Origin of the sequence: Streptomyces sp. NPDC088923, assembly GCF_044749745.1 — a bacterium.
GTDB lineage: Bacteria > Actinomycetota > Actinomycetes > Streptomycetales > Streptomycetaceae > Streptomyces.
Genome location: NZ_JBIVIO010000010.1, coordinates 57,672 through 113,596, shown reverse-complemented (window position 1 = coordinate 113,596; position 55,925 = coordinate 57,672). Strand labels below are relative to the sequence as shown.

Genomic DNA, 55,925 nt, shown 5'->3' with positions numbered 1-55,925 from the left:
CGCCCCCGCGGCCGTCGCGGTCCAGGGTGGCGGCGCCGCCCCGGCCGAGGCCGCCGAGGAGCAGGACGAGTTCGACGTCATCCTCACGGGTGCCGGCGACAAGAAGATCCAGGTCATCAAGGTCGTGCGTGAGCTGACCTCGCTGGGTCTGAAGGAGGCCAAGGACCTCGTGGACGGCACCCCGAAGCCCGTCCTGGAGAAGGTCGACAAGGCCGCCGCCGACAAGGCCGCCGAGTCCCTCAAGGCCGCCGGCGCCTCCGTCGAGGTCAAGTGATTCGAGGTCCGCGAGGACCTTTCGCACGCGCCCGGTGCGCGGCCCTGAGGGGCTCGCGCGGGCACGTACGTACGAAGGCTGCCCCGGCCGGATGACGGCCGTGGCAACCGATCCACGACGTTTTCACCCTGGGGTGTAACGCCGAGGGGTCGAAGGGCGATCACCCAACCGGGTGGTCGCCCTTCGGCGTTGCCGTGGCGGGTGCTGCGGGCGTTCCACCCCTGCGGGTAGGGTGATCTTCGTTGTGCGCCCGGTCCCGGGCCCCGGCCTCCCGCGGTTCCCGCGGCGGCCGAGCGGCGGGACGCGGGGGCCTTGACGAACGGCACGCAGCGCGCAATTCTCAGGACGCGTCGTCACAACGATCCTCAATCCGAGGCATGGATCGGTGGCGAAGAGGGCAGTATCGGAGTGCGTCGGCAGGCGCACGGAACGCGTAGGAGTTGTGATCAGCGAGGGTCTCGCGCAGCCGGGAGAAAACCCGGACTGGACATCAGTGGGCCATATGGCTACACTGTCCCTTTGCGCTGCCTGTTAGCTGCCTCCTGCCCGTCACCAGGGGCATCCCCGAGCCGAGCACCGATCGAAGAAACAGGCCCTGACCAGGGCTTTCACTCGGTGCGTCCAGCTCGGGACCGGTACGCGCGTAGTGAGTCCGAGCCCTCGGAAGGACCCCCTCTTGGCCGCCTCGCGCACTGCCTCGACCGCACAAACGAACAACGGTGCCAGCACCGCCCCGCTGCGCATTTCTTTCGCAAAGATCCGGGAGCCCCTCGAGGTTCCCAACCTGCTCGCCCTTCAGACCGAGAGCTTCGACTGGCTGCTCGGCAACGACGCCTGGAAGTCCCGCGTCGAGGCGGCCCTCGCGGGCGGCATGTCCGTCCCCACCAAGTCCGGTCTGGAGGAGATCTTCGAGGAGATCTCCCCGATCGAGGACTTCTCCGGGTCGATGTCGCTGACGTTCCGCGACCACCGCTTCGAGCCGCCGAAGAACTCCATCGACGAGTGCAAGGACCGCGACTTCACGTACGCGGCGCCGCTCTTCGTCACCGCCGAGTTCACGAACAACGAGACCGGCGAGATCAAGTCCCAGACGGTCTTCATGGGCGACTTCCCGCTCATGACCAACAAGGGCACCTTCGTCATCAACGGCACCGAGCGTGTCGTGGTCTCCCAGCTGGTCCGCTCGCCGGGCGTCTACTTCGATTCCTCGATCGACAAGACCTCCGACAAGGACATCTACTCCGCCAAGATCATCCCCTCGCGGGGTGCCTGGCTGGAGATGGAGATCGACAAGCGCGACATGGTCGGTGTCCGCATCGACCGCAAGCGCAAGCAGTCGGTGACCGTACTGCTCAAGGCGCTCGGCTGGACGACCGAGCAGATCCTTGAGGAGTTCGGCCAGTACGAGTCGATGCGCGCCACCCTGGAGAAGGACCACACCCAGGGCCAGGACGACGCGCTCCTCGACATCTACCGCAAGCTGCGCCCGGGCGAGCCGCCCACCCGTGAGGCCGCCCAGAACCTGCTGGAGAACCTCTACTTCAACCCGAAGCGCTACGACCTCGCCAAGGTCGGCCGCTACAAGGTCAACAAGAAGCTCGGTTCGGAAGCGCCGCTGGACGCCGGCGTCCTCACCACCGACGACATCCTGGCCACGATCAAGTACCTCGTGCAGCTGCACGCGGGCGAGACCGAGGCGGCCGTCGGTGACGAGGGCAAGACGATCGTCGTCGAGACCGACGACATCGACCACTTCGGCAACCGCCGCCTGCGCAACGTCGGCGAGCTGATCCAGAACCAGGTCCGCACGGGTCTCGCCCGTATGGAGCGCGTCGTGCGCGAGCGCATGACGACCCAGGACGTCGAGGCGATCACCCCGCAGACCCTCATCAACATCCGGCCGGTCGTCGCCTCCATCAAGGAGTTCTTCGGCACCAGCCAGCTGTCCCAGTTCATGGACCAGAACAACCCGCTGTCCGGGCTGACGCACAAGCGTCGTCTGTCCGCGCTCGGCCCGGGTGGTCTCTCCCGTGAGCGGGCCGGCTTCGAGGTCCGCGACGTGCACCCGTCCCACTACGGACGCATGTGCCCGATCGAGACCCCGGAAGGCCCGAACATCGGCCTGATCGGTTCGCTCGCCTCGTACGGCCGCGTCAACGCCTTCGGCTTCGTCGAGACCCCGTACCGCAAGGTCGTCGACGGTGTCGTCACCGACGACGTCGACTACCTGACGGCCGACGAGGAGGACCGCTTCGTCATCGCCCAGGCGAACGCGCCCCTCACCGACGACCTCCACTTCGAGGAGGCCCGCGTCCTGGTGCGCCGCCGCGGCGGCGAGGTCGACTACGTCCCCGGGGACGACGTCGACTACATGGACGTCTCGCCGCGCCAGATGGTGTCCGTCGCGACCGCGATGATCCCCTTCCTGGAGCACGACGACGCCAACCGTGCCCTCATGGGCGCGAACATGATGCGCCAGGCCGTGCCGCTGATCAAGTCCGAGGCGCCCATCGTCGGCACCGGCATGGAGTACCGCTCCGCGACCGACGCCGGTGACGTGCTCAAGGCCGACAAGGACGGTGTGGTCCAGGAGGTCTCCGCGGACTACATCACGACCGCGAACGACGACGGCACGTACACCACGTACCGCCTGGCGAAGTTCTCGCGCTCCAACCAGGGCACCTCGGTCAACCAGAAGGTCATCGTCAACGAGAACGACCGGGTCATCGTCGGCCAGGTCCTCGCGGACGGTCCCGCGACCGAGAACGGCGAGATGGCGCTCGGCAAGAACCTTCTTGTCGCCTTCATGCCGTGGGAGGGTCACAACTACGAGGACGCGATCATCCTGTCGCAGCGCCTCGTGCAGGACGACGTCCTCTCCTCGATCCACATCGAGGAGCACGAGGTCGACGCCCGTGACACCAAGCTCGGCCCCGAGGAGATCACCCGGGACATCCCGAACGTCTCCGAGGAGGTCCTCGCCGACCTCGACGAGCGCGGCATCATCCGTATCGGTGCCGAGGTCATCGCCGGTGACATCCTCGTCGGCAAGGTCACGCCCAAGGGCGAGACCGAGCTGACCCCCGAGGAGCGCCTGCTGCGCGCGATCTTCGGCGAGAAGGCCCGTGAGGTCCGTGACACCTCGCTCAAGGTCCCGCACGGTGAGATCGGCAAGGTCATCGGCGTCCGCGTCTTCGACCGCGAGGAGGGCGACGAGCTTCCCCCGGGCGTGAACCAGCTGGTTCGCGTCTACGTCGCCCAGAAGCGCAAGATCACCGACGGCGACAAGCTCGCGGGGCGTCACGGCAACAAGGGCGTCATCTCCAAGATCCTCCCGATCGAGGACATGCCCTTCCTCGAGGACGGCACCCCGGTCGACATCATCCTGAACCCGCTCGGCGTGCCCTCGCGCATGAACCCGGGCCAGGTCATGGAGGTCCACCTCGGCTGGCTCGCCAGCCAGGGCTGGGACGTGTCGCAGGTCCCCGAGCAGTGGGCGCAGCGCCTCCAGGCGATCAGCGCCGACCAGGTCGCCCCCGGCACCAACGTCGCGACCCCGGTCTTCGACGGTGCCCGCGAGGACGAGCTGACCGGCCTGCTCCAGCACACCATCCCCAACCGGGACGGTGAGCGCATGGTGCAGCCCACCGGCAAGGCACGGCTCTTCGACGGCCGCTCCGGCGAGCCGTTCCCGGACCCGATCGCCCTCGGCTACATGTACATCCTCAAGCTCCACCACCTCGTGGACGACAAGCTCCACGCGCGCTCGACCGGCCCGTACTCGATGATCACGCAGCAGCCGCTGGGTGGTAAGGCGCAGTTCGGTGGCCAGCGCTTCGGTGAGATGGAGGTGTGGGCGCTGGAAGCGTACGGCGCCGCCTACGCCCTCCAGGAGCTGCTGACGATCAAGTCCGACGACGTGACCGGCCGCGTGAAGGTCTACGAGGCCATCGTCAAGGGCGAGAACATCCCCGAGCCCGGCATTCCCGAGTCCTTCAAGGTGCTCATCAAGGAAATGCAGTCGCTCTGCCTGAACGTGGAGGTGCTGTCCTCGGACGGCATGTCCATCGAGATGCGTGACACGGACGAGGACGTCTTCCGTGCCGCGGAAGAGCTCGGTATCGACCTGTCCCGGCGCGAGCCGAGCAGCGTCGAAGAGGTCTGACGGGCCCACCCGGTCCCGCCGGACACCCTGGGAGGGGTGCCGGCGGGCCGGGTGGTGACCCCAGCCCCGTACGACCGGGGCGCAGGACCCCGTACAGACCACCTTTGACACAACCCTGAGAGGGATTGACGCATAGTGCTCGACGTCAACTTCTTCGACGAGCTGCGGATCGGCCTCGCCACCGCGGACGACATCCGGACCTGGTCGCACGGCGAGGTCAAGAAGCCGGAGACCATCAACTACCGCACCCTCAAGCCGGAAAAGGACGGGCTCTTCTGCGAGAAGATCTTCGGCCCCACCCGGGACTGGGAGTGCTACTGCGGCAAGTACAAGCGTGTCCGCTTCAAGGGCATCATCTGCGAGCGCTGCGGCGTCGAGGTCACTCGCGCCAAGGTGCGCCGCGAGCGCATGGGCCACATCGAGCTCGCCGCTCCCGTCACGCACATCTGGTACTTCAAGGGCGTGCCCTCGCGCCTGGGGTACCTGCTCGACCTGGCGCCGAAGGACCTGGAGAAGGTCATCTACTTCGCCGCGTACATGATCACGTACGTGGACGAGGAGCGCCGTACCCGCGACCTGCCCTCCCTTGAGGCGCAGGTGCAGGTCGAGCGCCAGCAGGTCGAGAACCGGCGCGACTCCGACCTGGAGAACCGCGCCAAGAAGCTGGAGAACGACCTCGCCGAGCTGGAGGCCGAGGGCGCCAAGGCGGACGCGCGCCGCAAGGTGCGCGAGGGTGCCGAGCGCGAGATGAAGCAGCTCCGTGACCGCGCCCAGCGCGAGATCGACCGCCTCGACGAGGTGTGGAGCCGCTTCAAGAACCTCAAGGTCCAGGACCTGGAGGGCGACGAGCTGCTCTACCGCGAGCTGCGCGACCGCTTCGGCACGTACTTCGACGGCTCGATGGGCGCCGCCGCGCTCCAGAAGCGCCTGGAGTCCTTCGACCTGGAGGAGGAGGCCGAGCGCCTCCGCGAGATCATCCGCACCGGCAAGGGCCAGAAGAAGACCCGTGCCCTCAAGCGGCTCAAGGTCGTCTCGCCGTTCCTCCAGACCGCCAACAGCCCCAAGGGCATGGTCCTGGACTGCGTCCCGGTCATCCCGCCGGACCTGCGTCCGATGGTGCAGCTCGACGGTGGCCGCTTCGCGACCTCCGACCTCAACGACCTGTACCGCCGTGTCATCAACCGCAACAACCGCCTGAAGCGGCTTCTCGACCTCGGCGCGCCCGAGATCATCGTGAACAACGAGAAGCGCATGCTCCAGGAGGCCGTCGACGCGCTCTTCGACAACGGCCGCCGCGGGCGCCCGGTCACGGGCCCCGGCAACCGTCCGCTGAAGTCGCTCTCCGACATGCTCAAGGGCAAGCAGGGCCGCTTCCGCCAGAACCTCCTCGGCAAGCGCGTGGACTACTCCGCGCGTTCCGTGATCGTCGTCGGTCCGCAGCTCAAGCTGCACCAGTGCGGTCTGCCGAAGGCGATGGCGCTGGAGCTGTTCAAGCCGTTCGTGATGAAGCGCCTGGTGGACCTGAACCACGCGCAGAACATCAAGTCGGCCAAGCGCATGGTCGAGCGCGGCCGCACCGTCGTGTACGACGTCCTCGAAGAGGTCATCGCCGAGCACCCGGTGCTGCTCAACCGTGCCCCGACCCTGCACCGCCTGGGCATCCAGGCCTTCGAGCCGCAGCTCGTCGAGGGCAAGGCCATCCAGATCCACCCGCTCGTCTGCACCGCCTTCAACGCGGACTTCGACGGTGACCAGATGGCCGTGCACCTGCCGCTCTCCGCGGAGGCGCAGGCCGAGGCCCGCATCCTGATGCTGTCCTCGAACAACATCCTCAAGCCGGCCGACGGCCGACCGGTCACCATGCCGACCCAGGACATGGTGCTCGGTCTCTTCTTCCTCACCACGGACGAGGAGGAGCGCAAGGTCATCGGTGAGGGCCGGTCCTTCGGCTCGACCGCCGAGGCGATCATGGCCTTCGACGCCGGGGAGCTCTCGCTCCAGGCGAAGGTGGACATCCGCTTCCCGGTCGGCACCATGCCGCCGCGCGGCTGGACCCCGCCGGAGCCCGCCGAGGGCGAGGACGACTTCGGTTCGCCGGAGTACCAGCCGGGGGACTCCTTCCGGCTGCGTACGACGCTGGGCCGGGCGCTCTTCAACGAGCTCCTCCCCGAGGACTACCCCTTCGTCGACTACTCGGTCGGCAAGAAGCAGCTCTCGGAGATCGTCAACGACCTCGCCGAGCGCTACCCCAAGGTGATCGTCGCCGCGACGCTGGACAACCTCAAGGCGTCCGGCTTCTTCTGGGCGACCCGTTCCGGTGTCACCGTCGCCATCTCGGACGTCGTCGTCCCCGAGGCGAAGAAGGGCATCGTCGCCCAGTACGAGGCCGAGGACGAGAAGGTCCAGAAGCAGTACGAGCGCGGTCTCATCACCAAGGACGAGCGCACCGGTGAGCTGATCCGGATCTGGACCCGCGCGACCAACGAGGTCGCCGAGGCGATGAACGAGAACTTCCCGAAGACGAACCCGATCGCCATGATGGTGAACTCGGGCGCCCGAGGGAACATGATGCAGCTCCGTCAGATCGCCGGTATGCGCGGTCTGGTGTCGAACGCCAAGAACGAGACGATTCCCCGTCCCATCAAGGCGTCCTTCCGCGAGGGCCTGTCCGTGCTGGAGTACTTCATCTCCACGCACGGTGCCCGTAAGGGTCTCGCCGACACCGCCCTGCGTACCGCCGACTCCGGCTACCTCACGCGTCGACTCGTCGACGTCTCGCAGGACGTCATCATTCGCGAGGAGGACTGCGGCACCGACCGCGGTCTGCGCCTCAAGATCGCCGAGCGCGGGGCGGACAGCGTCCTGCGCAAGACGGAGGACGTCGAGACCAGCGTGTACGCGCGCTGCCTCGCCGAGGACGTCGTCGTCGGGGACGTCGTACTGGCCCCGGCCGGTACCGACCTCGGTGACGTGCTCATCGACGAGCTGGTCCGCCACGGCATCGAGGAGGTCAAGACCCGTTCGGTCCTGACCTGCGAGTCCGCCGTCGGCACCTGCGCGATGTGCTACGGGCGTTCGCTCGCCACCGGCAAGCTCGTCGACATCGGTGAGGCGGTCGGCATCATCGCCGCCCAGTCCATCGGTGAGCCGGGCACCCAGCTCACGATGCGTACCTTCCACACCGGTGGTGTGGCCGGTGACGACATCACGCAGGGTCTGCCGCGAGTCGTCGAGCTCTTCGAGGCGCGTACCCCGAAGGGTGTCGCCCCGATCTCCGAGGCCGCGGGCCGCGTCCGCATCGAGGAGACCGAGAAGACCAAGAAGATCGTCGTCACCCCGGACGACGGCGGCGAGGAGACTCCTTACCCGATCTCCAAGCGCGCTCGTCTGGAGGTCGCCGAGGGCGACCACGTCGAGGTGGGCCAGAAGCTCACCGTGGGTGCCACCAACCCGCACGACGTGCTCCGCATCCTCGGTCAGCGCGCGGTGCAGGTGCACCTCGTGGGCGAGGTCCAGAAGGTCTACAACTCGCAGGGTGTGTCGATCCACGACAAGCACATCGAGATCATCATCCGACAGATGCTCCGCCGCGTGACGATCATCGAGTCGGGTGACGCCGAGCTGCTGCCCGGTGAGCTGGTCGAGCGCTCGAAGTTCGAGACGGAGAACCGCCGGGTCGTCACCGAGGGCGGTCACCCCGCCTCCGGCCGTCCGCAGCTCATGGGTATCACCAAGGCCTCGCTCGCCACCGAGTCGTGGCTGTCGGCGGCGTCCTTCCAGGAGACGACCAGGGTCCTCACCGACGCGGCGATCAACGCCAAGTCGGACTCCCTGATCGGCCTCAAGGAGAACGTCATCATCGGTAAGCTCATCCCGGCCGGTACGGGTCTGTCCCGCTACCGCAACATCCGGGTCGAGCCGACCGAGGAGGCCAAGGCCGCGATGTACTCGGCCGTCGGCTACGACGACATCGACTACTCGCCCTTCGGTACGGGTTCCGGCCAGGCCGTCCCGCTGGAGGACTACGACTACGGGCCCTACAACCAGTAAGCCCCGTCGGTTGGTGTGACCACGGCCGCCTCGCTCCCTTCGGGGACGCGGGGCGGCCGTTTGTCGTGGGGGCCACTCTCCGGCGGCTCAGGGGGCCGGTGGCAGGCCCGTAGCGGGCGGGTCCTCACGGCGGCTCTCGCCGCTCGCCGCCCGGAGCGTCCAGCCGCCCCGGCACTGGATCTGGAGGTAGCCGGTGGGGGAGGGGAGGGTGAGGCGGGCCTCGCCCATGCCCTCGGCGAGGACCTCGGCCGGGCGCAGCGTGGGGGTGAGGCGGCGGAGCTGGTACGGGCCGTGGCCGGTGTGCCGGAAGGAGAGGCGCTGCGACTTCGGCGTCTCCAGGGCGAGGACGTCGCCGCCGTAGCCGCTCAGGCGGGGTGCGGCGGGGGTGAGGCGGCGGATGACGTGCGCGCCGAGTACGGCGAGGCGCCAGGCGCCTTCGAGGCGGAGTTCGAGCTGTACGGAGTCCTCCTCGCGGGCCGCGAGCGGCAGGCGGGCGCAGACGGGGCCCCCGGCCTCGTACAGGCGCGCCCAGGGGCCGCGCCCGCCCCTCGTCCGTACCCGGACGAGTCCGAGCGCCGGGCTCGTGAGGGCGAGGACCGCCATGGTGCCGGGCTCGGGGCGCGGCAGCCGCAGCACGGCGTCGCCCTCGCCGTGGTTCCACTCGGCGTTGGGGGCCTGGAGGCGGGTCAGCGCCGACCAGCCCTCGGCGAGTACGTCGTCGAGGTCCTCGCTCTCCGCGGTGCGGCTCTTGTCGTAGACGTCCAGGGCGAGTTGGTAGTCGGCGAGGTCGTCCTCCGTGGAGCCGGGGCCGGGTTGGTAGTCGAGCGACTGGATCGCCCGGGCGTAGTCGAGGACTTCGGGGGCGGTGCGGGTGCCGCGGGGACGGGGCGGGGGGAGGGGGCGCCGGGCGTAGTGGTGGGCGGTGAGGGCCGGGGGGAGCACGAGGCCGGCGAAGAAGAGCAGCGCGAAGGGGACTTCGCCGAGGAAGCTCATGAAGAGCGTGAGGACGAGGACGAGGACGAAGGCGCTGGTGAGGCCGTGGGTGAGGGCGCGGGGCCAGCTCACGGGCTGGGGTTCTTTCCGGGCGGGGCGGTGCGGGGCGCGGGCGCGGGGTGCGTCGTGGGCGCGGGGCGCGTCGTGCGCGTCGTGGGTGCCGTGCGCGTCGTCGGGGCGCGGGGACGGGGTGGGGTCGGGGTCGTAGGGCATGGCGTTCCCCCCGGGGACTCGTCCGGCTTCCCATGGTGCGCTTTCCCGTGCGGGGGCGACAGAGGGCACCCGATTGCCGGGGTGTCCGGGGCGGGGGTGGGGCGTTGGGGTTGTGACGGATGGCAAGCGCGTGCGGAATGCGTGTAGTTGGGCACTAAGTGGTGGCGAAGTCGGTCGGTGCCTGGCTAAGTTCGTCGTACGTCTGGATGTGTTCCCGCCTTTTGGAGTTTGACTGTGAAGCGTCAGCGCACCTTGACCGCTTGTGTCGCCCTTGTGGCGGCTTCTGTTCTGGTGGCCGGGTGCGGGGGTGACGACGAGAAGTCGGACGGGGCGGATGAGGGGAAGATCGCGGGGGCGGAGAAGTCACCCTCGGCAAAGCCGAGTCCGACTCCGTCGGAGAGCGGGGCGGGGGAGGGCGGGCCGGATCTGAGCTTGCCGAAGGATTTGAAGGTGGTGACGGACTGGGAGGCGCCGAGCGGAGCCGACCAAGCGGGGGCTTTGCGTGACGCTGCTCGATTTGTGATCGGGCTGGATCGAGCGATTGCTCGCCAGGATGCCAGCGACGCCGCGTATCGCTACTACTCGTATCCCGCGAGTAACGCCCGCGCGGCCGCTGAGGAGAACATCGAACTCCACGTCGACCACAAGCGCTCGGTCACTGGGGCCCGTCGTCTGCACAAAGAGTCGACGCAGGTGGTCAAGGCGCACAAGACCGTCGTGGTCCAGTTTTGCGTCGATGACCAGAAGTACTTCGGCAAGGACCTGAAGACCGGCAAGAAGGTCGAAGGGGATTCACCGGAGGACGCCTACAGCAAGTACGAGATCGGGATGGTCTCTGTGGGCGACGACAGGTGGGTCGCGAAAGAGCTGAAGGCGACGACGGGGGATGCGGAATGCGCGTGAGTTCTGGAGTGCGTGGGGCGGCCTTTGCTGGAACGTTGGCTGCGATGCTGATGGTGGGCTGCATCGCTCCAGCCTCCGCCGGCGGGGGCGACAGCGGATTCCAGCTGGGGGGTGGCAGTCAGGCTGACTCCGGAAAGGGGAAACCCGGACAAGACGGCGGCCACATCTCCGCTCACATCACCTTCAGTCAGCGTGGTGGAGTCCCCTCCGGCGGTAATGGCGCTGGTTCCGTTGCCGTTGCCGATTGGGATCCGCCCGGCTGTTGGTATGCCCCCGAGTACGACCCCGAGGAGTTCCAGAAGTCCCGGCAGGGGTTGTACTACACGGCCGTACACGACCCGGGAGCCTCCGACATCGTGCGGGAGATCTCCGAGCAGAACGAGGGCTACGCCAAGGACGAGTACCACAAGGACGACAAGGGCAAGGGCATGTACTGGACCGCCCAGTTCCGCGACGACGCCTCCCTCGCCGAGATGATGGAGTGCGACCGGCCGCCGTTCTGGGCCGACAACGCCGACCCCCCGGACGTTCCGCATGCCATTTCGCCCGAGATCCTCGCCGGGCTCGCGTACGAGCGGATGAAGGTGCCGAGTCTCAAGGCGAAGCTCGCTCCGGCCGGGGCGAGCAAGGTGAACCTGCCGACGTGGGTGTGGCTCGACAAGTCGCAGCTCGAACCCGTTTCCGTCACGGCGACCCTCGCGGTCGGTGGTTTCGCGATGTCGGCGACGACGACGGCGAAGCCGGTCCGGCTCGCCGTCCAGCCCGGTACGGCGGACGCCCGGACGCTGCCGGGGAGCGGTACGTGCCCGGTCGGCGAGGGCGGGGCGATCGGGGAGCCGTTCGCGGCGGGCAAGGCGGACCGGACGCCCCCGTGCGGGGTGACCTATCTCAAGTCGTCCGGGGACGCCGCGTACCGCCTCCAGACCGCTGTGACCTGGGACACGGCCTGGACGGGGACGGGCGGGGCCGGTGGGGATCTCCCCGACGGGACGTACGGGCAGCCGCAGGACGTACAGGTGCGGGAGATCCAGTCGGTCAACCGCTGAGACCAGCTCCCACGCATTTGTTTTGACCCAGGTCCATACGGTAGGTACGCTCTGACCTCGTGCCTGGGGTGTGCCCGGGTCCCTGTGCGTGCCTACACACCGCACCAAGGACCCACACAACGGCCACCTGATCCGCTCCTTCCGCGCGATGCGTCACGCCTCGCGACGGAGTCCCGGTTCCGACACACCCGACCGCGTGGGTCGGGGGTGTTCCAGGTTAGCTTTACCATTCGGCACACAGAAACCGGAGTAGTAGTGCCTACGATCCAGCAGCTTGTCCGCAAGGGCAGGCAGGACAAGGTCGAGAAGAACAAGACGCCCGCACTGGACGGCTCGCCCCAGCGCCGCGGTGTCTGCACGCGTGTGTTCACGACCACCCCGAAGAAGCCGAACTCGGCCCTGCGGAAGGTCGCGCGTGTGCGTCTGACCTCCGGCATCGAGGTCACGGCCTACATCCCGGGTGAGGGACACAACCTGCAGGAGCACTCCATCGTGCTCGTGCGTGGTGGCCGTGTGAAGGACCTGCCGGGTGTTCGCTACAAGATCATCCGAGGCTCGCTCGACACCCAGGGTGTCAAGAACCGCAAGCAGGCCCGCAGCCGCTACGGCGCCAAGAAGGAGAAGTAAGAATGCCTCGTAAGGGCCCCGCCCCGAAGCGCCCGGTCATCATCGACCCGGTTTACGGCTCCCCCCTGGTGACCTCCCTCATCAACAAGGTGCTGCTCAACGGCAAGCGCTCCACCGCCGAGCGGATCGTGTACGGCGCCATGGAGGGTCTTCGTGAGAAGACCAACGCCGACCCGGTCGTGACGCTCAAGCGCGCGCTGGAGAACATCAAGCCGACCCTGGAGGTCAAGTCCCGCCGCGTCGGTGGTGCGACCTACCAGGTGCCGATCGAGGTCAAGCCGGGCCGCGCGAACACGCTCGCCCTGCGCTGGCTCGTCGGGTACTCCCGCGCCCGTCGCGAGAAGACCATGACCGAGCGCCTCACCAACGAGCTTCTCGACGCGTCCAACGGCCTGGGTGCCGCTGTGAAGAAGCGCGAGGACACGCACAAGATGGCCGAGTCCAACAAGGCCTTCGCGCACTACCGCTGGTAGTCGCAGACCCCATCGAGACCGAGAGAAGACTGAAGCCTTATGGCTACCACTTCGCTTGACCTGGGCCGGGTCCGCAACATCGGGATCATGGCCCACATCGACGCGGGCAAGACGACGACGACCGAGCGGATCCTGTACTACACCGGTGTTTCGTACAAGATCGGTGAAGTGCACGACGGCGCCGCGACCATGGACTGGATGGAGCAGGAGCAGGAGCGTGGCATCACGATCACCTCTGCCGCCACCACCTGTCACTGGCCGCTGCACGACGTCGACCACACCATCAACATCATCGACACCCCGGGCCACGTCGACTTCACCGTCGAGGTGGAGCGCTCGCTGCGCGTCCTCGACGGTGCCGTCACGGTGTTCGACGGTGTCGCCGGCGTGGAGCCGCAGTCCGAGACCGTGTGGCGACAGGCGGACCGCTACGGCGTGCCGCGTATCTGCTTCGTCAACAAGCTCGACCGCACCGGCGCCGACTTCCACCGCTGCGTCGAGATGATCATCGACCGCCTCGGTGCGACCCCGCTCGTCATGCAGCTCCCCATCGGGGCCGAGGCCGGCTTCCAGGGTGTCGTCGACCTCGTCCGCATGAAGGCGCTCGTCTGGTCCGCCGAGACGGCGCTCGGCGAGGCGTACGACGTCATCGACATCCCGGCCGACATGGTCGAGACCGCCGATGAGTGGCGCGCCAAGCTCGTCGAGGGCGTCGCCGAGAACGACGAAGAGATGATGGAGCTGTTCCTGGAGGGCACCGAGCCCACCGAGGACCAGCTCTACGCGGCGGTCCGCCGTATCACCATCGCTTCGGGCAAGAGCAGCGACACCACGGTCACCCCGGTGTTCTGCGGTACCGCGTTCAAGAACAAGGGCGTGCAGCCCCTCCTCGACGCCGTCGTCCGCTACCTCCCCTCGCCCCTCGACATCGAGGCGATCGAGGGCCAGGCGGTCAACAACCCCGAGGAGATCGTGAAGCGTCGTCCTTCCGAGGACGAGCCGCTCGCCGCGCTCGCGTTCAAGATCGCCAGCGACCCGCACCTCGGGAAGCTGACCTTCGTCCGCGTGTACTCCGGGCGTCTGGAGTCGGGTTCCTCTGTTCAGAACTCGGTGAAGGGCAAGAAGGAGCGCATCGGCAAGATCTACCGGATGCACGCCAACAAGCGTGAGGAGATCGAGTCGGTGGGTGCCGGTGACATCGTCGCCGTCATGGGTCTCAAGCAGACCACCACCGGTGAGACCCTCTGCGACCCGGCGAACCCGGTGATCCTGGAGTCGATGGACTTCCCGGCCCCGGTCATCGAGGTCGCCATCGAGCCGAAGTCCAAGGGCGACCAGGAGAAGCTGGGCATCGCGATCCAGCGCCTGGCCGAGGAGGACCCGTCCTTCCGCGTCAAGACCGACGAGGAGACCGGCCAGACGATCATCGCCGGTATGGGCGAGCTCCACCTGGACGTGCTCGTCGACCGCATGCGGCGCGAGTTCCGCGTGGAGGCGAACGTCGGCAAGCCGCAGGTCGCGTACCGCGAGACCCTGCGCAAGGCCGTCGAGCGCCTCGACTACACGCACAAGAAGCAGACCGGTGGTTCCGGCCAGTTCGCGAAGGTGCAGATCGCGCTGGAGCCGCTGGAGGGCGACGGGTACGAGTTCGTCAACAAGGTCACCGGTGGCCGCATCCCCAGGGAGTACATCCCCTCGGTGGACGCGGGCGCGCAGGAGGCCATGGAGTTCGGCGTGCTCGCCGGTTACCCGCTCACGGGTGTCCGGGTCATCCTGCTCGACGGTGCCTACCACGACGTCGACTCCTCGGAGATGGCGTTCAAGATCGCCGGTTCGATGGCCTTCAAGGAGGCCGCCCGCAAGGCCAGCCCGGCCCTGCTGGAGCCGATGATGAAGGTCGAGGTGACGACGCCCGAGGACTACATGGGCGACGTCATCGGCGACATCAACTCCCGTCGCGGTCAGATCCAGTCCATGGAGGACCGCTCGGCCGCCAAGCTCGTCACGGGCCTGGTGCCGCTGTCGGAGATGTTCGGCTACGTCGGCGACCTCCGCAGCAAGACCTCGGGTCGCGCAAGCTACTCGATGCAGTTCGACTCCTACGCCGAGGTTCCGCGGAACGTCGCCGAGGAGATCATCGCGAAGGCCAAGGGCGAGTAACTCACCCGAGTTCACGCCGTAGGCTTGACACCGGACCCCCGCACGGGGGCGCCCCCGCTCACCAGTGGGGACGCCCCCCGGGGGACCCGGCACCCCAGCAAAGATCATCCCTGGCGCCGATGAAGCAAGGCGTACAGAACCACTCCACAGGAGGAACCCAGTGGCGAAGGCGAAGTTCGAGCGGACTAAGCCGCACGTCAACATCGGCACCATCGGTCACATCGACCACGGTAAGACGACCCTCACGGCCGCCATTACCAAGGTGCTGCACGACGCGTACCCGGACCTGAACGAGGCCTCGGCCTTCGACCAGATCGACAAGGCTCCTGAGGAGCGCCAGCGCGGTATCACCATCTCCATCGCGCACGTCGAGTACCAGACCGAGACGCGCCACTACGCGCACGTCGACTGCCCCGGTCACGCGGACTACATCAAGAACATGATCACCGGTGCCGCCCAGATGGACGGCGCGATCCTCGTGGTCGCCGCGACCGACGGTCCGATGCCGCAGACGAAGGAGCACGTCCTCCTGGCCCGCCAGGTCGGCGTCCCCTACATCGTTGTCGCCCTGAACAAGGCCGACATGGTGGACGACGAGGAGATCCTCGAGCTCGTCGAGCTCGAGGTCCGCGAGCTGCTCTCGGAGTACGAGTTCCCGGGCGACGACCTTCCGGTCGTCAAGGTCTCGGCGCTCAAGGCCCTTGAGGGCGACGCCGAGTGGGGCAAGTCCGTTCTCGACCTCATGAAGGCCGTGGACGAGTCCATCCCCGAGCCCGAGCGTGACATCGACAAGCCGTTCCTCATGCCGATCGAGGACGTCTTCACGATCACCGGTCGCGGTACGGTCGTCACCGGCCGTATCGAGCGTGGTGTCCTGAAGGTCAACGAGACCGTCGACATCATCGGCATCAAGCAGGAGAAGGCGACCACCACGGTCACCGGCATCGAGATGTTCCGCAAGCTGCTCGACGAGGGCCAGGCGGGCGAGAACGTCGGTCTGCTCCTCCGCGGCATCAAGCGCGAGGACGTCGAGCGCGGCCAGGTCATCATCAAGCCGGGCTCGGTCACGCCGCACACCTCCTTCGAGGCGCAGGCGTACATCCTGTCGAAGGACGAGGGTGGCCGTCACACCCCCTTCTTCAACAACTACCGTCCGCAGTTCTACTTCCGCACCACGGACGTGACCGGCGTCGTGACCCTCCCCGAGGGCACCGAGATGGTCATGCCCGGCGACAACACCGAGATGAGCGTCGAGCTCATCCAGCCCGTCGCCATGGAAGAGGGCCTCAAGTTCGCCATCCGTGAGGGTGGCCGGACCGTCGGCGCCGGCCAGGTCACCAAGATCAACAAGTGAGTTGATGCCCGGGACGTGTCCCGGGCGGTGATCTGAGGGCGCGCGTCCCTTCGGGGGCGCGGGCGACTCGGACCTGAGAGGGCCCGTACGACTTCGGTCGTACGGGCCCTTTCGTGCGTGCGGGCTCTGGTGCCTGCGGGCTTTCGCGTGGGTGGACGGGAACGTGTGCGCGGGGCCCGGCGGGGCACCCGCACGGGCGGGAACGGGGGTGGACACATGACGGTCATGTGGACGACGGCGACGGAGCAACTGGCGCGCGGGCGCTTCGAGGTCTGGGGACTCACCGGTGACGGGGCCAAGGACTGGCCGCTCACGATCGCCGGGTACCTCTTCCTGATCGCAGTCCTGTGGTGGCTCGGAGCGGGGATACGGGAGCGGGTCAGAGGGCTGCGCGGGCAGCTGGAACACATGCTGGAGCACGGCAAGGACCTCGACGAGAACAGCCCGGGGGGCCGCTGGCTGCTCGCCGCGATCGCCCTCGTCTGCGCGCTGGTCTACGTGGGGATCGGCGTGAGCGAGCCGCCGGGGCCGGTGCTGTGGACGGGGCTCGCCGGGCTGGGCCTGTGGGTGCCGCTCGGCCTCTTCCTGCGGCCGCCGGGGAAGCGGGAGTGGCGGCGGACCGTGCGTGAGGTCGTGGACGCGAGGGACCGGCGCCTGCTCGCGCGGGACGGCGCGCAGGACCGGGCCTCTTCGTAGCCGGAGCGTCCCCGGGATGCGAGCTTGCGGCAGGAGGAGGAACGTGGAAGGAGGCCCTGAAGTGTCCGGGCGGCAAAGGGCCCGGGCGGGCGACGATGCGCGGCGAGACGCGCAGTGAAGAGGTGCTGCCCATGATGGTCATCGGCCTTCTGCTGGCAGCGGCGGCAGCGGCGTTCACCGCCCTGCTGATCGCGTTCAACACGTCGGGAGGGCCCGAGTACACGGTGTCCCTCTTCGGGAGCGATCCGTTCACCATCAGTACCCTGGGGGCTTTCGCGGGCGGTCTCGGCCTCGCGCTGGTCTTCGCACTGGGGATGTGGCTGATGCGTGAGGGGCTGGGGCTCCACCACCGGCACTCGGTGCAGCGCAAGGAGGGCGGCGAGGCGGTCGGTGAACGAGACCGGCTGCGGCGTCAGCTCGACGCGGAGCACCGCAGGGGAGGCACCGGCGCCTCCGCGGGCACGGCGAACGCCGAGGACTCCGGTCAACCGGCACCGCAACCCCTCCAGACCTCCGGCCACCACGGCCGGCGGCGGATGCGCCTGCACGGGAGCCACTGACTCCCAGCGTCCCTCGACGGTGTGCCCGACGGGTAGCGAGAGCGACCCCGCCGGGCACACCGCTGTGTGGTGGGCGGGCCTCGCGGCGGGGAGGCGGGATGGGACCGCCGATCCCGGCACGGCGGTGCGGGTGGGGTGGGGGAGATGTGTGCGACGTGTGTGGCGAGTGGGGTGGACTTGTCGTCGTGTACGGGTGGGGAAAGTGTCTCGCCCCTATGTCGCCGCGCCCCCGACTCCCTTAATCTGAGCGCGCGCCGGACCTCGGGTTCCCACCGGAAGCGGGGTGCCGACGCGTCACAGGTAGCCCCTGCCGTCCTCGACGACGGCCCGAGCAAGGGAGAACCGCCATGGTCAAGCACTACCTCAAGTACGCCTACAGCACCCTCGCCGCCGCGATGTTCGCCAGCATGGCCTGACCGGACCGAGGCCCGGCCTGGACCGGGAAGCAGACCCGGTCCAGGCTTTCAGGGAGGCTCCGTGTTCGGCACCGCGTTCAGCCAGCTCCGCTACACCTCCGCGATCCTGCGCAACCGGCCCATCCGGCCGCGCGACTTGGAGCGCGTCGCCCGCGATCTCGTCGCCACACTCGCCGAGTTCGGTGAGCCGGGCGAGGACTCGGCACTGCTGCCGGGGCAGGCCGGGCAGGCCGATCCCGAGATCCGCCGCACGGTCGCGGTACGGGGCCTGCGGGCCACCGCCCGCGCCGCGGCCCGGCACACCGCGTACTACCAGCGGCTCTTCGCCGAACACGGTCTCGATCCCGAGACGTTGACACCCGAGACGTGGGAGAACATCCCCGTCACGGAGAAGTCCGCGCTGCGCGCCCTCCCCGCCGCGTTCGTCTCGGCCAAGGCCCGTCCCGCGCTGATGGCGCTCACCACGGGGACGAGCGGCACCCCCACCGCCGTGTGGTACTCGCGGGCCGAGACCGAGATCGTGGTGGCACTCAGCACGGTGTCCGCCGTGCTCGGCGTCGGACTGCGCCCGCACCACACGATGGCGTACGGCGGGTGCTCGCGGGCCACGCTGCCACTGCTGAGCACCGAGGAGTCGGTCACCCGCGTCGGCGCCGCCTTCGTGCAGATCGGCACCGTGGACCCGGCGCTCGCGCTCGACCGCCTCGCGGCCCCGCTCAACCTGCCGGGGAAGGCCGCGCAGATCACGCACCTCAACGTGTCCGCCTCCTACCTCGCGGCCCTCGTCCAGACGGCCGAGCGGGACGGCTGGCGACCCGGGGACTTCGGCCTCGAACACCTCGCGGTGGGCGGCGAAGTACTCTCCGCGCCGCTGCGCGAGCGCGCCGAGGCGGCCTTCGGGGCCCGTATCTCCGCCGGATACATGATGACCGAGACCCTGCCCTCGGGCGGCACGCCCTGTACGGCCGGACACCTGCACCACAGCACGGAGTTCGGCTGGACGGAGATACGCGACCCGCTGACGTACGAGCCGACTCCGCCCGGCGGTACGGGAGTTCTCGTGCACACCCCGTACGTCCCGTACCGCGAGTGCACGCTGCTCCTGCGGTACGCGACCGGCGACCTCGTACGCGTTCCCGAGGAGCAACCCGACTGCGAACTGGCGCACTTGCCCGCCACGAGCCCTGTTCTGGGACGCTGGTCGGGGCAGTTGAGCCGGACCGTCACGACCCGTGACCTCCTGGACCTGATCGAGGCCGAGCCCGAGGTGTTGCTGCCCGCGAGGTACGCCCTCGTCGAGGCCCCGCGCGGGCCCGAACTCCACCTCCGCGTGGCGAGTCTGCCCGCGCACGCCCTGCTCGGGCGGCTGGAGGACCGGGCGAACGCGGCCCGGCTCCCGCTGGAGGGCATCGTGCTGCACGACGACCCCGACGACATGCCGCCGACCGGCCCCGTCCGCGCCGACCTGCGCGAGCACACCTTCGAGGCGATCCGCCCCGCCGCCGTCCGCGTCGCGAGCCCGGCATGAGCGCCGCGCTGATCGGGCTCAACGTCTGCGTGGCCGCGATCACGCTGCTCGGCCTCGGGTACTTCGCGCGGGTGCGGATGCCGAGGCCGCCGGTGGGGAAGTACGAAGCGCCGGACGTGCTCGTGGTCATGGCCGTGGTGATGGTGGCCCCGCTGCTCTACCTGGAACTGCCCCGTACCGCCGTGGCCGTCGTCTTCGGCCTCGTCCTGTGCGCGGCGCTCCAGTTCACGCTGGCGCCCCTGCTCGGCGGCGGGGGCGGACGCGGCGGCCTGAGGGCGGCCGTGCTCGCGGTGCTCGCCGTCGCCGCGACCGGGGGGCTGGCCCTCACGGACCGGACGCTCGCCGTGCTGGTGCTGACCGACGTGCTGCTCGCCGTCGCCGTCGTGGGGGTCGCGGCGATGTGGGCGCAGAGCGGGTTCCGGTCGGTGCACGCGGCGTGGTTCGCGGGGCTGCTCGCCGTCTACGACCTCGTGGCGACGGCGCTCACCTCGGTGATGGACCGCTTCGCCGCGCAGGTCATGGGGCTGCCCTTCGCGCCGCTCCTCGCCGTCACGCGCGGCGACCCACCCGTGGCCCTCGGCCTCGGCGACCTCCTGCTGATCGTGCTCTTCCCGCTCGTCGCGGCGAAGGCGTACGGCCGCGCGGCGGCCCTGCTCGCGGGCGCGCTCGGCGTCCTCGCGTCCAGCGCGATCAGCGTCCTCTTCGCGACCGGCACGCTGACGGGGGCCTTCCCCCTGATGGTGGTGCTCGGTCCGCTGATCGTGGCCCAACATCTCTATTGGCGAGGCCGCTTGGGCCGCGAACGGACGACGGCGCAGTGGCGTGCGGGTGCGGTCGCCGCGGTCCCCGCGACGGCCCCCGCGCCCGCACTGCGCGCCGCGCTCGACCCGCTCGCCGATCCGGCCGGCCTTCGTGAGCGGGCACGGGCGGCGGGCGGCTGGGTCGCCGTGGTGGACGGCGAGATCGTCGGGGCCGGCCCGAGCGCGGGGAGCGCCCGCAGGGACGCGGCCCGGCGCGGAGCCGGGGCGGTACCGCTCGTGCGGCAGGCATGAGGGCCGCCCTGCGGCACTTTCACGCGCCGCCGCCCTTGAACCGTGAGGTCGTCGCCGTACTCCGGGCCGGCACCGACCGCGAGGAACCGCGCCCCGCCGTGGCCCGGATCGGCTATCCCCACTGACTCCGCTTCCGCAGCCGTACCTCCGCCCACACCGTCTTCCTCGGCACGGGGCCCCACTCCACGCCCCAGTCGTCCGCGAAGGCCGCCACGAGCAGCAGCCCGCGCCCCGACTCCGCGTACCAGGGCGGCGCCGTGGGCTCCAGGTCCTTGTCACTGCGCGTGTCCACCGCCTCGATGCGGAGCGTGTCCGGCGACAGGTCGAGCGCCAGCGCGAAGTCCCGCCCGTTCACGTGTCCGTGCCGTACGGCGTTCGAGGCGAGTTCCGCGATGATCTGCCGCGGCGCGGTCAACCCCACGCCCCACTCGCGCAGTTGCTCGACCGCCAGCAGGCGCGCCAGGCGTGCGCCCCTGGGTGTGCTCGACAACTGCACGCGGAAGGTGTGGTGGGTCGCTTCTGGCTGGTGTGGAATTTCGTGATTCACGTCACCAAGGCTGACGGCCGCCCCTTACGCTTTCCAGTGATCACGCCCGTACGGGGCGTGACTGTGCGGGTGGGGTGCGGGGCTGTACGGCCTTGTGCGGGCCCGCGCGGGAGAGAGGAGCGCCATGGCGCGTGAGGAGACCGCCGGTTCGGGGGACCAGAACTGGGACTCCGTCGAGGAGATCGACGACGAGGAGGACTCGGCTGCCGTTCTTGAGGCCGTCGGGCGGCAGATCAAGCTCTGGCGCCAGGGGGCCGGGTTCTCGCAAACAGCCTTCGGCTCGGCGATCGGGTACAGCGAGGCACAGGTCTACAAGGTAGAGGCGGGCAAGCGCATCCCGAAGCCCGACTTCCTGGAGAAGGCCGATGTGGTCCTGGAGGCCGGTGGAAAGCTCGCGGAGTTCAAGCGGGACGTCGCCGAGGCCCGGTACCCGAGGAGGCTGCGTCATCTGACGAAGCTGGAGCGGGAGTCGGTCGAGATACTGGTCTACGGGGCGCACAACATTCCGGGGCTGCTCCAGTCGAAGGAATACGCGACGGCCATGTTCTCCCAGGCGCGTCCCGCCCTGCTGCGTGAGCGGTTCGAGCGGCTGGTCGAGGCGCGGATGGCTCGGCAGGCGGTTTTCGACCGGCGTCCGATGGTGACACTCTCCTTCGTGCTGGAGGAGGTCACACTGCGGCGGCCGATCGGTGGGCGGGCGGTGCTACGCGGCCAGTTGGAGCACCTGCTCGTGGTGGGTGAGCGGCCCAACGTCGAACTCCAGGTCATGCCGACCGAGTCGGAGGAACACGCGGGTCTGGGTGGCGCGTTGCAGGTTCTGCGGTTGGAGGACGGCAAGACGCTTGGCTACTCCGAGTCGCAGTTGACGAGTCGCATCATCTCGGACCCCCGGGAGGTACATGCGCTGGAAGTCCGGTATGGCATTCTGCGCTCGCAGGCCCTCGGGCCCGCCAGGTCGAGGGAATTCATCGAAAAACTGCTAGGAGACACATGACCGCGAAGTCTTCGTCCGAGGACCGTGCCGAGCTGCTGTGGTTCAAGAGCAGCTACAGCGGCGCCAATGACAATGACTGCGTCGAGGTCGCCGTCGAGCCCCGTTTGCTGCACGTGCGGGACTCGAAGGACGCCGGTGGCCGCGTCCTCGGTTTCGCGCCGGCCGCGTGGACGCGTTTCGTCGCGGCGGCGCGCGCCTGATCCGTACCGCGTATGCGGTTCCGGCGGGTCGGCACGGGCGGGGGCGGAGACGCGAGGCTCCGACTCCGCCCTCCCGCGCGAGCTGTCAACTCCGTTGCGAAGGCGCCTCCTTCATGCCTTCGACCAGAGTGCGCTTGGTGACCGCGCTCGTGAAGAGGATCGTTCCCGGCTTGATCAGGCGGTCCTCCGCGTTCGCGTGCCGGGGTACCTGGATCTGGACGGTGCGCTCGCCGAGGAACGTGAGGGACTTCCGGTCGAAGATCCACTCCTCGCGGAGGCCCGCCTTCTCGTCGAGGCGGGCGATGGCGACGCCGTGGCGGCCTGCGGCGTCCACCGCGTCGTCCAGCGTGACGACGCCGGGGATCTTCGCCGCGGCCTGGTAGAGGGCCGCTTCGAGCCCGGCGGGCGGGTACGACTCGCTGATGAGGTCGCCGATCGTCGAGAAGGCGGCCTGGTCGGGGCCATTGCCCTGGCCCTCGCTCATCGCGTAGATCCGGCGGAGCAGGGCGTCGGGGTCCTTGGGCAGGGTGACGAGCGCGTCGTAGGCCGCGTCCCTGTCCACCTTCGTGTCGAGCGTGATGCCGCCCTTCGGGTTGCCCGGCTCCACGAGCCAGCCCTTGTGGCCGTCCGGGGACTCCCAGACCTGCCGCCGGTGCAACTTCTCGCTGACGACCTCGCTGTCGTCGCCGCGGGTGCGGACGTACGTGTTCGCCGTGACCGACTCGATGTAGATGTACTGGCCGGGCCGGGGGGCCGGGAGCGGGGTCTGTTCGGCGGCGGCCGAGGCGCGCTGGAGGAGGCCGCCGGTGCCGTGCGTGGTGGCCGTGGCGACCTGGGTGGTCAGCAGGGGGCCGGTGGCGAGGCCCGTGCCCTCCTCGTCGCCCCTGAGCGCGCTGCCCGTCACGAGCGCTCCGGCCAACGCGCAGGCGGCCAGGGGCAGTACGAGTACGGGGCGGCGCCACCACGGGGCGCGGGGGCGAGCGGGGTTCTGCCGCGCGGACGGGGTGGTCCGTTCCGTATCGGCGTGGATCTGGGCCATGAGGCGCTCCTTGTGGAACTCGTGTCGGCCCGGCGGGAGTTCCCTGATGACGGGGGGCAACAGGGCGTCCTTGTGCGGCCATTCGGTGGGCCGGGGCTCTGGCGTGGCGTTCATCGGGTACCTCTCCGTGCGAGCCGGGGCATGTGGTCGCCTCTTGTCTGTCGGGTGGGCAGTGCGAGTTCCCCCGTACGGGAGGTGAGTTCGGCGTCGGTGAGGGCGGCGAGGCGCTTGCGGGCACGCGCGAGCCGGGAGCGGACGGTGCCGAGCGGGATGCCGAGGGCCGCGGCGGCTTCCACGTAGGTGAGGTTCTCCCACAGGCACAGGACGAGGACCTCGCGTTCCGCGCGCCTGAGCGTGCCGAGCGCGGTGAGCATGGCGGCGATGCGGCGCCTGTCGTCGACCTGTCCGGCGATGTTCTCGGCGTGGTCGGGGACGGTGAGCGCCGCCGGTCCCGAAGCCGCGGCGGCCGAGGCGGCGGCGCGGTAACGGCGGTTGCTGCGGCGGTGGTTGCGGGCCGCGTTCGTCGCGATGCCGAGCAGCCAGGGGCGCAGCGAGCCGCCCTCGGGCGCGACCTTCGCGCGCAGCCGCCAGGCGAGGGCGAAGGTCTCGGCCATCACGTCCTCGGCCAGCGACCAGTCGGCCGTCAGGCGGAAGGCGTGGTTGTACACGGAGCGCGCGTAGGTCTCGTACAGCTCGGCGAAGGCGTCGGGATCGCCGTCCCGGATGCGGGTTCTCACGTCGGTGGTCACTCCTGGGAACTGTCCGGCACGCGGGACCGGGTTCCCGTGACCTGTGTCACATCGCGATCGGGTCGGGTGCCGGTCGCGGAGCTTGCGCTGAAGTCCACTCCAGCTCCTAGGATCGGCCGCCTCGTTGTCGGAGAAGGGGGAGCGCGATCATGAGGTACCGGGTTCTGGGCGGGACGGGCATACGGGTGAGTACGTACTGTCTCGGCACCATGATGTTCGGCGGGATCGGCAATCCCGACCACGACGACTGCGTCCGGATCACGCACGCGGCGCTGGACGCCGGGGTGAACTTCGTGGACACCGCCGACATGTACTCCGCCGGTGAGTCGGAGACCATCGTCGGCAAGGCGCTCAAGGGGCGGCGCGACGACGTCGTCCTCGCGACCAAGGTGCACTTCCCGATGGGGGATGACCCCAACAGCGGTGGCAACAGCCGCCGTTGGATCGTCCGGGAGGTGGAGGAGAGCCTGCGGCGGCTCGGCACCGACTGGATCGACCTCTACCAGGTGCACCGTCCGGACCACACGACGGACATCGAGGAGACGCTGGGCGCGCTCACCGATCTCGTACGGGCCGGGAAGATCCGCGCGTTCGGCTCCTCCGCCTTCCCCGCGCAGGACCTCGTCGAGGCGCATCACGTGGCCGACCGGCGCGGCCTGCACCGCTTCCGCACCGAGCAGCCGCCGTACTCGCTCCTCGCGCGCGGGATCGAACGCGATGTGCTGCCGACCGCCCGGCGCCTGGGCATGGGGGTGCTGACCTGGGCGCCGCTCGGCTCCGGCTTCCTCACCGGGCGCTACCGCAAGGGCCGCCCGATGGATCTCGCCACCGGGCGCCCCACGATCAACCCCGGGCGGTTCGACCCGGCCGCCGCGCTCACCGCCGCCAAGCTGGACACGGTGGAAGCGCTCGTGGAGGTGGCGGAGGAGGCGGGACGCACGCTTCCCGAGCTGGCCACGGCCTTCCCGCTGGCGCATCCCGCCGTCACCTCGGTGATCATCGGCCCGCGCACCGAGGAGCAGTTGCGGGCCACGCTCAAGGGCGCGGACCTCGTGCTGGACGACGCGTTGCTCGACCGTCTCGACGCGATCGTTCCGCCCGGCACGGACGTCTACCCGCCGGACGGGGCGTGGGCTCCGCCCTCCCTCACGGACGTGGCGTGGCGTCGTCGGCCCGCGGGGGAGCGCGCGGCGTCGGAGGGGTGAGGGGCGGCGGGACGTAGTGGCGGAGGGGTCGGCGGCAGGCGCCATCGCAGGCCGGTGCGGGCGGTGCGGGGCGGGGAGCGGAGCTGAAGATCTCTTCAGGTCGTTTCAGGTCTGCTTCAGGGCGGGCGGGGAAGATGGGTTCTGTCCGGGTCGCGCGTGATGCGTGACTTGTCTTCCTTTTGCCGGAGGTCTACGTGATGAGGCGTACGTCCGTTCTCGCCGCTGTCGTCGGTGTCGTGCTCGCGGGCGGGGCTGCCGTCGGGTGCGATGACGGGGGGTCCTCGTCCGGGGGTGGTTCCTCTCCGAGCGCCTCCGCCGGGAGTGCCTCGCCCTCCGCCGGGAGCGCCTCGCCCTCTGCCGGGAGTGCCTCGTCCTCGGGAGCGGGTACGAGCGCGAGCCCCTCCGCCAGTGGTTCGTCCACCCTCCCGCCCAAGAAGGGCACCGGCTCCGACGCGGACGAGCACCGTGCCGAGGCCAGGGCCGCCGCCATGCTTCCGGCCCCCGAGGCGATCGGCAAGGCTCTCGCCCACACGCCGGGGAAGGTCGTGTCGGCCGAGATCGACGACAACGCGCAGGACCGGCTGATCTGGGAGTTCGAGATCCTCGCCGAGGACGGCACGCTCCAGGCCGTCGACGTGAACCCGGCCGGCGGGGCGGTTCTCTCCAGCCATCAGGAGCGCGGCGAGAGCGACGACCTGGCGCGCGGGAAGCGGCTGCTGAAGGGCGGGGCCACGGACGCGGCCGCCGCCGCGAAGGCCGCGGCGGCGAAGGGCACCGTCGTCTCCGTCAAGCTCAAGCCGGAGAACGGCGGGCACTGGAGCGTCGAGACGGGGCCCCGCGACCAGGACTGGTCGGTGCCGCTCGACTCGGTGAAGGTGAGCCCCGAGCGGCACGACTGAGCCTCACTCCGCTTCCTTCTGGAACTTCGCCGTGGCCCAGAAGTAGCCCAGCACCGTGAGGCCCACGCACCAGGCCACCGCGAGCCAGCCGTTGTGGCCGATGCCCGTGCCGAGGAGCAGGCCGCGCAGCGTCTCGATCGCCGGGGTGAAGGGCTGGTACTCGGCGATCGGCCTGATCCAGCCCGGCATGCTGTCGAGCGGGACGAACGCGCTCGACAGGAGGGGCAGGAGGATCAGCGGTGTCGCGGTGTTGCTCGCCGCCTCCGCGTTCGGGCTGATCAGTCCCATACCGACCGCGATCCACGTGAGCGCCGTCGCGAAGAGGACGAGCAGTCCCAGCGCCGCGAGCCACTCCAGCGCGCTCGCGTCCGTCGAGCGGAAGCCGATCGCCAGCGCCACGAGCGCGACCAGGACAACGCTCGCGACCGACTGGAGCACGCCGTTGATCACGTGCCCGACGATCACCGAGCCCCGGTGGATCGGCATCGAGCGGAAGCGGGCGATGATCCCCTCGCTCATGTCCATCGCCACCGACACCGCCGTTCCCACGACCGTGGCACCGATCGTCATGAGCAGGAGGCCCGGGGTCAGGTACGCGACGTACGCGGAGCGGTCGGCCCCGCCCCCGCCGATGCCCGCGCTCATCGTGTCGCCGAACACGTACACGAAGAGGAGGAGCAGCATGATCGGGGTGAGGAGGAGGTTCAGGGTGAGGGAGGGATAGCGGCGGGCGTGGAGGAGGTTGCGGCGGAGCATGGTGAGGGAGTCGCGGAGGGCGAAGCCGCCGGCGGGGGCGGTGGGGCTGGTCATCGGGGGGTCTCCTTCGAGGGGGTGGGGACGGTGGCGGTGGCAGGGGCGCTCTCGGTCAGCGCGAAGAACACGTCGTCCAAGTCGGGCGTGTGCACGGTGAGTTCGGCGGCCTCCGCGCCCGTCGCGTCCAGGCGGTCGAGGAGCGTGCGCAGGGCGCGCTGACTGCCGTCGCCGGGGACCCGCAGCGTGAGCGCCGCCTCGTCCCGTACCGCGCCGGGGAGCGCTCCGGCCGCCGCCCCGTACGCCGCGGGGTCGGTGAAGCGCAGCCGTACGTGGCCGCCGGGGACGAGCCGCTTCAGCTCGTCCGCCGAGCCCTCCGCCGCGATCCCGCCCTCGTGCAGTACCGCGATCCGGTCGGCCAACTCGTCTGCCTCATCGAGGTATTGCGTGGTGAGGAAGACGGTCGTGCCGTCCGCGACGAGGTCGCGCACGAGCTGCCACATCGCGTGGCGCGAGCGCGGGTCGAGGCCCGTCGTGGGCTCGTCCAGGAACAGGATGCGCGGCCCGCCGACGAGGGTCATGGCGAGGTCCAGGCGGCGCTTCATGCCGCCCGAGTACGTGGACGCGGGCTTGCGCGCCGCCGCCGTCAGGTCGAAGCGCTCCAGCAACTCCGCCGTCACCGCGCGGCGTTCGCGCTTGCCGAGGTGGTGCAGGTCCGCCATCAGGAGCATGTTCTCCTCGCCCGTGATCAGCCCGTCCACGGCCGAGAACTGCCCCGTGACGCCGATCGCGGCGCGTACCGCCTGCGGCTCCCGCGCCAGGTCGTGCCCGCCGACCGCGAGCGGCCCGGAACCGGCGTCGGGCGTGACGAGCGTGGAGAGAATCCGCACCGTCGTCGTCTTGCCCGCGCCGTTCGGCCCGAGGAGGGCGAACACGGTGCCCTCGGGGACGCTGAGGTCGATGCCCGCGAGGACGGTCTTGTCGCCGTAGGACTTGCGGAGGGCGGTGGCGGAGATGGCGGGAGCGGGGGTCGGGGGCGCGGAACTCGTCGGTGGAGGTGGGGTGTTCGGGTGGTGGTGCGTGGTCATGAGGGTGGGCTCCTTCGCAGGTACGGGTGAGCGGGGCGGGGCCGGGCCGCGGTCGCGGGCGGATGGTCGGTCAGAGGCTGCGGGCCGTGATGTCGCCGTGGGACGTCGTGGCGTGCACGTGGAGGGTGGGCCGCTCGGCGTTGACGAGGGCGTTGCGGATTCGGCCCGCGGGCGTCTCCGCGTCCAGCGCGGCCGCGACGCCCGGGGCCGCGCCGACCTCGATGTCGCCACTGTCCGTACGGAGCGTGACCTCGCCGCGTACCGCCTCGGCGACGCGGATCGCGCCCCGGCGGGTGCGCAGTTCGGCGGGGCCGCCGAGCCGGCAGATCGTGAGATCGCCGTCCTGCACGGTGACGCGGGCCCCGGCCGTCTCGTCGAGCTTGACGTCGGTGCGCTGCCCCTCGACGGTCACGTCCCCGAGCCTGCCGACGCCGCGCAGCCCGGCGCTCGCGGCCTTCGCCTCCAGGTGGGTGCCGCTCGGGACGTGGACGGTGATCTCGACGGCGCCGGAGGTGCCGAGGAGGCGGTGCGGGGGCGCGGCGGGCGCGACCCGGACGGTGCCGTCCCCGTGCGTGACCTCGAACGTCTCGGCCGCCTTCACGTCGCGGCTCCGTCCGGCGTCGGCCGGGCGGACCTCCACCGTCGCGTCGGCGCGGTCGGTGGCGATGACCTGGACGCGGCCGGCGGGGACGTCGACGGTGAGGGTGAGGGCGGGGGGAGCGGCGAGGGGGGTGGTGGAGGCGGGGGTGTGGGCGTGCTGGGTCATGGCGGTGTCCGTTCTCGCTGGTTGGTGTTCGCGATGATGGAAACGCTACGTTGCGTTCGTGGAAGCGGCAACGCTCATTTCGTGCACGGATCGCGAAACCGCAGGCTATGTAAGGGATTTCGTTGCAACGGAGTGCCGTCTAACGCAACGCTCGCCCCGTCCTTGCGTTGCAATGAACTGCGGTGAAAGCTATGCTCGTCCCGGCGGGGACAGGTGGCGTACGGACGAGGGAATGGTGGTCGCGGTGCCCGGAGGCAGGCTCACGCAGCAGGAGCGCAAGCGGATCGCGCAGGGCCTCGGCGACGACCTCGCCTACGCCGAGATCGCCCGGCTCATCGGCCGCCCGACCTCGACCGTCACGCGCGAGGTCATGCGCAACGGCGGCCCCGCCGGGTACCGCGCCGAACGCGCCCAGCGCGCCACCGAGCAGCGCTCCCGGCGCCGAACCGAACCCGCGGTCGCCGGCCGCGAGGCGCGAGCCGCCGTGCGCGAGGCGGGTGGGCGCGACCCGGAGGCGGTGCGCGCCTTCGAGGAGACGCTCACCGAGGTCTTCCTCACCTCCGGCCTGCCCCGGATGGCGGCCCGGGTGCAGGCCGCCCTCGCACTCACGGACTCGGGCGGCCTCACCGCCGCCGAACTCGTCGGCCGGCTCGGGATCAGCCCCGCCTCCGTCTCCAAGGCCATCGCCTTCATGGAGGCACAGGGACTCGTCCGCCGTCAGACCGAGGGCCGCCGCGAGCGGTACGTGATCGACAACGGCGTCTGGTACGAGTCGATCCTCGCCAGCATCCGCTCCAACGACCTCATCGTGGCCGCCGCGCGCGAGGGCGTCCGCGTCCTCGGCGCGGGAACGCCGGCCGCGATCCGCCTGGAGAACACCGCCCGCTTCCTCGACTTCCTCTCGGACGCCCTGCGGCGGGCGGCGGAGGAGGCGCGCGACGTCCTCTACGTGGGGCTCGACGAGGCAGCGGGGTGGGACGGGGAGGAAGCGGGGCGGCGCGCGGGCGCGGAAGGGTGAGCGGTCGCCCGCGGGCTGCCGGGGGCGGGACGGGGGCCGGGCGAGGGCCGGACGGGCCGGGCGAAGGTCTCGTATTCCCGCGCCGGGGGCCGCGAAGGTCCCGTAAGGTCGGGTTCGTGCCCTTCAATGACACGGAGCTGGCCGCGCTCCTCGCCCCCGCCGGGCTGCGCTTCCTCGCACGCGTGCGAGGCGAGCCGGCCATGCCGCCGCTGCCCGAGGGCGGGGCCGCGTCCGCGCTGCCCGCGCAGGGGCGGCACGACGCGCGCGCCCACGAGGTCGCCGCCGTGGACGCGCCGGACCTCGCCGACAAGGTCAACGCGGGCTGGTTCCGGATGGCGAAGGAGTTCCGGCTCCTCGACGCCGAGGACGGGTTCGTCCTCGGGGTGGACTACGCGGCCACCCCGGGGGAGCGCCTCGACGGGGCGCACCACGGCTGGGCGCGGGTGCGGCTCGGCGAGGAGTGGGACTTCGTCCGCAGTGAGGTGGAGCAGTTCAGGAGCGCGATGGCCGGACTCTTCACCGAGCGGTACGTACCGGAGTTCACCGTCCTCGCGGGGGACGGCCACCTCCTCATGAACACGACCGTGTGGGGCGACGGCACGGTGAGCACCCTGGCGGTGCGCGGACCGCGCGCTCGGTGATCATCTCCGGCCGTCCGCGCGGGCCCGGCACGGGTCCGCCGGTTACCGTGAGCACTGACCCCCGCCGGGCTCGCGCGCGCAAGGGCCCGGTGCCGCTGCCGTTCCGTACGAGGTGACCGCCATGAGCGACCGACCGCCCCCCTCCTCGGCCCCCGCCGTGGCCCACCCGGCCCGCGTCTACAACGTCTGGCTCGGCGGCAAGGACCACTACCCGGTGGACCAGGAGGCCGCCGAACTCGCGGCCCGCGCCAATCCCGGCATCGTGCCCTCGGTCCGCGCCAACCGCGCCTTCCTCGGCCGCGCCGTCGAGCACCTCGCCGCCCGGGGCGTCCGGCAGTTCCTCGACATCGGTACGGGCATCCCCGCCGCCGACAACACGCACGAGGTCGCGCAGCGCGTCGCGCCCGCGTCCCGGATCGTCTACGTGGACAACGACCCGGTCGTCCTCGCGCAGGCCCGCGCGCTCCTCGTCAGCTCCGACGAGGGTGCCACCGACTACCTGCAGGCCGATCTGCGCGAACCTGAGAAGGTCCTCGAAGAGGCCGCCCGCACCCTCGACCTCGCCGAGCCCGTGGGGCTCATGCTCATCGCGGTGCTCCAGTACCTGCGCGACGCGGAGGACCCCTGGGACGTCGTACGGCGGCTCCTCGCGCCGCTCGCGCCCGGCAGCTTCCTCGTGCTCTCGCACCCCGCGAGCGACATCGCCGCCGACGAGGTCGCCGAGTCCATGCGTGTCTACAACGAGCGCGCCGCCGATCACGCGGCGGCGACCCCCCGTACCCGCGCGCGTGTGGGCGAGTTCGCCGCCGGGCTCGACCTCATCGACCCCGGGGTCGTCCCGCTCACCCGCTGGCACCCGCGCGCGGACGACGTCCCGAACGATTCGCTGCCGATGTGGTGCGCGGTGGCACGCAAGGCGGAGTGAGGAGGGCGGGGCAGGGGCGGGGGCGGGGCGCGCCGTACCGGCCGGGTCGCCTCACTCCACCCGTACCAACTCCCCCCGCTCAAGCGCCGTCCACACCGCGCCGTCCGGGCCCGTCGTGATGCCGTGCGGTTCCGGCGCCTCGCCCGGCAGCCGCTCGTACGCGAGCACCGTGCCGTCCGGGGCGAGGGCGCAGACGCGGCCCGTGCCCCAGGCCGTGCACCACACCGTGCCGTCCGTCGCGACCGCGACGGCATGCGGGCGGGCCGACTCGCGCTCCGGCAGCGGGTGTTCGGTGATCCGGCCGTCCGGGGCGAGCCGGGCGAGCGCCCCGGCGGCGATCTCCGCGCACCACAGCGAGCCGTCCGGACTCGCCGCGATGCCCACCGGGGCGGCGCCGGGCGTCGGCAACTCGTGCACCGCCACCGTGCCGTCGAGCGCGATCCGGGCCACCGCGTGCGCCTGGTTGAGCGTGCACCACAGCGCGCGACCGTCCGCGCCCGCCACGAGCATCGAGGGGAACGCGCCGGGGACGGGCAGCGCGAACTCGCCGAACTCCCCTTCGGGCGTGAGCCGTCCGATCCGGCCGGGGTTCATCTCGGTGAACCACAGCGCGCCGTCGGGGCCCGTGGCGATCCCGTACGGGCCCGAGTCCGCCGTGGGCGGCGCGTACTCCCGTACGTCGCCGTCCGACGAGATCCGCGCGATCCGCCCCGAGCCGTACAGCGTGCACCACAGCGCCTCGTCGGGGCCCGGGGTGAGAACGGTGGGGCGGCTGTCCGGCGCGACGGCGAAGCTCGTGAGCCCGCCGTCTCCCGGCACGAAGCGGCCGATCCGGCCGTCCGCGACGTACGTGAACCACAGCGCCCCGCCGCCCGGTCCGGGCCCGGTCGCGAGGGAGTACGGGCCGGTGCCGGCCGAGGAGACGTCGTAGGAGGTGAGGCGGGGGCGGCGCATGGAGCCTCCGGGTCGGTGGGGGAGGCGAGCGTACCTCCGCCGAACGTTTCGCCCCCTTCCCGCGTCTAAGCCTCAGCCGCAGTGGAGGGTGGGGGAATGGCCGCAGGGCGTGGGCTCGGACGGGGTGAACAGCCGCCCCCGGCGGGGGCCGTGGACGTGGATGTGTCGCGGGTGCGGGCGGTGCTCGTCCTCGGCGGTGTGCCGTGGGGGGAGTTGGATGACGGGGTGCAGGAGGTGCGGCTCAAACTCCTTGAGCAGCAGGCCGATCCGGGACGCCCCGGGATACGGAACCCGTCCGCGTGGAGCGGCGTCGTCGCCGCGCGCGTGGCCGTGGACCGGCACCGGGCCGGGGCGCGCGAGGACGGCTTGCGCGCCCGGCTCGCGGCGCGGTGGGCGCGGCCCGAGGCCGTACGGCCGCTCGACGAGGACCGCACCCTCGCGCTCACCGTCGCCGAGGCCCTCGCGCGCCTCACGCCCGAGCAGCGGCACCTGCTCGTGCTCCGCTTCTACGTGGACCTGCCCGTCGCCGCCATCGCACGCGAACTCGGCGTCCCCGAAGGCACGGTGAAGAGCCGGCTGCACACGGCCACCGCCCGCATGCGGGCCCTGCTGAGCGAGACGGAGGGGGATTCCGGTGACCGGACCGGCTGACGACGACCAGAGGCGTTCCCCCGAGACCGGCGCGACGGCGTCCGAGGAGGCCCGCCTCCGCCGCGCCTTCACGCTCATCGCGACGGAATTCGCGGGGGAGTCCGCGGGGGAGTCCGCAGGGGAGTTCGGGAGGGCCCCCGCAGGGCAGCCCACGGCGGAACCCACGGCGGAGTCCGCTGCCGTGCCCCCTGCGGAAGCCCACCGCGAGGAGGCCGACACCCGCGAGGAGGCCGACGACCGCGTTATCGGTGACGCCCGCGAGGCCCCCGGCACCCGCGCCGCCGCCACCCCGCTCCGCGCTCCCACCCCCGAACTCCCCATCCCGCCCCGCCTCCTGCGCCGTCCCCGCCCCGCCTGGCGCCGCGCCCGCGCCATCGGTGCCGGGCTCGTCGCGCTCGCCGCCTGCGTCACGCTCGTCACCGTCGTGGCCCGCACCTCCGGCGGGGACGCCGACAGCGCCGGTGGCGCGAGCGACGACCGGGCGGCCGCCAAGACCGTGCGGCGTTGCGACTCCGAACGCGTCGTCGTAAGCGGCGAGTTGACGGCCGTACGCACCCTGCCGGACGGGCGCGTACGGCTCACCCTCCGCGTCAGCGACTGGCTGCGATCCCCGAGCGGGGGGCCTGGCGGCGGTCCGACCGCGCGCTTCGACGTGCCCGCCCCGACCGGGGACGCCTACGAGACCGGGCAGCGCGTCCTCGTGGAGATCCCGCGCGAGGAAGCCGCCCCGCCGCACGTCACGACGGGGGAGGGGGCGACGCAGCGGCGGCTGCGCGTACTGGACTGCGACAGGCCCTAGCTCCGGCGGAGGGGGCCGCCCGCCCCCTCCCCGTCCCCCCGCGCGAGCGAGGCGACGAGCACGCCCAGCAGCAGGCACACGCCCGCCATCACCCACAGCAGGACATGGAAGGCGTCGTCGTACGCCGCGCCTCCCGCGCCCGCCCCGTCCCCCGCCACCAGCGACGCCAGCACCGAGCCGAACACCGCCACCGCGATGGCCTCGCTCCCCAGCCGCAGCGTGTTGAGGAAGCCCGCCGCCATCCCGGCCTTCGCGGGCTCGATCATGGCGAGCGCCTGGCCGTCCACGAGACCGGCCGACAGGCCCATCCCCGCGCCCGTGACGAGCATCGCGGGCGCCATGGCGACGAGCGAGGTGTCCGGCCCGAGCACCAGCAGGGCGAGGTCGCCGACGACGAGGCACAGGAGCGAGGCGAAGACGACGGCGAGCGGCGAGGTGCCGCGCTCCACGAGCCCCGCGCCCGCCATCGGCAGGAGCAGGACGGGCAGGGTCAGCAGGAGCATCGTCGTACCGGCGGCCGAGGCGCTGTAACCGGCGACGCCGGAGAGGTACGACGGCAGGTACGTCAGCTGCGTCACGAAGCCGAAGGACGCCGCGACCGGCACGAGCGTGTACGCGAGGAAGCGGCGGTCGCGTACGGCCGAGAGGTCCAGGAGCGGGGCCGCGGTCCGCTTGGCGAGCGCCCCGAAGGCGGCGAACAGGAGGAGCGAGGCGAGCAGCAGGCCGAGTGTCCCGGCCGAGGCCCAGCCCCACGCCGAGCCCTGCACGATGGCGTACGTCAGCGCCGCCATGGCGAGGACGAAGACGAGCGCGCCGCGCACGTCCAGGCGGCCACCGCCCCCGGCGGGCTCCCGCACGCTCCGCGCGATCACGGGGACGCAGGCGAGCACGGCGGCCAGGACGACCGCCTGGAGCCCGAAGACCCAGCGCCAGCCGAGCGCGTCCACGGCCGGTCCCGAGACGGTCGGCCCGAGGGCCACGCCGACCCCGGCGACGGTGCCGAAGAGCGCGAACGCCTTGGCCCTGGCCGGTCCCTCGAAGGCGGAGGAGATGATCGCGCTGCCGCAGGCGAAGATCGCGGCGCCGCCGAGACCCGCGAGCGCGCGGGCCCCGTCGAGCACGTACACGTTCGGCGCGACCGCGCAGGCCAGCGAGGCGACGGCGAAGACGGCGGCTCCCAGTGCGAAGGCCCGGATGCGGCCGATCAGGTCGGCGAGGCTGCCCCACACGAGGGTGAAGCAGGCGAAGGAGAGGTTGAAGGCGTTGACGACCCACTGGAGGGAGGCCGAGCCCTGCGCGGCGCCGGTCCCGGCGCCGATGTCCGGCAGGGCGACGGCGGTCCCGGAGATCGAGGTGGGGACGACGAAGACCGCGAGCAGCACGGCGATCAGGGTCAGCTTTCCCGGGCCGGCCGGGCGGCCCCCGGGCGGGGCCGCCGCGGGGCGGGGCGGGTCGGCGGTGGGTGAGGCCACGGAGAACTCCGGAGGTGGGGAGAGGGGGCGACGACAGCACCGGCCGCATAGGTACGGCCTGCGTCGAACCTCACCCTGGCACGGCCCCGAGGTTTCACGCAAGTAGTACCTTGGCTGCGTGGCGGCCTCTTCCCCCGTCGCCCCCCTCCCGCCTCCGAGTCCGAGGAGATCCGCCCGTGCCCGACGCCGAAGGTCACCCCACCGTCGAGGAGTTCGACTTCCAGACCGTGCTCAAGGCCCTCTCCGATCCGCTCCGCTATCACGTCATCGCGACCCTCGCCCGCCAGTCGGAGGACGTCGAGCGCACGTGCACGTCCTTCGGGCTGCCCGTGAGCAAGTCGACCCGCACGCATCACTTCCGTGTCCTGCGCGAGGCCGGTCTCGTGCGGCAGGTGGACCGGGGCAACAGCCGCGGTGCCCGGCTGCGCCGCGAGGAGGTCGAGCTGCGCTTCCCGGGTCTGCTCCGGCTCGTGGCGGAGAACGAGCCCTTGCCGGGCACGGTGGTCGCCGAGTAGGGGGCGCTCCCGCCCGTCGCCATTGACTAGGGCTATTCAGAAGTGGAGTATGTGAATCAATCGAGTCACTCGGTGTCGAGCGGACCCGCCCCCAGGCCCCCGGCACCCCGTCCCCCGCCCAGGAGGCAGCCCATGTCCGGTCCCCGCCCCGTCCGCGCCCCTCGCGGCACCGAGCTGAGTGCCCTCGGCTGGCAGCAGGAGGCCGCGCTGCGGATGCTCCAGAACAACCTGGACCCGGAGGTGGCCGAGCACCCCGACGAGCTGGTCGTCTACGGCGGCTCCGGCAAGGCGGCGCGCGACTGGAACTCCTTCGACGCGATGATCCGCACGCTGCGCACCCTCAAGAACGACGAGACGATGCTCGTGCAGTCGGGCCGCCCCGTCGGCGTCATGCGCACCCACGAGTGGGCGCCGCGCGTCCTCATCGCCAACTCCAACCTGGTGGGGGACTGGGCGAACTGGGACGAGTTCCGCCGCCTGGAGGAGCTGGGCCTGACGATGTACGGCCAGATGACGGCCGGTTCGTGGATCTACATCGGCACGCAGGGCATCCTCCAGGGCACGTACGAGACCTTCTCGGCCGTCGCCGCCAAGCGCTTCAACGGCACCCTCGCCGGGACCATCACGCTCACCGCCGGGCTCGGCGGCATGGGCGGCGCGCAGCCGCTCGCCGTGACGATGAACGACGGCGTGGCGATCTGTGTCGACTGCGACCCGCGCGCCATCGAGCGCCGCATCGAGCACCGTTACCTCGACGTCAAGGCCGACAGCGTCGCGCACGCGCTCGAACTCGCCACCGCCGCGCGCGACCGCCGCGAGCCCCTCTCCATCGGCCTGCTCGGCAACGCCGCCGAGATCGTCCCCCAGCTCCTCGCCCAGGGCGCCCCCATCGACATCGTCACCGACCAGACCTCCGCGCACGACCCGCTCGCCTACCTCCCCGTCGGCGTCGACTTCGCCGACATGGCGGCGTACGCGAAGGAGAAGCCCGCCGAGTTCACGCGCCGCTCCCGCGAGGCGATGGCGCGGCACGTCGAGGCCATGGTCGGCTTCCAGGACGCGGGCGCCGAGGTCTTCGACTACGGCAACTCGATCCGCGGCGAGGCCCAGCTCGCCGGGTACGAGCGCGCCTTCGCGTTCCCCGGCTTCGTCCCCGCCTACATCCGCCCGCTCTTCTGCGAGGGCAAGGGCCCCTTCCGCTGGGCCGCGCTCTCCGGCGAGGCGAGCGACATCTACAAGACCGACCAGGCGCTCCTCGACCTCTTCCCCGAGAACGAGTCGCTGCACCGCTGGATCAAGATGGCGCAGGAGCGCGTCCACTTCCAGGGCCTCCCCGCGCGGATCTGCTGGCTCGGCCAGGGCGAGCGCGACAAGGCGGGCGTGCGCTTCAACGAGATGGTCGCGTCGGGCGAGCTCCAGGCCCCGATCGTCATCGGGCGCGACCACCTCGACACGGGCTCCGTCGCGTCCCCGTACCGCGAGACCGAGGCCATGAAGGACGGCTCGGACGCCATCGCGGACTGGCCGCTCCTCAACGCGATGGTCAACGTCGCCTCCGGCGCCTCCTGGGTCTCGCTCCACCAGGGCGGCGGCGTCGGCATGGGCCGCTCGATGCACGCGGGCCAGGTCACGGTCGCGGACGGCACCCCGCTCGCGGCCGAGAAGATCCGCCGCGTCCTCACCAACGACCCCGGCATGGGCGTCATCCGGCACGTGGACGCCGGGTACGAGGAGGCGGAGGCCGTCGCGGAGGCGAAGGGCGTCCGCGTCCCGATGCGCGAGGGCGACGGGCACGAGGGCGGCGCCGCGTGAGCGAGCCCGCCCCGCGCGGTGGTACGGCCGGGGCGGCTCCCGCCCCGGCCCCCGCCGCATCGCGCACCCCCGACGACTTCGACCGTATGTGGGACACCCTCGCCCCGCTCGGCCGCGACAAGGACAGCGGCGGCTACCGCCGTTTCGCCTGGACGGACGCCGACCGCGACGTACGCGACTGGTTCCGTCAGCAGGCCGCGGACCGGGGGCTGGTGTACGAGGAGGACCGCAACGGCAACCAGTGGGCCTGGCTCGGCGACCCCGAGGGCCGGGACGCCGTCGTCACCGGCTCGCACCTCGACTCCGTACCCGACGGCGGCGCCTACGACGGCCCCCTCGGCGTCGTCACCGCCTTCGCCGCGCTCGACGCCCTGCGCGAGCGCGGGGCCGCGCCCCGCAAGCCTCTCGCGATCACCAACTTCGCCGACGAGGAAGGCGCCCGCTTCGGCCTCGCCTGCGTCGGCTCGCGGCTCAGCGCGGGGGCGCTCACGAAGGAGGACGCCTTCCGGCTCCGCGACGCGGACGGCGTCAGCCTCCCGCGGGCCATGGAGCGGGCCGGCTTCGACCCCGAGGCGATCGGCGCCGACCACGCGCGTCTGAACCGCGTCTCCGCCTACGTCGAACTCCACGTCGAGCAGGGCCGCGCGCTCGACCTGACCGGCGACCCGGTCGGCATCGCGAGCGCGATCTGGCCGCACGGCCGCTGGCGCTTCGACTGGCGCGGCGAGGCCAACCACGCCGGTACGACGCGGCTCGTGGACCGCCACGACCCGATGCTCCCGTACGCCGAGACGGTCCTCGCCGCGCGCCGCGAGGCCGCCCTCGCGCAGGCCGTCGCGACCTTCGGCAAGCTCCACGTCGTCCCCGGCGGCGTCAACGCGATCCCCTCGCTCGTCCGCGGCTGGCTCGACTCGCGCGCGGCCGACCAGGAGACCCTGGACACCGTCGTGACCGCGATCGAGGAGGCCGCGCGGGACGCCGCCGCGCGCGAGGGCGTCGACCTCTCCGTCGTACGGGAGTCCTTCACGCCCGTCGTGGAGTTCGGCCACGCGCTGCGCGAGGAACTGGGCCGCGTCCTGCGCACCGACGGCGGCGAGGTCCCCGTGCTGCCCACCGGCGCGGGACACGACGCGGGAATCCTCTCCGCCGCCATCCCGACCGCCATGCTGTTCGTACGCAACCCGACCGGTGTCTCGCACGCCCCCGCCGAGCACGCGGAGCGCGCCGACTGCCACGCGGGGGTCACCGCCCTCGCGGACGTACTGGAGGAGCTGGCGTGCGACGGACGGAAGGAGTCGGCGTGCCGCTGACGTACTGGCTCGAACACGCGTGGCTCGGCGCCCGCACCGCCTCCGGACTTGTCCTCACGGCGGGCGGGGACGGCCGGATCGCCTCGCTCACCGAGGGCGTCCCGAGCCCCCCGCCGGGCGCCGAGATCCTGCGCGGCCTCACCCTCCCGGGCCTCGCCAACGCCCACTCGCACGCCTTCCACCGCGCCCTGCGCGCGGCGACGCAGCGGGCGCGCGGCACGTTCTGGACCTGGCGCGAGACGATGTACGGCGTCGCCGCGCGCCTCACCCCCGACACGTACCACCGCCTCGCGCGCGCCGTGTACGCCGAGATGGCCCTCGGCGGCATCACGGCCGTGGGCGAGTTCCACTACGTGCACCACCAGCCGGACGGGACCCCGTACGCGGACCCCAACGCGATGGGCGAGGCGCTGACCGAGGCCGCGCGCGAGGCCGGAATCCGCATCACGCTGCTCGACACCGCGTACTTCTCCTCCGGCTTCGGCGCCCCGCCCGAGCCCCACCAGCTCCGCTTCACCGACGGCGACGCGGACGCCTGGGCCCGCCGCGCGGACCGGCTGCGCGGCGACGCCAACACCGTCGTCGGCGCGGCGATCCACTCGGTGCGCGCCGTACCGGCCGACCAGCTCGCGACCGTCGCGGCCTGGGCGCGCGACCGCGGGGCACCGCTGCATGTCCACCTCTCCGAGCAGCCCGCGGAGAACGAGGCGTGCCGCGCCGCGCACGGCATGACGCCGACCCAACTCCTCCACGAACACGGGGTACTGGGCCCGCGCACCACCGGCGTCCACAACACCCACCTCACGGACGAGGACATCCGCCTCATCGGCTCCTCCGGCACGGGCACGTGCATGTGCCCGACCACCGAGCGCGACCTCGCGGACGGCATCGGCCCCGCCGTCGCCCTCCAGGAGGCCGGCAGCCCGCTCTCGCTCGGCAGCGACAGCCACGCCGTCCTCGACCTCTTCGAGGAGGCCCGCGCGCTGGAGCTGGACGAGCGTCTGCGCACCCGCACGCGCGGCCACTGGACGGCCGCGGCGCTCCTGGACGCGGCGAGCCCCGGCGGCCACGCCGCGCTCGGCCGCCCCGACGCGGGCCGCCTCGTGCCCGGCGCGCCCGCCGACTTCACGACCCTCGCCCTCGACACCGTCCGCACCGCCGGGCACGGTCCCGAACTCGGCGCCGAGACAGCCGTCTTCGCGGGCAGCGCGGCGGACGTGCGCCACACGGTCGTCGGCGGCGAGCATGTCGTACGGGACGGACGGCACACCCGTGTCGCCGACCCGGGGGCCCTCCTCGCGGAGACCATCGCGGCCCTGCACACCGAAGGAACGGACGCGCGCGCATGACCAGCACCCTCCTCACCGGCATCGGCTCCCTCGTCACCAACGACCCCGCCCACGGCGGCCCGCTCGGCCTGATCGAGGACGCCGCGCTCGTCATCGACGGCGAGCGGATCGCCTGGACCGGCCCCGCGAGCGCGGCCCCCGACGCGGACGTTCGGCACGACGTCGGGGGGCGCGCGGTCGTCCCCGGCTTCGTCGACTCGCACTCGCACCTCGTCTTCGCGGGAGACCGCACGCGCGAGTTCAACGCCCGCATGTCCGGGCGACGTTACGAGGCCGGCGGTATCCGTACGACGGTCGCGGCGACGCGCGCGGCGAGCGACGCGGAGCTGGAGTCGAACCTCGTACGGCACCTCGCCGAGGGACTGCGGCAGGGCACGACGACGCAGGAGACGAAGTCGGGGTACGGCCTGACGGTCGACGACGAGTCCCGCGCGCTCGCGCTCGCCGCGCGCCACACCGACGAGGTGACGTACCTGGGCGCGCACATCGTGGCCCCCGAGTACGCGGACGACCCGGCGGCGTACGTGGCCCTCGTGACGGGCCCGATGCTCGACGCCTGCGCGCCGCACGCCCGCTGGGTCGACGTCTTCTGCGAGAAGGGCGCCTTCGACGGCGACCAGGCCCGCGCGATCCTCACGGCGGGCGCGGCCCGCGGCCTGACCCCGCGCGTCCACGCCAACCAGCTCACGTACGGCCCCGGCGTCCAACTGGCCGTCGAACTGGGCGCGGCGAGCGCCGACCACTGCACGCACCTGACGGACGAGGACGTCGCCGCGCTCGCCGCCTCGGACACGGTCGCGACGCTGCTCCCCGGCGCGGAGTTCTCCACGCGCGCCGAGTGGCCGGACGCCCGCCGCCTGCTGGACGCGGGAGCGACGGTGGCGTTGTCGACCGACTGCAACCCCGGCTCCTCCTACACCTCCTCGATGCCCTTCTGCCTCGCCCTCGCGGTCCGCGACATGGGCATGACCCCCGACGAGGCCCTGTGGTCCGCGACAGCGGGCGGGGCGAAGGCGCTGCGCCGCTCGGACGTGGGCGCGCTGACGGTGGGCGCCCGCGCGGACCTCCAGATCCTGGACGCCCCCAGCCACGTCCACTTCGCGTACCGGCCCGGGGTGCCGCTGGTGGAGGAAGTGTGGCGGGCGGGGGAGCGGGTCAGCTGACCGGGTGGCGCCACCGCAGGCCGGGGCTCCCACCGATCCGGTAGACGTGCGCCTCGGCGGTGACACGGAGCCGGACGGACTCGATCCCGGGCCTCCCGGCCGCCTGCCACACCCGGATGCGCGTCTCGACGTCGTCCCACGGCGCCGCGGGACCACCCTGCCGAACCCGCCACTCCCCGCCGACCGGCAGGAACTGGGCGAAACTCTCGCGCTCCGCGTCGACGAGCACGGTGCCGAGCCCGGCCGCCTGGATCACCCGCGACCCGGGAAGGGTGAGCTGGGCGAGGAAGGCGGGCATCCCGCCGCCGAGGAGCAGCGACGGGCTCAGGTCCGTCGTACGGTCGCGGTCCGCGTCGGCGACAAGGGCGGCGAGGTCCCCCGCGACGGACGGCGGCACCTGCGCGCGGGCCTGCATGAACGAGGTGTGCCCCAGGAACTCCCCGTCCCCGCCGCCGTCCTCTCCGACGGTGAGGCGCAGCAGCCCCGAGCCGTTGGGCCAGGAGCCGAGCGTCGCGAGGACGACGCCACCCGGCCGGGTCTGCCCGAGCCAGCTCTGCGGGACGCGGCGCACGGCGCACGTGGCGATGATCCGGTCGTACGGACCCCGCTCGGCGCAGCCGAGGAGGCCGTCCCCGGTCACGCTCCCCGGCGCGTACCCGGCCTCCCCGAGCGCGAGGCGGGCGCGCCGGGCCACCCCCGGGTCGACCTCCACCGTGGTGACGGCCTCCGCCCCGAGCCAGTGGCACATCAGGGCCGCGGAGTATCCCGTCCCCGTGCCGATCTCCAGCACCTTGTGCCCGCGCACGATGCCGGCCTTCCCGAGCATGTCGACGACCAGGGAGGGGACGGTCGACGAGGACGTGGGCGTGCCCCACACGGCTTCCGAGACATCCTCCGCCGTGATCGTGTCGTCGAGCTGGGTGACGAGGGACTGGTCGCTGTACGCGAGCGCGGGGTCGAGACGGTCGGCGGGGACGGGGCTCCAGCGGCCGGTCGCGTCGGGAACGAACACGCCGGGCCGGAGGAACAGTTCACGGGGAACGGCCTCCACGGCACGCCGCCACCCGGGGTGGGCGACGACGCCTGCCCCCTGCATGCGGGCGGCGAGCGCCAGGCGCTCCGAGGTCATGTCGCTCATACGGATTCTCCTCGGGCCAGGAAGTCGGCGACGGCGGCGGAAAGGGGCAGTCCCGTGGCGCCCTCCAGCCAGCCCCACTGCCCGTTCGGATTGAGTTCGAGGAACTGGTGGCGGCCCTCGGTGTCGAGGGCGAGGTCGAAGCTGCCGGACTCCAGCCCGCAGCACGCCAGGAAATCGCGCAGCGCCGAGGCGAGGGCGGCCGGGAGATCGATTGCGCTGTAGGCGAGGGCGGAGTAGTCGCGGCGCCAGTCGAGCAGGCCGGAGTCGATGCGCACCGCGAAGACACGGCGGCCGACGACGAGGACCCGTACGTCCGCCACCTTCCGCACCCGCGCCTGGAAGAGGTGCGGGGCGCTGCGAAGGCTGTCGTCGATCTCCTCGGCGGTGACAGGCTCGGCCCAGCCGGCGAGTTGGACGCCGTCGCGCTCGTACGGGGTGGCGCGAAGCGGCTTGTGGATCACGGGGCCGTGCGTGGTGATGAACTCACGCGCGTCGTCGGGGTCGTTGGTGACGAGCGTGGAGGGCACGTCGAGAGAGAGGCGTCGGGCCAGTGCGAGTTGCGCCGGCTTGTAGTCGGCGGCGGCCTCGCGCGACGGGTGGTTGACCCACAACGGCCCGTCCAGCGCGTGGAGAACGCCGCCGAGCCCGTACCGGACGTGTGCGGCGGCGTAGCGCGCGTCACCGTGCCCGAGTCCCCCGTACGTGGGCCACGTCGGGCGCCGCCAGTACACCGCTCGTACGTGCGCCAGGTCCAGGAATCTCGAAGGGGTACGGACCTGCCCGGCCATCGGGGCCGGGCAGGCGCCGAACCGCGCGGAGAGCGCGAGGGCACCGGACGCGATGTCGGCGGGGTCGAACCGGACCACGGGTACGCCTCGTTGGTTCAGCCGGGCGATCACCATGTCGGCGGTCGCGTCGCCCGGCGCGGTGACGACCAGTACCGCGCTCTCCTCGGTCATGGAGCGGCCCTTCAGTCCTGGTCGGTCGACTGGTCGTGGCCCTGGTCGTTGCCGTTCTGCCCATCGGGACTCGTGATCGTCGAGGTCTCCACCGCCGTGCCGGTCCCGTGCCCGCCCATCTCCACGACGTGGCCGAAGCAGTCGCGGGAGACGCCGAGTTGGCTTCGCGGGTCGATTTCGGTGCGGACGGCCGGGGCGACGGTCGTCGTGGGAAAGGGGCGCAGGCGAGTGGTTCCCCACGGGGGCGCGGGGTGCTGGGTGGAGGTCATGGGGTGCTCCCTCTCGGCGGGTGGACATCGTGTCGAGCGAGGCGGCGGTGAACACCGGGGTCGCCCGCAGACGACAGAAGGTAGAGCGCCGAGGCGCCGGACGGGAGAGCCAGTGCACGGATGTGCATCCATTAACTCGGCCTAGTGGTATGCGTGGTCGTCCCCTTGACCGCGAAGGCCCGCAGCGGGATCGTGGCGCACATATCCGCACCTGATGCGAGAGAGGTTCCGCCGTGGCCTTACAGTTCGTCGGCATCGACCCCAACACCGGTCAGAACGTCTCACCCACGGCGTGGGTGGACCGGGAGACCGGCGACGTGGTGCTCCAGAGTTACCGCGCGGACGAGAACACCCTCCAGGAGTGCGTCGAGAAGACCGCCCCAGGACACGCGAAGGGAATTCCGCCCCACGAGACGGTCATTCGCTTCCCCGCCCACCTGATCCCCCTGCTCCGGGAGGCGTGCGATGCCGCAGATCGACTTTAGGCAGCTGATGGACTCGGCCCGCACCTCCGCTGTGCACCTGGAGATGCGCGACGAGTACGGGGTGGGCGATGAGGCCGAGGACTTCGTCCACTGGCGTGCGACCGGTGAGCGGGACACGGACCCGGGTTCGGCGTACTGGACGCCGTGGGTCGAGCTGATCTCCCGGGCCCGCGCGCGCGGCGTGCGCGTCCGTCGCGCACGTGTCGTCTCGGAACCGGTCACCGAGTACATCCGCTACGAGCACGCAGGGACGGACGTCAACCTGCTCGCCGGCGAGGAAGTTCGCTGGCTTCCGCGGCCCCTGGCCGCCACGCTCCTTCTCCCCGGCGCGGACCTGTGGGTCTTCGACGGCCGTACCGTTCTCTTCAACCACTTCACGGGGAACGGCGAATGGGCCGCCCCCGACATGGAACTGTGCACCGATCCCGAGGTCGTCGAAGGATGCGTCGACGCCTTCGAGCGCGTCTGGGAGCGTGCAGTTCCCCACGACGAGTACAAGATCCGCTGACAGCACACTGGTAGGCCACCCCATGTCCGTGTCCCCCTCCTCGTCCGCCCAGTCCGCGCGCCAGAACGTCGCGCGCAGGCTCCGGGAACTGCGGCGCGAGGCGGGGCTCACGGTCGTGGGGCTGGCCGCCGAGTGCGGCTGGCACCATGCGAAGACGAGCCGCATCGAGAACGCGCGGACCCCACCCTCGCCGACGGACATCCGCCTGTGGTGCCGGGCCTGTGACGCGGCCCCACAGACGGACGACCTGATCGCGGCCTCCCTCCACGCCGAATCCCTCTACACCGAGTGGCGCCGCCGGGCGCGCACCGGGCTGCGTCAGCTGCAAGAGAGCTACGTGAGCCTCTTCCAGGCCACGAGTCTCTTCCGCGTGTACACCACGTTCCTCGTTCCCGGCCTGCTCCAGACCAAGGGATATGCCGAAGCCCTGCTCAGCACGAACGCGCGCCTGCTCGGCGTTTCCGACGACGGCGAAGAGGCGGCGGCCGTGCGGCTGGAACGCTCCCAGGTCGTGCACCGGCCCGGACGCCGACGTTTCGTCTTCCTCCTGGAAGAGGCCGCTCTGCGGTACCAGATCGGCGACGGGGACGCGATGGCGGCCCAGTTGGGGCACCTGCTCAGCGTCGGCGCGCTCCCCGCCGTCTCGCTCGGCATCATTCCCATGGCGACGCCGGCCCGCCCGGCATGGGTCCAGGAGACGTTCAGCGTGTACGACGACACGCTTGTCTCCGTCGAACTGCTCTCGGCCCAGGTGAACATCAACCAGCCGTCCGAAGTCGCGCTGTACCTGGCGGCGTTCGATGAGCTGCGCGGCATGGCGGTCTACGGGGCCGATGCCCGCACCCTGATCGTGCGCGCCATCGACGCTCTGCGATAGTGCGGGGAGCACGCCGTTAAAGGGCGGTTTGGTATTCAATAGGGGCCCTGGCTGTTGCAACTCCCCATCTGAAAAGGGAGGTTGAACGCGTGAGCGATTTTGAGCGCCGTGCGAAGGCGTCGAAGAAATTCGGTGTCTACACCCTGGCACTGCGCGAGCATTTGGGGCTCAGCCAAGCGGAGTTCGCCAAGCGCATGTTCTGCCATCAAACGCTCGTGTCGCGCGTCGAGACCGGCTCGGTCCCGGCCACTCCGGCGTTCGCCGCGCAGATGGACGTCGTGGCAGGTGCGCCCGGTGTGTACGCGGACAGGCATACGGAATTGTTCGGGGCCACCGATCCGGACTGGTTCAAGCCGTATGCGGAGCTGGAGGCGAAGGCTGTCGCCATAACGAACTACAGCCCCGTTCTGCTCATGGGCCTGCTCCAGACTCAGGAATACACGGCGGCCGTTTACCGTGCACGTTTCGCTTACGAGAGCGGTGAAGACATTCAGGCGCGCGTGGACCTGCGAGTGCGACGGCAGGAAGTGCTCGCGCGCGCCGATCCTCCGCGCCTGTGGGTCGTCGTCGGGGAAGGCGTGGTGCGCACGTGCGTCGGTGGTGGCGCGGTGATGGCGCGCCAGCTGAGGCACCTGATCGAGCTGAGCGAGCGGCCGGGGATCACGCTTCAGGTGCTGAGGGCGGACGACGGGGCTCCTCCCGCGCACTTGCCGTTCACGGTGGTCACAGATCCGGATGGATCCCAGTTCGTTTACGCTGAATCCCAGAACGGGGGTGGCACGGTGGATAGTTCTGCTGACGCGGTCAAGTCCGCCGTGTCGTTGTGTGATCATCTGCGCGAGAGCGCCATGTCGGGGGCGCAGTCGGCCGAGCTGTTCCAACGACTGGCGAAGCAAAGGGAATGCGAATGACGAACGAGCACGAGCACACCTGGGTGAAGAGCAGCTACAGCGGCGCTGACGGCGGAGACTGCGTGGAGGTGGCCGTCGGCGAGCGGACCATGCCCGTGCGGGACAGCAAGCGTGCGGACGGTGGTCCTATGATCGAGTTCGGTCGGCCGGCGTTCGCGCGCTTCCTGGCGAGTGTCCGCGAGGGCTGATATCACCGCCGATTCGTACCGGAAACCTCCGTGTCCTGGTACCGGGGACGGCGAGCGGTCGTCCAAACAAGGGGAAAGCGATTGGCGCACACATGGGTGAAGAGCAGCTACAGCGGCGCTGACGGTGGCAACTGCGTGGAGGTGGCCGTCGGCGAGCGGACCATGCCCGTGCGGGACAGCAAGCGTGCGGACGGCGGTCCCGTGATCGAGTTCGGGCGTGCGGCGTTCGCGCGGTTCCTCGGGAGCGTGCGCGAGGGCTGAGGCGATCGCGGGAGCCCGTCGTTTCCCGTCAGGGGGCGGCGGGCTCCGTCGTGTCCGCGCGGCGTGGCGGGCCGTGCGGATTCGGTGCCGAACGTGCTCGTTCCGTAAGGGAATTGCCCCGCGCGCATGTCTTTGGCACGTGCGGGCAGGGGATACACGGAGAGGCCCGTCCCGGGGGCGGGACGGGCCTCTCGCGCACTGCCGCAGCGCACGTGTTCAGATCAAAGCCGGAAAGAGCGTGGGCTCATTCCTCCAGCGTCAGCCCCTTGCGGAGCTTCGCGAGGGTCCGCGAGAGGAGGCGCGAGACGTGCATCTGGGAGATGCCCAGCTCCTCGCCGATCTCCGACTGCGTCATGTTCGCGACGAAGCGCAGCGAGAGGATCTTCCGGTCCCGCTGCGGGAGACGCGCGATCATCGGCTTCAGGGACTCGATGTACTCGATCCCCTCCAGGCCGTGGTCCTCGTAACCGAGCCGGTCGGCCAGCGCGCTCTCGCTGTCGTCCTCCTCGGGCTGCGCGTCCAGCGAGGAGGCGGTGTACGCGTTCGACGCCGCCATCCCCTCGATGACCTCCTCGCGCTCGATGCCGAGCTTGTCGGCCAGCTCCGAGGGGGTCGGGGCGCGGTCCAGGCGCTGTGCCAGCTCGTCCCCGGCCTTCGCCAGGTCGAGGCGCAGCTCCTGGAGCCGGCGCGGGACCCGCACCGACCACGAGGTGTCACGGAAGAAACGCTTGATCTCGCCGATGATCGTCGGCATCGCGAAGGTGGGGAACTCCACACCGCGCGAGAGCTCGAAGCGGTCGATCGCCTTGATCAGGCCGATCGTGCCGACCTGGACGATGTCCTCCATCGGCTCGCTGCGGGAGCGGAACCGTGAGGCGGCGAACTTCACCAGGGCGAGATTCAGCTCGACGAGCGTGTTGCGCACGTAGGAGTGGGCATGAGTGCCCTCGTCGAGGTCTTCGAGTCGTTCGAAAAGGTTCTTGGAAAGGGCCCGTGCGTCCAGCGGCCCCACCTCGTCGAAAGGCGGGATCTCCGGGAGATCCGCCAGTTCGGGTACGTCGGCGGGGGACCGGAAGGCCGAGGGGTCCAGGGCAAGGTCCCGCTTCGCCGCGTCCGTGGGACGAGGAGCGGGGATGGTCGACGTCGCCGGATTCGCCCGCGATGCGTCGAGCTGGGATGACATGATGTCCTCCATCGTTCTCGGCATATGGCTGCCGATGCCAATACGTGCACTGCGGTGTGCGGCGCCTCCAAAGCCGGCTTGTATCGAATGCGTCCTTCTAGCCCTACCCGCTCGCGCACAGTGACCGCAAGTCCGATGCGCGCCAAATGTCCCCTTTAGGGCGGATGTTCGGCTACCGGGAGGGCCGTCGAGGGCGTAGTGTTCGAGAACATCGGCGTACCTCTGCCCAGAACTCGCCCGCGCCTTCGTCGCGGAGGGTCAGTGCGGGTGGACGCCGGGTCAGCACACAGGCCGTGAGGCGCGAGGTGTTTCCACCACGCCGCCGCGCGGCCTGGTGGACGACGAGGCTCAGGAGACAGACGGCATGGACCGCGGGACGGTCGGCAGCGCGAACAGGGGACGGCTCCGCGTCGAGGTACGCGAAGAGGGCCCCTGGGTCGTGGTCGCGCTCGCCGGTGAACTGGATCACCACACCGCCGAATTGTTGCGTGAACCACTCGACAGCAAGCTCGACGCCGGCCGGGACCGGATCGTGCTGGACTGCTCCGAGCTGGAGTTCTGCGATTCCACGGGCCTCAACGTGCTGCTCGGCGCCCGGCTGCGGGCCGAGGCGGCGGGCGGCGGCATCCACCTCGCGGCCATGCAGCCGGTCGTCTCGCGGGTCTTCGAGATCACCGGCGCCGACGCCGTCTTCCAGGTGCACCCCACCCTCGCCGAGGCGCTCACCGGCTGAGCGCGCGGCGGGCGGCGGGTCACGATACGGGGGCGGGGAGTGATCCGCAGGTGTCCGCCGCTCGCTCTCGGGCAGGAGATCCCCGTGACCCCCGCAGCAGTCAGGACCCTCCTTACCGGGTCCCCGAGAGACTTGAAGTGTCGAAAGTGTGCACTGAGAACTGGCGAATCCGGCGATTCGGTGAGGTGAAGCACTGATGAGCACCACCCGGCCGCAACTGCCGGACGACCGTCCCGGTCAGGGCGGGCCCGGCGCCCGCGTGGGCGGCTCCGGTGGCGTACCCGCTTCCGGTGGCGTGTCCGCTCCCGGCGGCCGGCAGACCCGCAGCCTCGCCCTCGTGGGCGAGAGCGGCGTCGTGCCGATGGCGCGTGACTTCGCGCGGCAGGCGCTGCACGCCTGGGGCTGGCTGCCCGCCGACGGCGCGGACCGCAAGGCGGCGGCCGAGGACGTCCTCCTCGTCGTCTCCGAGCTGGTCACCAACGCGTGTCTCCACGCGGAGGGCCCGGAGGAACTCGTCCTCGGTACGGATGGCAAGACGCTGCGGATCGAGGTCGCCGACCTGGGAGCGGGGGAGCCGGAGCCGAGGCGTCCGCATCAGGCGGGGCGGCCGGGGGGGCACGGGATGTTCATCGTGCAGAGGCTTTCGGTGGACTGGGGGGTGGCGCGGGTGGAGGGCGTGCCGGGTAAGCGGGTCTGGGCGGAGGTGGCGGCCCCCGCCTAGGGGGAGGGCTCCTGGGGCTTCGCCCCGAGCCCGATCTCCTGGGGCTCCGCCCCAGACCCCGTGATTCGGGGCTCCGCCCCGGACCCCGCTCCTCAAACGCCGGAGGGGCTGGATTGTCGGGCACCCGCTCCTCAAACGCCGGAGGGGCTGGATCTCATGCGGTTCGCATGAGATCCAGCCCCTCCGGCGTTTTCGCGTCCGTCAGTGGACCTCGCCCATCTTCGTCCGTACCGTCCGCCGGTACATGAAGATCGCCGCTCCCGCGAGGGCTGCCAGGGTTGCCTGGGCTGCCACGATGCCCGAGCGGTCGAGGTTGACGCCCGCGAGGGACAGGAGGCTCGTCACGCTGTCTCCCGCCGTGACCGCGAGGAACCAGACGCCCATCATCTGGGAGCTGTACTTGGCGGGGGACATCTTCGTCGTCACCGAAAGTCCCACCGGGGACAGGCACAGCTCGCCGACCGTCTGCACGAAGTAGATCGCGACGAGCCACATCGGGCTCACGCGCTCGTCCGCCGTCGTGTCCAGGAGCGGGATCAGGAAGACGAAGAACGAGACGCCGATGAGGAAGAGCCCCGAGGCGAACTTCGTCGCCGTGCTCGGCTCCTTGCCGCGCCGGTTCAGCGCCAGCCAGATCCACGCCGTCACCGGTGCCAGCGCCATGATGAACACCGGGTTCACCGACTGGTACCACGAGGTCGGGAAGTCGAAGCCGAGGAGGTTGTTCGTGGTCCGCTCGTCGCCGAAGAGCGAGAGCGTCGAGCCGCCCTGGTCGTAGATCATCCAGAAGAGCGCGGCGGCGACGAAGAACCAGATGTACGCGGACATCTTCGACCGCTCCGCGCGGTCCAGTTCCTTGTCCCGCTTGATCCGCGCGAGCACCACCACCGGGATCACGAGCCCCGCGACGTTGATCGGGACCAGCGCCCAGTTGAGCGTGTACACCCCGGTCGCGACGAGCAGCCCGTACACGACCGCGGCGACGAGCGCCCACAGCAGGCCCTTGCGGATCGTCGCGAGCTTCTCCTCACGCGCCTGCGGCTTCGGCACGACACTGCTCTCGGGGCTCAGGTGCCGCGAACCGAGCAGGAACTGCCCGAGTCCGAGCGCCATGCCGACCGCCGCGAGGCCGAAGCCCAGGTGCCAGGACACGTTCTCGCCGACCGTGCCGATGATGAGCGGCGCGGCGAAGCTGCCGAGGTTGATGCCCATGTAGAAGACGGTGAAGCCACCGTCGCGGCGCGGGTCCTCCGGGCCCTTGTAGAGGTGCCCGACCATCGTCGAGATCGTCGACTTGAGCAGCCCCGAGCCGATCGCGACGAGCGCGAGCCCGCCGAAGAAGACGCCTTCTCCCGGCAGGGCGAGCAGCAGGTGGCCGCACATGATGACGCCCGCCGCGATCGCGGTCGTCCGGCGCGGACCCCACCAGCGGTCGGCGATCCAGCCGCCCGGCATCGCGAGCAGGTAGACCGTCGCGAGGTAGACGGAGTAGATCGCCGTGGCGGTGCCCGCGTTCATGTGCAGGCCGCCGGAGGAGACGAGATAGAGGGGCAGCAGGGCCCTCATGCCGTAGAAGCTGAAACGCTCCCACATCTCGGTCATGAAGAGGGTGGCCAGTCCGCGGGGGTGGCCGAAGAAGGTCTTTTCGCTACCGGCGGTGACGGTGCCGGTGGCGTCCTTCGTCAGGCTGGGCGCCATGGGTCGTTCCTTGCGTGGGGGAAGGCCGGCACCGGTACGCACCCTTCCTCCCACGTCCGACGCGGTCGCCGCGCCCATAGGGGGAGCGCGACGAGAGAGTGGGGGGGCGCACCAGGAACCACGCCCCGAGTGCTTCCTCGCACCCGGAGCCCGGCCACAGGTCATTGACGAGTCGCGGCGGGCCCGCGTGGGGTGCGGGAGACCGATACGACGAGGACCTTCGGGTGCGGCAGGCACCTGCGAAGGTCCGTGATCCGTGCGTCAGACGTTTACTCAGCCTAAAGCACCCGCCGGGTTCCCCGTGCGGAATGAGGCATCGATCACAGGTGAGGAAGGGAACGGGAGAGCGAGATCACGGGTGATGGGGCGTCAGTGGCTTCGTTTCGACGGGTGGGGGAGGGGGGTGGCACGGGGGCGGGGCGCGCCGCCGTACGCGGCTGACACAGCCGTACGACAGCGCGCGCACAAGCCGCGTCCCCGGCGGTGGGCCGGACGGCGCCCGGCCTTCGGTGAGGGCCCGCCCGGGGGTCCGCGCGCGGTCTACCATCAGGGCATGACCCGTGTACTGCTCGCCGAGGATGACGCGTCCATCTCAGAGCCGCTGGCCCGTGCCCTGCGGCGCGAGGGCTATGAGGTGGAGGTGCGCGAGGACGGGCCCGCCGCCTTGGAGGCCGGCATGCAGGGTGCCATCGACCTCGTCGTACTCGACCTCGGCCTGCCGGGCATGGACGGCCTGGAGGTGGCCCGCAGGCTCCGCGCCGAAGGACTCCCCGTACCGATCCTGATCCTCACCGCGCGCGCCGACGAGGTCGACACCGTCGTGGGGCTCGACGCCGGCGCCGACGACTACGTCACCAAGCCCTTCCGCCTCGCCGAACTCCTCGCCCGCGTCCGGGCCCTCCTGCGGCGCGGTGCCGGTGAGGCCAAGGAGGCCCCCGCGACGCACGGCGTCCGCATCGACGTCGAATCGCACCGGGCGTGGATGGGCGACGAGGAACTTCAGCTCACCGCGAAGGAGTTCGACCTCCTCCGCGTGCTCGTCCGCGACGCGGGCCGCGTCGTCACGCGGGACCAGCTCATGCGGGAGGTCTGGGACACGACGTGGTGGTCCTCGACGAAGACGCTGGACATGCACATCTCGTGGCTGCGGAAGAAGCTCGGGGACGACGCGGCGAATCCGCGGTACATCGCGACGGTGCGGGGGGTGGGGTTCCGGTTCGAGAAGAGCTGAGGCCCTCCGGGGGGTTCACGGGGGATCGGCCTGCGGCCTCTTTTGTCCTCAAGCGCCGGACGGGCTGAGATGTGGGCTTGTGTGGTGGGGGTGGGATCGGCCTTTGGCCTTTGTCCTCAAGCGCCGGACGGGCTGAGATTTGGGCTTGTGCGGTGGGAGGCGGTTTCACTTCTTGCCCCTTTTGGTCCCTTTTTGTCGCCTTGAGGGGCTTCGCGACCTAGCGTGAGCGCTAGTCGGCGAAGGGGTGTGCTGTGGGTGTCAGCAAGGGGATCGTGCGGGCGGTCGGGCTCTGTGTGGCCGGGGGGCTCGTGGCCTCGTGCGGGGCGGTGACCAGCACGTCGAGCGCGGGGACCGCCTCGCCCAGCCCCAGCGGCTCCGCCTCGGCCGGCGTCGCCTCGTTCTACACGTACCCCGCCGCGCGGACCATCAGGGGCAAGGCGGCCGGCGAGGTCTTCGCGAGCGAGCCCCTGGAGGTCACGCCCGGTCTCGCGGAGGCCGCCGCGAGCGCGAAGCGGATCATGTACCGCTCGGACGGCGAGAAGGACGAGCCCCTCGCCGTCACCGGCTTCGCGCTCACCCCGAAGGGCACCCCGCCCAAGGACGGCTGGCCCGTCGTGGCCTGGGCGCACGGCACCGCGGGGGTCGGCCCGGACTGCGCGCCCTCGCGGGCGGCCAACCTCTACCCCGCCCCGGACGACCAGTACGAGAAGCTGATCACGAACCTCCTGCGCGGCGGCTACGCGGTCGTCGGCACCGACTACCCCGACCTCGGCTTCCCGGGCCGGGTCCACGGCTACCTCCAGCTCCGGCCCGAGAGCAACTCCGTCGTCGACAGCGTGCGCGCCGCCCGGCACCTCGACTCCGCACTCGGTAAGCGGTGGTTCTCCGTCGGGCACTCGCAGGGCGGCGCCGCCGCGCTCGGGGCGGGCGAGATCGCGGCGAAGCGGGCGAGCGACCTGAAGTACCTCGGCACCGTCTCACTGGCCCCCGCGAGCAACCTCGGGGACGCCGTGGGCGCGCTCGCGAAGCTCAAGCCGCCGTACCCGCGGGGCTGGGGCGGCGCCGCCGCGTACCTCACGTACCTCGGTATCGGCGCCCAGCGCTCGACGCCGTCCGTCGCGTACTCCGACCTGCTGCCGCCCCGCCTCGTCCGGCAGATCCCGGCGGCCGAGCGGCTGTGCCTCGCGCCGCTGAGCGAGCACCTCGAAGGGCTCGACCCGCAGCCGCCCGCCCTCGTCAACGCCGACTGGGGCAGGAGCGAGGCCCTGCGCGACTTCTTCGCCCAGGCCCAGCCCGCCCACGCCAAGTCGGCGGGCCCGGTCCTCCTGCTCCAGGGCGGCGAGGACACGACCGTCGCCCCGAAGCTCACGGAGAAGCTGAAGGGGCAGCTCTGCGGGCTGAAGGACACGGTCCAGTACAAGACGTACGCGAACGCGGATCACGGCGGGCTGCTGAACGAGTCCTTCCAGGACCTGGCGGCCTGGCTCAGCGCGAGGGCGAACGGCAGGAAAGCGGTCAGTGATTGCGGGTGAACGTCCTCCTTCGGCGGGTGGGAAACCCAGCCCCTCAGGGGTCCCCCGACCGAAAGGCCGGGGAGACCGAGGAGCGGGGTCCGGGGCGGCGTCGCGGGAGTGGGCGCACCCTGCGCTGACAGGGCACCCCCGAACCGCCGACCTGCCAGGATGGCACCATGCGTCGCCGTCTCATCACGTCCACCCTCGCCGTCGTCCTCGTCGTCATCGCCGTCTTCGGTCTCTCGCTCGTCATCGTGGAGACCCGGACGATCACCAACAGCGCGCAGGAGCGGGTGGACTCCGAGGCCGTGCGGCTCGTGTCGATCGTGGACAGCAGGCTGATCGCCGAGGAGCAGATCACTTCCGAGATCCTGCGCGATCAGGTCGAGGAGGGACGCTACGCGGTCGTACGGCTGCGCCATCGCGCGCCCATCGAGATCGGGAGCAAGCCCCGCGGGGATGTCATCAAGGCGACCGAGCGCGGCGAGGCGGGCGAGTCGGTGACCGTGGAGGAGCCGCGCTCGGAGGTGACGCGCGAGGTCGGCCGCACGCTCATGATCATCGGCCTCGTCGCGCTCCTCGCGATCATCGCCGCGGCGCTCCTCGCCATCCGGCAGGGCAACCGCCTCGCGGCGCCGCTCACCGACCTCGCCGAGACCGCCGAGCGCCTCGGCTCGGGTGATCCGCGCCCGCGCCACAAGCGGTACGGGGTGCCCGAGCTGGACCGGATCGCGGAGGTGCTCGACGGCTCGGCCGAGCGCATCGCGCGGATGCTCACCGCCGAGCGCCGCCTCGCCGCCGACGCCTCGCACCAGCTCCGTACCCCCCTGACCGCGCTGTCGATGCGCCTGGAGGAGATCACCCTCACGGAGGACATCGACACCGTGCAGGAGGAGGCGAACATCGCGATCAACCAGGTCGAGCGCCTCACCGCCGTCGTCGAGCGGCTGCTCACGAACTCCCGCGACCCGCGCAACGGCTCCGCCGTGCCCTTCGAGCTGGACGAGGTCGTCAAGCAGCAGGTCGAGGAGTGGCTGCCCGCCTACCGGGGCGCGGGCCGTGCCATCGTCCGCTCGGGCCCCCGCCACCTGCGCGCCGTCGGCACCCCGGGCGCGGTCGCGCAGGTGCTCGCCGCGCTCATCGAGAACTCGCTCATGCACGGCGGCGGTACGGTCGCGCTGCGCACCCGCGCGGTCGGCAACCAGGCCGTCATCGAGGTCACGGACGAGGGTCCGGGGGTGCCGCCCGACCTCGGCGCGCGCATCTTCGAGCGCACGATCTCGGGCCGGAACTCGACCGGCATCGGCCTCGCCGTCGCCCGCGACCTCGCCGAGGCGGACGGCGGCCGGCTCGAACTCCTCCAGGGCAAGCCGCCCGTCTTCGCGCTCTTCCTCTCGCGCACCCGCCCCCGCAAGCCGAGCCCGGGCGAGGAGGGCGGACAGACGCCGACGGTGCGCTGAGGCACGGGTGCCCTCCCGGGCCGGTACGGCGGAAGGGCTCAGTCCACGTGCACGCGGCGGGGCTTGCGGTGCCTGCCCTGGCCCTGGCGCTCGGGGGCGGGCGTGCGATGTGCGACGACGGGGGCCGGTTGCGGGGCGCGGTGCGGTCCCCCGTACGGGCCGTGGTGGCCGCCCGGGTGCGTGAACGCCGCCTCCGCCTCGCGGACGGCCGCCGTCACCTCGCGCACCGTCTCCTGGTCGTTCGGCGGCAGCGCGCGGAAGACCCAGCTGCGGTAGGACCAGAAGCGGAAGAGCGTCGCGACGCCGATGCCGCAGAACTTCACGACGTTCGTCTGGAGCGGGGTGTCGAAGCCGAGGCCGTACGTGCCCGCGTAGAGCACCCCGTTCTCGATGACGAGCCCGATCGCGCTGAAGAACGCGAAGAGCCCCAGCT

The 55,925-nt window shown here is 71.2% G+C and carries 54 protein-coding genes (2 of these 54 cut by a window edge); 38 read left to right on the top strand and 16 right to left on the bottom strand.

Features of this window, described 5'->3' with window-relative positions:
• From rplL to ACIP4O_RS28015, 3 genes are all read left to right on the top strand, one after another.
• Positions 1–274, top strand: the 3' portion of a protein-coding gene (gene rplL, locus ACIP4O_RS28025; RefSeq protein ID WP_401578662.1) for a 50S ribosomal protein L7/L12. The gene continues 110 nt to the left of window position 1, outside the view; the window shows 274 of its 384 coding nt (coding positions 111–384); the start codon falls outside the window, past its left edge; its stop codon occupies positions 272–274.
• Between the two features lie 676 nt (positions 275–950).
• The gene (gene rpoB / locus ACIP4O_RS28020; RefSeq protein WP_361328885.1) at positions 951–4,439 is read left to right on the top strand and encodes a DNA-directed RNA polymerase subunit beta; all 3,489 of its coding nucleotides are present in this window, start codon (positions 951–953) and stop codon (positions 4,437–4,439) included.
• Between the two features lie 135 nt (positions 4,440–4,574).
• On the top strand, positions 4,575–8,489 hold the full coding sequence (locus tag ACIP4O_RS28015) for a DNA-directed RNA polymerase subunit beta' (RefSeq protein WP_401578660.1): 3,915 nt from the start codon (positions 4,575–4,577) through the stop codon (positions 8,487–8,489).
• 87 nt (positions 8,490–8,576) lie between these two features.
• On the opposite strand, the gene ACIP4O_RS28010 is transcribed toward ACIP4O_RS28015, so the two are convergent.
• The gene (locus ACIP4O_RS28010) at positions 8,577–9,695 is read right to left on the bottom strand and encodes a cell wall protein (protein ID WP_401578658.1); all 1,119 of its coding nucleotides are present in this window, start codon (positions 9,693–9,695) and stop codon (positions 8,577–8,579) included.
• Positions 9,696–9,929: 234 nt separating this feature from the next.
• On the opposite strand from ACIP4O_RS28010, the gene ACIP4O_RS28005 reads away from it, so the two are divergent.
• From ACIP4O_RS28005 to ACIP4O_RS27960, 10 genes are all read left to right on the top strand, one after another.
• Positions 9,930–10,598 carry a hypothetical protein gene (locus ACIP4O_RS28005; RefSeq protein WP_401578656.1) on the top strand — a complete coding sequence of 223 codons (669 nt, stop codon included), beginning with the start codon at positions 9,930–9,932 and terminating at the stop codon, positions 10,596–10,598.
• Between the two features lie 356 nt (positions 10,599–10,954).
• The gene (locus ACIP4O_RS28000; RefSeq protein WP_401578655.1) at positions 10,955–11,644 is read left to right on the top strand and encodes a hypothetical protein; all 690 of its coding nucleotides are present in this window, start codon (positions 10,955–10,957) and stop codon (positions 11,642–11,644) included.
• Positions 11,645–11,899: 255 nt separating this feature from the next.
• Positions 11,900–12,271: a 30S ribosomal protein S12 gene (rpsL, locus tag ACIP4O_RS27995; protein WP_007823146.1), complete on the top strand. Its 372-nt coding sequence runs from the start codon at positions 11,900–11,902 to the stop codon at positions 12,269–12,271.
• A gap of 2 nt (positions 12,272–12,273) precedes the next feature.
• Positions 12,274–12,744: a 30S ribosomal protein S7 gene (gene rpsG / locus ACIP4O_RS27990; RefSeq protein WP_008746138.1), complete on the top strand. Its 471-nt coding sequence runs from the start codon at positions 12,274–12,276 to the stop codon at positions 12,742–12,744.
• 39 nt (positions 12,745–12,783) lie between these two features.
• Positions 12,784–14,904 carry an elongation factor G gene (gene fusA, locus ACIP4O_RS27985; RefSeq protein ID WP_361328869.1) on the top strand — a complete coding sequence of 707 codons (2,121 nt, stop codon included), beginning with the start codon at positions 12,784–12,786 and terminating at the stop codon, positions 14,902–14,904.
• 160 nt (positions 14,905–15,064) lie between these two features.
• The gene (gene tuf / locus ACIP4O_RS27980) at positions 15,065–16,258 is read left to right on the top strand and encodes an elongation factor Tu (RefSeq protein WP_164291058.1); all 1,194 of its coding nucleotides are present in this window, start codon (positions 15,065–15,067) and stop codon (positions 16,256–16,258) included.
• 216 nt (positions 16,259–16,474) lie between these two features.
• Positions 16,475–16,954 (top strand): hypothetical protein, encoded by a 480-nt coding sequence (locus ACIP4O_RS27975; protein ID WP_401578652.1) that lies wholly within the window; start codon positions 16,475–16,477, stop codon positions 16,952–16,954.
• A 95-nt stretch (positions 16,955–17,049) separates the two neighbouring features.
• A complete protein-coding gene (locus ACIP4O_RS27970; RefSeq protein WP_401578650.1) occupies positions 17,050–17,514 on the top strand; it encodes a hypothetical protein in 465 nt (154 codons plus the stop codon).
• A 477-nt stretch (positions 17,515–17,991) separates the two neighbouring features.
• A complete protein-coding gene (locus tag ACIP4O_RS27965) occupies positions 17,992–19,458 on the top strand; it encodes a phenylacetate--CoA ligase family protein (protein WP_401578648.1) in 1,467 nt (488 codons plus the stop codon).
• On the top strand, positions 19,455–20,510 hold the full coding sequence (locus ACIP4O_RS27960) for a hypothetical protein (protein ID WP_401578646.1): 1,056 nt from the start codon (positions 19,455–19,457) through the stop codon (positions 20,508–20,510). The genes ACIP4O_RS27965 and ACIP4O_RS27960 overlap by 4 nt, the downstream gene beginning before the upstream one ends.
• Before the next feature lie 112 nt (positions 20,511–20,622).
• On the opposite strand, the gene ACIP4O_RS27955 is transcribed toward ACIP4O_RS27960, so the two are convergent.
• On the bottom strand, positions 20,623–21,057 hold the full coding sequence (locus ACIP4O_RS27955; protein WP_401578644.1) for an ATP-binding protein: 435 nt from the start codon (positions 21,055–21,057) through the stop codon (positions 20,623–20,625).
• Between the two features lie 124 nt (positions 21,058–21,181).
• Between ACIP4O_RS27955 and ACIP4O_RS27950 the strand changes: the two genes are divergently transcribed.
• Positions 21,182–22,051: a helix-turn-helix domain-containing protein gene (locus ACIP4O_RS27950; protein ID WP_401578642.1), complete on the top strand. Its 870-nt coding sequence runs from the start codon at positions 21,182–21,184 to the stop codon at positions 22,049–22,051.
• The gene (locus ACIP4O_RS27945; protein ID WP_401578640.1) at positions 22,048–22,251 is read left to right on the top strand and encodes a DUF397 domain-containing protein; all 204 of its coding nucleotides are present in this window, start codon (positions 22,048–22,050) and stop codon (positions 22,249–22,251) included. The genes ACIP4O_RS27950 and ACIP4O_RS27945 overlap by 4 nt, the downstream gene beginning before the upstream one ends.
• Before the next feature lie 85 nt (positions 22,252–22,336).
• On the opposite strand, the gene ACIP4O_RS27940 is transcribed toward ACIP4O_RS27945, so the two are convergent.
• Both ACIP4O_RS27940 and ACIP4O_RS27935 read right to left on the bottom strand, forming a co-directional pair.
• A complete protein-coding gene (locus ACIP4O_RS27940) occupies positions 22,337–23,404 on the bottom strand; it encodes a CU044_5270 family protein (protein WP_401578638.1) in 1,068 nt (355 codons plus the stop codon).
• Positions 23,401–24,039, bottom strand: coding sequence for an RNA polymerase sigma factor (locus ACIP4O_RS27935; RefSeq protein WP_401578636.1), 639 nt, complete (start codon positions 24,037–24,039; stop codon positions 23,401–23,403). The genes ACIP4O_RS27940 and ACIP4O_RS27935 overlap by 4 nt, the downstream gene beginning before the upstream one ends.
• 149 nt (positions 24,040–24,188) lie before the next feature.
• On the opposite strand from ACIP4O_RS27935, the gene ACIP4O_RS27930 reads away from it, so the two are divergent.
• On the top strand, positions 24,189–25,244 hold the full coding sequence (locus ACIP4O_RS27930) for an aldo/keto reductase (RefSeq protein ID WP_401578634.1): 1,056 nt from the start codon (positions 24,189–24,191) through the stop codon (positions 25,242–25,244).
• Between the two features lie 190 nt (positions 25,245–25,434).
• Here the strand turns inward: ACIP4O_RS27930 and ACIP4O_RS27925 are convergent, their stop codons facing one another.
• Complete coding sequence (locus ACIP4O_RS27925) at positions 25,435–25,665, bottom strand: hypothetical protein (protein WP_401578632.1); 231 nt, start codon at positions 25,663–25,665, stop codon at positions 25,435–25,437.
• A 67-nt stretch (positions 25,666–25,732) separates the two neighbouring features.
• Here ACIP4O_RS27925 and ACIP4O_RS27920 point away from each other — a divergent pair, with 67 nt between their 5' ends.
• Positions 25,733–26,143: a PepSY domain-containing protein gene (locus tag ACIP4O_RS27920; RefSeq protein WP_401578631.1), complete on the top strand. Its 411-nt coding sequence runs from the start codon at positions 25,733–25,735 to the stop codon at positions 26,141–26,143.
• 3 nt (positions 26,144–26,146) lie between these two features.
• On the opposite strand, the gene ACIP4O_RS27915 is transcribed toward ACIP4O_RS27920, so the two are convergent.
• The 3 genes from ACIP4O_RS27915 to ACIP4O_RS27905 all read right to left on the bottom strand — a co-directional run bounded on the left by ACIP4O_RS27915 (position 26,147) and on the right by ACIP4O_RS27905 (position 28,747).
• Positions 26,147–26,953, bottom strand: coding sequence for an ABC transporter permease (locus ACIP4O_RS27915; RefSeq protein ID WP_401578629.1), 807 nt, complete (start codon positions 26,951–26,953; stop codon positions 26,147–26,149).
• Positions 26,950–27,981 (bottom strand): ATP-binding cassette domain-containing protein, encoded by a 1,032-nt coding sequence (locus ACIP4O_RS27910; RefSeq protein ID WP_401578627.1) that lies wholly within the window; start codon positions 27,979–27,981, stop codon positions 26,950–26,952. Before ACIP4O_RS27910 ends, ACIP4O_RS27915 begins: the two co-directional genes overlap by 4 nt.
• Before the next feature lie 70 nt (positions 27,982–28,051).
• A complete protein-coding gene (locus ACIP4O_RS27905) occupies positions 28,052–28,747 on the bottom strand; it encodes a DUF4097 family beta strand repeat-containing protein (RefSeq protein WP_401578625.1) in 696 nt (231 codons plus the stop codon).
• 232 nt (positions 28,748–28,979) lie between these two features.
• Here ACIP4O_RS27905 and ACIP4O_RS27900 point away from each other — a divergent pair, with 232 nt between their 5' ends.
• The 3 genes from ACIP4O_RS27900 to ACIP4O_RS27890 all read left to right on the top strand — a co-directional run bounded on the left by ACIP4O_RS27900 (position 28,980) and on the right by ACIP4O_RS27890 (position 31,331).
• Positions 28,980–29,765 (top strand): helix-turn-helix domain-containing protein, encoded by a 786-nt coding sequence (locus ACIP4O_RS27900; RefSeq protein WP_401578623.1) that lies wholly within the window; start codon positions 28,980–28,982, stop codon positions 29,763–29,765.
• 116 nt (positions 29,766–29,881) lie between these two features.
• Positions 29,882–30,406: a hypothetical protein gene (locus tag ACIP4O_RS27895; protein WP_401578621.1), complete on the top strand. Its 525-nt coding sequence runs from the start codon at positions 29,882–29,884 to the stop codon at positions 30,404–30,406.
• 121 nt (positions 30,407–30,527) lie between these two features.
• Positions 30,528–31,331 (top strand): SAM-dependent methyltransferase, encoded by an 804-nt coding sequence (locus ACIP4O_RS27890; protein ID WP_401578619.1) that lies wholly within the window; start codon positions 30,528–30,530, stop codon positions 31,329–31,331.
• Positions 31,332–31,382: 51 nt separating this feature from the next.
• On the opposite strand, the gene ACIP4O_RS27885 is transcribed toward ACIP4O_RS27890, so the two are convergent.
• A complete protein-coding gene (locus ACIP4O_RS27885) occupies positions 31,383–32,285 on the bottom strand; it encodes a virginiamycin B lyase (protein WP_401578617.1) in 903 nt (300 codons plus the stop codon).
• A gap of 96 nt (positions 32,286–32,381) precedes the next feature.
• Here ACIP4O_RS27885 and ACIP4O_RS27880 point away from each other — a divergent pair, with 96 nt between their 5' ends.
• The gene (locus ACIP4O_RS27880) at positions 32,382–32,936 is read left to right on the top strand and encodes a sigma-70 family RNA polymerase sigma factor (protein WP_361328802.1); all 555 of its coding nucleotides are present in this window, start codon (positions 32,382–32,384) and stop codon (positions 32,934–32,936) included.
• On the top strand, positions 32,920–33,735 hold the full coding sequence (locus tag ACIP4O_RS27875) for a translation initiation factor IF-2 (RefSeq protein WP_401578615.1): 816 nt from the start codon (positions 32,920–32,922) through the stop codon (positions 33,733–33,735). The genes ACIP4O_RS27880 and ACIP4O_RS27875 overlap by 17 nt, the downstream gene beginning before the upstream one ends.
• Here the strand turns inward: ACIP4O_RS27875 and ACIP4O_RS27870 are convergent.
• Positions 33,732–35,207: an MFS transporter gene (locus ACIP4O_RS27870; protein WP_401578613.1), complete on the bottom strand. Its 1,476-nt coding sequence runs from the start codon at positions 35,205–35,207 to the stop codon at positions 33,732–33,734. The genes ACIP4O_RS27875 and ACIP4O_RS27870 overlap by 4 nt on opposite strands.
• Before the next feature lie 176 nt (positions 35,208–35,383).
• Between ACIP4O_RS27870 and ACIP4O_RS27865 the strand changes: the two genes are divergently transcribed.
• The 5 genes from ACIP4O_RS27865 to hutI all read left to right on the top strand — a co-directional run bounded on the left by ACIP4O_RS27865 (position 35,384) and on the right by hutI (position 41,356).
• Positions 35,384–35,722 carry an ArsR/SmtB family transcription factor gene (locus ACIP4O_RS27865; RefSeq protein ID WP_401578611.1) on the top strand — a complete coding sequence of 113 codons (339 nt, stop codon included), beginning with the start codon at positions 35,384–35,386 and terminating at the stop codon, positions 35,720–35,722.
• Between the two features lie 132 nt (positions 35,723–35,854).
• Positions 35,855–37,534: a urocanate hydratase gene (gene hutU, locus ACIP4O_RS27860; protein ID WP_401578609.1), complete on the top strand. Its 1,680-nt coding sequence runs from the start codon at positions 35,855–35,857 to the stop codon at positions 37,532–37,534.
• Positions 37,535–37,620: 86 nt separating this feature from the next.
• Positions 37,621–38,844, top strand: coding sequence for an allantoate amidohydrolase (locus ACIP4O_RS27855; protein WP_401578836.1), 1,224 nt, complete (start codon positions 37,621–37,623; stop codon positions 38,842–38,844).
• Positions 38,835–40,193: a formimidoylglutamate deiminase gene (locus ACIP4O_RS27850; protein ID WP_401578607.1), complete on the top strand. Its 1,359-nt coding sequence runs from the start codon at positions 38,835–38,837 to the stop codon at positions 40,191–40,193. The genes ACIP4O_RS27855 and ACIP4O_RS27850 overlap by 10 nt, the downstream gene beginning before the upstream one ends.
• A complete protein-coding gene (gene hutI / locus ACIP4O_RS27845) occupies positions 40,190–41,356 on the top strand; it encodes an imidazolonepropionase (protein WP_401578605.1) in 1,167 nt (388 codons plus the stop codon). Before ACIP4O_RS27850 ends, hutI begins: the two co-directional genes overlap by 4 nt.
• Here the strand turns inward: hutI and tgmC are convergent.
• The 3 genes from tgmC to tgmA are packed head-to-tail and all read right to left on the bottom strand — an operon-like array spanning position 41,349 to position 43,722.
• Positions 41,349–42,494, bottom strand: a complete 1,146-nt coding sequence (gene tgmC / locus ACIP4O_RS27840; protein WP_401578603.1) for an ATP-grasp peptide maturase system methyltransferase — start codon at positions 42,492–42,494, stop codon at positions 41,349–41,351. The genes hutI and tgmC overlap by 8 nt on opposite strands.
• Positions 42,491–43,453, bottom strand: coding sequence for an ATP-grasp ribosomal peptide maturase (gene tgmB / locus ACIP4O_RS27835; RefSeq protein ID WP_401578601.1), 963 nt, complete (start codon positions 43,451–43,453; stop codon positions 42,491–42,493). The genes tgmC and tgmB overlap by 4 nt, the downstream gene beginning before the upstream one ends.
• Positions 43,454–43,464: 11 nt before the next feature.
• Positions 43,465–43,722 (bottom strand): putative ATP-grasp-modified RiPP, encoded by a 258-nt coding sequence (tgmA, locus tag ACIP4O_RS27830; RefSeq protein ID WP_401578599.1) that lies wholly within the window; start codon positions 43,720–43,722, stop codon positions 43,465–43,467.
• Between the two features lie 233 nt (positions 43,723–43,955).
• Between tgmA and ACIP4O_RS27825 the strand changes: the two genes are divergently transcribed.
• The 6 genes from ACIP4O_RS27825 to ACIP4O_RS27800 all read left to right on the top strand — a co-directional run bounded on the left by ACIP4O_RS27825 (position 43,956) and on the right by ACIP4O_RS27800 (position 46,952).
• Entirely contained in the window at positions 43,956–44,207 is a 252-nt protein-coding gene (locus ACIP4O_RS27825; RefSeq protein ID WP_401578597.1) for a hypothetical protein, read from the top strand.
• Positions 44,188–44,715 (top strand): DUF6879 family protein, encoded by a 528-nt coding sequence (locus ACIP4O_RS27820; protein WP_401578595.1) that lies wholly within the window; start codon positions 44,188–44,190, stop codon positions 44,713–44,715. The genes ACIP4O_RS27825 and ACIP4O_RS27820 overlap by 20 nt, the downstream gene beginning before the upstream one ends.
• Before the next feature lie 22 nt (positions 44,716–44,737).
• Positions 44,738–45,592 carry a helix-turn-helix domain-containing protein gene (locus ACIP4O_RS27815; RefSeq protein ID WP_401578593.1) on the top strand — a complete coding sequence of 285 codons (855 nt, stop codon included), beginning with the start codon at positions 44,738–44,740 and terminating at the stop codon, positions 45,590–45,592.
• A gap of 89 nt (positions 45,593–45,681) precedes the next feature.
• Complete coding sequence (locus ACIP4O_RS27810) at positions 45,682–46,503, top strand: Scr1 family TA system antitoxin-like transcriptional regulator (protein ID WP_401578591.1); 822 nt, start codon at positions 45,682–45,684, stop codon at positions 46,501–46,503.
• On the top strand, positions 46,500–46,691 hold the full coding sequence (locus tag ACIP4O_RS27805; RefSeq protein WP_401578589.1) for a DUF397 domain-containing protein: 192 nt from the start codon (positions 46,500–46,502) through the stop codon (positions 46,689–46,691). Before ACIP4O_RS27810 ends, ACIP4O_RS27805 begins: the two co-directional genes overlap by 4 nt.
• Positions 46,692–46,772: 81 nt before the next feature.
• Entirely contained in the window at positions 46,773–46,952 is a 180-nt protein-coding gene (locus ACIP4O_RS27800) for a DUF397 domain-containing protein (protein ID WP_401578588.1), read from the top strand.
• Between the two features lie 244 nt (positions 46,953–47,196).
• Here the strand turns inward: ACIP4O_RS27800 and ACIP4O_RS27795 are convergent, their stop codons facing one another.
• Positions 47,197–48,147: an RNA polymerase sigma factor SigF gene (locus ACIP4O_RS27795; RefSeq protein ID WP_401578835.1), complete on the bottom strand. Its 951-nt coding sequence runs from the start codon at positions 48,145–48,147 to the stop codon at positions 47,197–47,199.
• A gap of 352 nt (positions 48,148–48,499) precedes the next feature.
• Here ACIP4O_RS27795 and ACIP4O_RS27790 point away from each other — a divergent pair, with 352 nt between their 5' ends.
• Complete coding sequence (locus ACIP4O_RS27790) at positions 48,500–48,868, top strand: STAS domain-containing protein (RefSeq protein WP_164291637.1); 369 nt, start codon at positions 48,500–48,502, stop codon at positions 48,866–48,868.
• 196 nt (positions 48,869–49,064) lie between these two features.
• Positions 49,065–49,589: an ATP-binding protein gene (locus ACIP4O_RS27785; protein ID WP_401578585.1), complete on the top strand. Its 525-nt coding sequence runs from the start codon at positions 49,065–49,067 to the stop codon at positions 49,587–49,589.
• 201 nt (positions 49,590–49,790) lie between these two features.
• Here the strand turns inward: ACIP4O_RS27785 and ACIP4O_RS27780 are convergent, their stop codons facing one another.
• On the bottom strand, positions 49,791–51,287 hold the full coding sequence (locus tag ACIP4O_RS27780; protein ID WP_401578584.1) for a peptide MFS transporter: 1,497 nt from the start codon (positions 51,285–51,287) through the stop codon (positions 49,791–49,793).
• A gap of 553 nt (positions 51,288–51,840) precedes the next feature.
• On the opposite strand from ACIP4O_RS27780, the gene ACIP4O_RS27775 reads away from it, so the two are divergent.
• From ACIP4O_RS27775 to ACIP4O_RS27765, 3 genes are all read left to right on the top strand, one after another.
• Positions 51,841–52,518, top strand: a complete 678-nt coding sequence (locus ACIP4O_RS27775; RefSeq protein WP_010262370.1) for a response regulator transcription factor — start codon at positions 51,841–51,843, stop codon at positions 52,516–52,518.
• Positions 52,519–52,769: 251 nt separating this feature from the next.
• Positions 52,770–54,050 carry a lipase family protein gene (locus ACIP4O_RS27770; RefSeq protein WP_401578582.1) on the top strand — a complete coding sequence of 427 codons (1,281 nt, stop codon included), beginning with the start codon at positions 52,770–52,772 and terminating at the stop codon, positions 54,048–54,050.
• Positions 54,051–54,208: 158 nt separating this feature from the next.
• Positions 54,209–55,492 carry an ATP-binding protein gene (locus ACIP4O_RS27765; protein ID WP_401578580.1) on the top strand — a complete coding sequence of 428 codons (1,284 nt, stop codon included), beginning with the start codon at positions 54,209–54,211 and terminating at the stop codon, positions 55,490–55,492.
• 38 nt (positions 55,493–55,530) lie between these two features.
• Here ACIP4O_RS27765 and ACIP4O_RS27760 read toward each other — a convergent pair whose 3' ends face one another.
• A protein-coding gene (locus ACIP4O_RS27760; protein ID WP_401578578.1) for a GtrA family protein crosses the window boundary here: on the bottom strand, positions 55,531–55,925 show its 3' portion. The gene runs 244 nt beyond the window's last position; only the last 395 of its 639 coding nucleotides appear in the window; its start codon lies beyond the right edge, outside the window; its stop codon occupies positions 55,531–55,533.

Excerpts from the sequence above, each read along its gene's own strand:
- ACIP4O_RS27975 (WP_401578652.1), top strand. The coding sequence starts at position 16,475 with ATGACGGTCATGTGGACGACGGCGACGGAGCAACTGGCGCGCGGGCGC.
- ACIP4O_RS27900 (WP_401578623.1), top strand. The coding sequence starts at position 28,980 with ATGGTGGTCGCGGTGCCCGGAGGCAGGCTCACGCAGCAGGAGCGCAAG.
- ACIP4O_RS27915 (WP_401578629.1), bottom strand. The coding sequence starts at position 26,953 with ATGACCAGCCCCACCGCCCCCGCCGGCGGCTTCGCCCTCCGCGACTCC.
- tgmC (WP_401578603.1), bottom strand. The coding sequence starts at position 42,494 with ATGAGCGACATGACCTCGGAGCGCCTGGCGCTCGCCGCCCGCATGCAG.
- ACIP4O_RS27950 (WP_401578642.1), top strand. The coding sequence starts at position 21,182 with ATGGCGCGTGAGGAGACCGCCGGTTCGGGGGACCAGAACTGGGACTCC.
- ACIP4O_RS27910 (WP_401578627.1), bottom strand. The coding sequence starts at position 27,981 with ATGACCACGCACCACCACCCGAACACCCCACCTCCACCGACGAGTTCC.
- ACIP4O_RS27890 (WP_401578619.1), top strand. The coding sequence starts at position 30,528 with ATGAGCGACCGACCGCCCCCCTCCTCGGCCCCCGCCGTGGCCCACCCG.
- ACIP4O_RS27855 (WP_401578836.1), top strand. The coding sequence starts at position 37,621 with ATGTGGGACACCCTCGCCCCGCTCGGCCGCGACAAGGACAGCGGCGGC.
- ACIP4O_RS27815 (WP_401578593.1), top strand. The coding sequence starts at position 44,738 with ATGTCCGTGTCCCCCTCCTCGTCCGCCCAGTCCGCGCGCCAGAACGTC.
- hutI (WP_401578605.1), top strand. The coding sequence starts at position 40,190 with ATGACCAGCACCCTCCTCACCGGCATCGGCTCCCTCGTCACCAACGAC.
- ACIP4O_RS27795 (WP_401578835.1), bottom strand. The coding sequence starts at position 48,147 with ATGGAGGACATCATGTCATCCCAGCTCGACGCATCGCGGGCGAATCCG.
- ACIP4O_RS27805 (WP_401578589.1), top strand. The coding sequence starts at position 46,500 with ATGACGAACGAGCACGAGCACACCTGGGTGAAGAGCAGCTACAGCGGC.
- ACIP4O_RS27790 (WP_164291637.1), top strand. The coding sequence starts at position 48,500 with ATGGACCGCGGGACGGTCGGCAGCGCGAACAGGGGACGGCTCCGCGTC.
- ACIP4O_RS27880 (WP_361328802.1), top strand. The coding sequence starts at position 32,382 with ATGGCCGCAGGGCGTGGGCTCGGACGGGGTGAACAGCCGCCCCCGGCG.
- tgmA (WP_401578599.1), bottom strand. The coding sequence starts at position 43,722 with ATGACCTCCACCCAGCACCCCGCGCCCCCGTGGGGAACCACTCGCCTG.
- ACIP4O_RS27820 (WP_401578595.1), top strand. The coding sequence starts at position 44,188 with ATGCCGCAGATCGACTTTAGGCAGCTGATGGACTCGGCCCGCACCTCC.
- ACIP4O_RS27885 (WP_401578617.1), bottom strand. The coding sequence starts at position 32,285 with ATGCGCCGCCCCCGCCTCACCTCCTACGACGTCTCCTCGGCCGGCACC.
- tgmB (WP_401578601.1), bottom strand. The coding sequence starts at position 43,453 with ATGACCGAGGAGAGCGCGGTACTGGTCGTCACCGCGCCGGGCGACGCG.
- ACIP4O_RS27920 (WP_401578631.1), top strand. The coding sequence starts at position 25,733 with ATGCTTCCGGCCCCCGAGGCGATCGGCAAGGCTCTCGCCCACACGCCG.
- ACIP4O_RS27765 (WP_401578580.1), top strand. The coding sequence starts at position 54,209 with ATGCGTCGCCGTCTCATCACGTCCACCCTCGCCGTCGTCCTCGTCGTC.
- ACIP4O_RS27930 (WP_401578634.1), top strand. The coding sequence starts at position 24,189 with ATGAGGTACCGGGTTCTGGGCGGGACGGGCATACGGGTGAGTACGTAC.
- ACIP4O_RS27960 (WP_401578646.1), top strand. The coding sequence starts at position 19,455 with ATGAGCGCCGCGCTGATCGGGCTCAACGTCTGCGTGGCCGCGATCACG.
- fusA (WP_361328869.1), top strand. The coding sequence starts at position 12,784 with ATGGCTACCACTTCGCTTGACCTGGGCCGGGTCCGCAACATCGGGATC.
- ACIP4O_RS27780 (WP_401578584.1), bottom strand. The coding sequence starts at position 51,287 with ATGGCGCCCAGCCTGACGAAGGACGCCACCGGCACCGTCACCGCCGGT.
- ACIP4O_RS27785 (WP_401578585.1), top strand. The coding sequence starts at position 49,065 with ATGAGCACCACCCGGCCGCAACTGCCGGACGACCGTCCCGGTCAGGGC.
- ACIP4O_RS27940 (WP_401578638.1), bottom strand. The coding sequence starts at position 23,404 with ATGAACGCCACGCCAGAGCCCCGGCCCACCGAATGGCCGCACAAGGAC.
- hutU (WP_401578609.1), top strand. The coding sequence starts at position 35,855 with ATGTCCGGTCCCCGCCCCGTCCGCGCCCCTCGCGGCACCGAGCTGAGT.
- ACIP4O_RS27905 (WP_401578625.1), bottom strand. The coding sequence starts at position 28,747 with ATGACCCAGCACGCCCACACCCCCGCCTCCACCACCCCCCTCGCCGCT.
- ACIP4O_RS28010 (WP_401578658.1), bottom strand. The coding sequence starts at position 9,695 with ATGCCCTACGACCCCGACCCCACCCCGTCCCCGCGCCCCGACGACGCG.
- ACIP4O_RS27775 (WP_010262370.1), top strand. The coding sequence starts at position 51,841 with ATGACCCGTGTACTGCTCGCCGAGGATGACGCGTCCATCTCAGAGCCG.
- ACIP4O_RS27945 (WP_401578640.1), top strand. The coding sequence starts at position 22,048 with ATGACCGCGAAGTCTTCGTCCGAGGACCGTGCCGAGCTGCTGTGGTTC.
- rpsG (WP_008746138.1), top strand. The coding sequence starts at position 12,274 with ATGCCTCGTAAGGGCCCCGCCCCGAAGCGCCCGGTCATCATCGACCCG.
- ACIP4O_RS27970 (WP_401578650.1), top strand. The coding sequence starts at position 17,050 with ATGCGCGGCGAGACGCGCAGTGAAGAGGTGCTGCCCATGATGGTCATC.